The organism is Actinoplanes sp. NPDC049802 (assembly GCF_040656595.1).
GTDB lineage: Bacteria > Actinomycetota > Actinomycetes > Mycobacteriales > Micromonosporaceae > Actinoplanes.
Map to the genome: position 1 here is coordinate 1 of NZ_JBFAMR010000059.1, position 54,500 is coordinate 54,500.

At 70.6% G+C, this 54,500-nt stretch carries 45 protein-coding genes and 2 tRNA genes; 35 read left to right on the plus strand and 12 right to left on the minus strand.

Translation table 11 applies throughout. The annotated features are described in order from the left end of the window. Positions 1–88 precede the first annotated feature (88 nt). Both AB0I88_RS30615 and AB0I88_RS30620 read left to right on the plus strand, forming a co-directional pair. Positions 89–583, plus strand: coding sequence for a SigE family RNA polymerase sigma factor (locus AB0I88_RS30615; RefSeq protein ID WP_361032346.1), 495 nt, complete (start codon positions 89–91; stop codon positions 581–583). A 9-nt stretch (positions 584–592) separates the two neighbouring features. After that, the gene (locus AB0I88_RS30620; RefSeq protein WP_361032349.1) at positions 593–1,435 is read left to right on the plus strand and encodes a hypothetical protein; all 843 of its coding nucleotides are present in this window, start codon (positions 593–595) and stop codon (positions 1,433–1,435) included. Between the two features lie 116 nt (positions 1,436–1,551). On the opposite strand, the gene AB0I88_RS30625 is transcribed toward AB0I88_RS30620, so the two are convergent. Beyond that, entirely contained in the window at positions 1,552–6,387 is a 4,836-nt protein-coding gene (locus tag AB0I88_RS30625; RefSeq protein WP_361032352.1) for a LamG domain-containing protein, read from the minus strand. Positions 6,388–6,625: 238 nt separating this feature from the next. Here AB0I88_RS30625 and AB0I88_RS30630 point away from each other — a divergent pair, with 238 nt between their 5' ends. From AB0I88_RS30630 to AB0I88_RS30670, 9 genes are all read left to right on the plus strand, one after another. After that, complete coding sequence (locus AB0I88_RS30630) at positions 6,626–12,937, plus strand: RHS repeat-associated core domain-containing protein (protein WP_361032355.1); 6,312 nt, start codon at positions 6,626–6,628, stop codon at positions 12,935–12,937. A 74-nt stretch (positions 12,938–13,011) separates the two neighbouring features. Beyond that, on the plus strand, positions 13,012–14,169 hold the full coding sequence (locus tag AB0I88_RS30635) for a hypothetical protein (protein WP_361032358.1): 1,158 nt from the start codon (positions 13,012–13,014) through the stop codon (positions 14,167–14,169). 833 nt (positions 14,170–15,002) lie between these two features. After that, complete coding sequence (locus tag AB0I88_RS30640; protein WP_361032361.1) at positions 15,003–15,497, plus strand: hypothetical protein; 495 nt, start codon at positions 15,003–15,005, stop codon at positions 15,495–15,497. Between the two features lie 52 nt (positions 15,498–15,549). Beyond that, entirely contained in the window at positions 15,550–15,849 is a 300-nt protein-coding gene (locus tag AB0I88_RS30645) for a hypothetical protein (protein WP_361032364.1), read from the plus strand. After that, on the plus strand, positions 15,818–16,666 hold the full coding sequence (locus AB0I88_RS30650) for a hypothetical protein (protein ID WP_361032367.1): 849 nt from the start codon (positions 15,818–15,820) through the stop codon (positions 16,664–16,666). Before AB0I88_RS30645 ends, AB0I88_RS30650 begins: the two co-directional genes overlap by 32 nt. A gap of 187 nt (positions 16,667–16,853) precedes the next feature. Further along, positions 16,854–16,936 (plus strand) — tRNA-Tyr (locus tag AB0I88_RS30655). 13 nt (positions 16,937–16,949) lie between these two features. After that, positions 16,950–17,023 (plus strand) — tRNA-Cys (locus AB0I88_RS30660). 90 nt (positions 17,024–17,113) lie between these two features. Further along, positions 17,114–18,412: a ferredoxin reductase family protein gene (locus tag AB0I88_RS30665; RefSeq protein WP_361032369.1), complete on the plus strand. Its 1,299-nt coding sequence runs from the start codon at positions 17,114–17,116 to the stop codon at positions 18,410–18,412. Between the two features lie 231 nt (positions 18,413–18,643). Further along, positions 18,644–19,135: a hypothetical protein gene (locus AB0I88_RS30670; protein ID WP_361032372.1), complete on the plus strand. Its 492-nt coding sequence runs from the start codon at positions 18,644–18,646 to the stop codon at positions 19,133–19,135. A gap of 3 nt (positions 19,136–19,138) precedes the next feature. On the opposite strand, the gene AB0I88_RS30675 is transcribed toward AB0I88_RS30670, so the two are convergent. Beyond that, positions 19,139–19,702 (minus strand): hemerythrin domain-containing protein, encoded by a 564-nt coding sequence (locus AB0I88_RS30675; RefSeq protein WP_361032375.1) that lies wholly within the window; start codon positions 19,700–19,702, stop codon positions 19,139–19,141. A 144-nt stretch (positions 19,703–19,846) separates the two neighbouring features. On the opposite strand from AB0I88_RS30675, the gene AB0I88_RS30680 reads away from it, so the two are divergent. The 5 genes from AB0I88_RS30680 to AB0I88_RS30700 all read left to right on the plus strand — a co-directional run bounded on the left by AB0I88_RS30680 (position 19,847) and on the right by AB0I88_RS30700 (position 24,413). Then, complete coding sequence (locus AB0I88_RS30680; RefSeq protein ID WP_361032378.1) at positions 19,847–20,299, plus strand: MarR family winged helix-turn-helix transcriptional regulator; 453 nt, start codon at positions 19,847–19,849, stop codon at positions 20,297–20,299. Between the two features lie 14 nt (positions 20,300–20,313). Next, positions 20,314–21,882 (plus strand): MFS transporter, encoded by a 1,569-nt coding sequence (locus AB0I88_RS30685; protein ID WP_361032381.1) that lies wholly within the window; start codon positions 20,314–20,316, stop codon positions 21,880–21,882. 109 nt (positions 21,883–21,991) lie between these two features. After that, complete coding sequence (locus tag AB0I88_RS30690) at positions 21,992–23,620, plus strand: methyl-accepting chemotaxis protein (RefSeq protein WP_361032384.1); 1,629 nt, start codon at positions 21,992–21,994, stop codon at positions 23,618–23,620. An 11-nt stretch (positions 23,621–23,631) separates the two neighbouring features. Continuing rightward, positions 23,632–23,895, plus strand: coding sequence for a hypothetical protein (locus tag AB0I88_RS30695; protein ID WP_361032387.1), 264 nt, complete (start codon positions 23,632–23,634; stop codon positions 23,893–23,895). 8 nt (positions 23,896–23,903) lie between these two features. Continuing rightward, positions 23,904–24,413: a GAF domain-containing protein gene (locus AB0I88_RS30700; RefSeq protein ID WP_361032390.1), complete on the plus strand. Its 510-nt coding sequence runs from the start codon at positions 23,904–23,906 to the stop codon at positions 24,411–24,413. Positions 24,414–24,416: 3 nt separating this feature from the next. On the opposite strand, the gene AB0I88_RS30705 is transcribed toward AB0I88_RS30700, so the two are convergent. After that, entirely contained in the window at positions 24,417–25,061 is a 645-nt protein-coding gene (locus AB0I88_RS30705) for a DinB family protein (RefSeq protein WP_361032393.1), read from the minus strand. Positions 25,062–25,131: 70 nt separating this feature from the next. Here AB0I88_RS30705 and AB0I88_RS30710 point away from each other — a divergent pair, with 70 nt between their 5' ends. The 4 genes from AB0I88_RS30710 (at position 25,132) to AB0I88_RS30725 (ending at position 28,657) form a co-directional block, all read left to right on the plus strand. After that, on the plus strand, positions 25,132–25,524 hold the full coding sequence (locus AB0I88_RS30710; RefSeq protein ID WP_361032396.1) for a hypothetical protein: 393 nt from the start codon (positions 25,132–25,134) through the stop codon (positions 25,522–25,524). Positions 25,525–25,567: 43 nt separating this feature from the next. Then, complete coding sequence (locus tag AB0I88_RS30715; protein ID WP_361032399.1) at positions 25,568–26,632, plus strand: PfkB family carbohydrate kinase; 1,065 nt, start codon at positions 25,568–25,570, stop codon at positions 26,630–26,632. Positions 26,633–26,652: 20 nt separating this feature from the next. Continuing rightward, entirely contained in the window at positions 26,653–28,173 is a 1,521-nt protein-coding gene (locus tag AB0I88_RS30720) for a 6-phospho-beta-glucosidase (RefSeq protein ID WP_361032402.1), read from the plus strand. Between the two features lie 175 nt (positions 28,174–28,348). Further along, the gene (locus AB0I88_RS30725) at positions 28,349–28,657 is read left to right on the plus strand and encodes a putative quinol monooxygenase (protein WP_361032405.1); all 309 of its coding nucleotides are present in this window, start codon (positions 28,349–28,351) and stop codon (positions 28,655–28,657) included. Between the two features lie 344 nt (positions 28,658–29,001). On the opposite strand, the gene AB0I88_RS30730 is transcribed toward AB0I88_RS30725, so the two are convergent. Together AB0I88_RS30730 and AB0I88_RS30735 are read right to left on the minus strand one after the other, a co-directional pair. After that, a complete protein-coding gene (locus AB0I88_RS30730) occupies positions 29,002–30,180 on the minus strand; it encodes an acyl-CoA desaturase (protein WP_361032408.1) in 1,179 nt (392 codons plus the stop codon). Between the two features lie 266 nt (positions 30,181–30,446). Further along, positions 30,447–31,517: a ferredoxin reductase gene (locus tag AB0I88_RS30735; RefSeq protein WP_361032475.1), complete on the minus strand. Its 1,071-nt coding sequence runs from the start codon at positions 31,515–31,517 to the stop codon at positions 30,447–30,449. Between the two features lie 138 nt (positions 31,518–31,655). On the opposite strand from AB0I88_RS30735, the gene AB0I88_RS30740 reads away from it, so the two are divergent. The 7 genes from AB0I88_RS30740 (at position 31,656) to AB0I88_RS30770 (ending at position 38,161) form a co-directional block, all read left to right on the plus strand. After that, positions 31,656–32,846, plus strand: coding sequence for a helix-turn-helix domain-containing protein (locus AB0I88_RS30740; RefSeq protein WP_361032410.1), 1,191 nt, complete (start codon positions 31,656–31,658; stop codon positions 32,844–32,846). Between the two features lie 110 nt (positions 32,847–32,956). Next, positions 32,957–33,667, plus strand: coding sequence for a hypothetical protein (locus tag AB0I88_RS30745; protein WP_361032412.1), 711 nt, complete (start codon positions 32,957–32,959; stop codon positions 33,665–33,667). Positions 33,668–33,740: 73 nt separating this feature from the next. Continuing rightward, positions 33,741–34,913 carry a histidine kinase gene (locus AB0I88_RS30750; protein WP_361032415.1) on the plus strand — a complete coding sequence of 391 codons (1,173 nt, stop codon included), beginning with the start codon at positions 33,741–33,743 and terminating at the stop codon, positions 34,911–34,913. After that, positions 34,901–35,572 carry a response regulator transcription factor gene (locus tag AB0I88_RS30755; protein ID WP_361032418.1) on the plus strand — a complete coding sequence of 224 codons (672 nt, stop codon included), beginning with the start codon at positions 34,901–34,903 and terminating at the stop codon, positions 35,570–35,572. The genes AB0I88_RS30750 and AB0I88_RS30755 overlap by 13 nt, the downstream gene beginning before the upstream one ends. 129 nt (positions 35,573–35,701) lie before the next feature. Next, on the plus strand, positions 35,702–36,673 hold the full coding sequence (locus tag AB0I88_RS30760) for an ATP-binding cassette domain-containing protein (protein WP_361032421.1): 972 nt from the start codon (positions 35,702–35,704) through the stop codon (positions 36,671–36,673). After that, on the plus strand, positions 36,670–37,326 hold the full coding sequence (locus tag AB0I88_RS30765) for a methionine ABC transporter permease (protein WP_361032424.1): 657 nt from the start codon (positions 36,670–36,672) through the stop codon (positions 37,324–37,326). Before AB0I88_RS30760 ends, AB0I88_RS30765 begins: the two co-directional genes overlap by 4 nt. Positions 37,327–37,342: 16 nt before the next feature. Further along, positions 37,343–38,161: a MetQ/NlpA family ABC transporter substrate-binding protein gene (locus tag AB0I88_RS30770; protein ID WP_361032427.1), complete on the plus strand. Its 819-nt coding sequence runs from the start codon at positions 37,343–37,345 to the stop codon at positions 38,159–38,161. A gap of 70 nt (positions 38,162–38,231) precedes the next feature. Here AB0I88_RS30770 and AB0I88_RS30775 read toward each other — a convergent pair whose 3' ends face one another. Next, entirely contained in the window at positions 38,232–38,918 is a 687-nt protein-coding gene (locus AB0I88_RS30775) for a lytic polysaccharide monooxygenase (protein ID WP_361032430.1), read from the minus strand. Positions 38,919–39,033: 115 nt separating this feature from the next. On the opposite strand from AB0I88_RS30775, the gene AB0I88_RS30780 reads away from it, so the two are divergent. After that, positions 39,034–39,198: a hypothetical protein gene (locus AB0I88_RS30780; protein ID WP_361032433.1), complete on the plus strand. Its 165-nt coding sequence runs from the start codon at positions 39,034–39,036 to the stop codon at positions 39,196–39,198. Positions 39,199–39,528: 330 nt separating this feature from the next. Here the strand turns inward: AB0I88_RS30780 and ald are convergent, their stop codons facing one another. Next, positions 39,529–40,644, minus strand: a complete 1,116-nt coding sequence (ald, locus tag AB0I88_RS30785) for an alanine dehydrogenase (RefSeq protein WP_361032436.1) — start codon at positions 40,642–40,644, stop codon at positions 39,529–39,531. Between the two features lie 113 nt (positions 40,645–40,757). On the opposite strand from ald, the gene AB0I88_RS30790 reads away from it, so the two are divergent. Together AB0I88_RS30790 and AB0I88_RS30795 are read left to right on the plus strand one after the other, a co-directional pair. Further along, on the plus strand, positions 40,758–41,240 hold the full coding sequence (locus AB0I88_RS30790; protein ID WP_361032439.1) for an Lrp/AsnC family transcriptional regulator: 483 nt from the start codon (positions 40,758–40,760) through the stop codon (positions 41,238–41,240). Between the two features lie 121 nt (positions 41,241–41,361). Then, entirely contained in the window at positions 41,362–42,774 is a 1,413-nt protein-coding gene (locus AB0I88_RS30795; protein WP_361032442.1) for a hypothetical protein, read from the plus strand. Here the strand turns inward: AB0I88_RS30795 and AB0I88_RS30800 are convergent. The 5 genes from AB0I88_RS30800 to AB0I88_RS30820 are packed head-to-tail and all read right to left on the minus strand — an operon-like array spanning position 42,746 to position 47,548. Further along, entirely contained in the window at positions 42,746–43,399 is a 654-nt protein-coding gene (locus AB0I88_RS30800) for a hypothetical protein (RefSeq protein WP_361032445.1), read from the minus strand. The two genes, AB0I88_RS30795 and AB0I88_RS30800, sit on opposite strands and share 29 nt — an antisense overlap. Beyond that, positions 43,396–44,232 (minus strand): carbohydrate ABC transporter permease, encoded by an 837-nt coding sequence (locus AB0I88_RS30805; protein ID WP_361032448.1) that lies wholly within the window; start codon positions 44,230–44,232, stop codon positions 43,396–43,398. Before AB0I88_RS30805 ends, AB0I88_RS30800 begins: the two co-directional genes overlap by 4 nt. Beyond that, entirely contained in the window at positions 44,232–45,209 is a 978-nt protein-coding gene (locus AB0I88_RS30810) for a sugar ABC transporter permease (protein ID WP_361032451.1), read from the minus strand. The genes AB0I88_RS30805 and AB0I88_RS30810 overlap by 1 nt, the downstream gene beginning before the upstream one ends. Before the next feature lie 5 nt (positions 45,210–45,214). Next, positions 45,215–46,513 carry an extracellular solute-binding protein gene (locus AB0I88_RS30815; protein WP_361032454.1) on the minus strand — a complete coding sequence of 433 codons (1,299 nt, stop codon included), beginning with the start codon at positions 46,511–46,513 and terminating at the stop codon, positions 45,215–45,217. A 9-nt stretch (positions 46,514–46,522) separates the two neighbouring features. After that, complete coding sequence (locus tag AB0I88_RS30820) at positions 46,523–47,548, minus strand: LacI family DNA-binding transcriptional regulator (protein WP_361032457.1); 1,026 nt, start codon at positions 47,546–47,548, stop codon at positions 46,523–46,525. A 218-nt stretch (positions 47,549–47,766) separates the two neighbouring features. On the opposite strand from AB0I88_RS30820, the gene AB0I88_RS30825 reads away from it, so the two are divergent. From AB0I88_RS30825 to AB0I88_RS30845, 5 genes are read left to right on the plus strand one after another with little or no spacing between them, the layout of a single operon-like run. Beyond that, a complete protein-coding gene (locus tag AB0I88_RS30825; RefSeq protein ID WP_361032460.1) occupies positions 47,767–49,086 on the plus strand; it encodes a Gfo/Idh/MocA family oxidoreductase in 1,320 nt (439 codons plus the stop codon). Beyond that, a complete protein-coding gene (gene uxaC / locus AB0I88_RS30830; RefSeq protein ID WP_361032463.1) occupies positions 49,083–50,504 on the plus strand; it encodes a glucuronate isomerase in 1,422 nt (473 codons plus the stop codon). Before AB0I88_RS30825 ends, uxaC begins: the two co-directional genes overlap by 4 nt. Further along, positions 50,501–51,790, plus strand: a complete 1,290-nt coding sequence (locus AB0I88_RS30835) for an enolase C-terminal domain-like protein (protein ID WP_361032466.1) — start codon at positions 50,501–50,503, stop codon at positions 51,788–51,790. Before uxaC ends, AB0I88_RS30835 begins: the two co-directional genes overlap by 4 nt. Then, complete coding sequence (locus AB0I88_RS30840; protein ID WP_361032469.1) at positions 51,781–53,241, plus strand: mannitol dehydrogenase family protein; 1,461 nt, start codon at positions 51,781–51,783, stop codon at positions 53,239–53,241. The genes AB0I88_RS30835 and AB0I88_RS30840 overlap by 10 nt, the downstream gene beginning before the upstream one ends. Continuing rightward, positions 53,241–54,377: a Gfo/Idh/MocA family oxidoreductase gene (locus AB0I88_RS30845; RefSeq protein WP_361032472.1), complete on the plus strand. Its 1,137-nt coding sequence runs from the start codon at positions 53,241–53,243 to the stop codon at positions 54,375–54,377. Before AB0I88_RS30840 ends, AB0I88_RS30845 begins: the two co-directional genes overlap by 1 nt. Positions 54,378–54,500 lie beyond the last annotated feature (123 nt).

Here is a 54,500-nt window from a genome sequence, read left to right on the forward strand (position 1 = left end):
GCGGCGAACCGGCTTTCCCTGCCCTGCTCCGCAGGGAATCCGATTCCTCCCCACGGCTAAAGCCGGGGGTTTCCACGGAGGCTTTTCGATGACCGACCGCGACGAGGCGTTCGCCGAGTACTTCGCGGCCAGATCGTCCGCCATGCGGGCGACGGCGTTCCTGCTGTGCGGGGACTGGCACCGTGCCGAGGACCTGGTGCAACAGACCTTCACCAAGCTCTACCTGCGGTGGAACAGGGTGCAGCGGCACGAGTCGCTCGACCCGTACGTCCGTAAGGTCCTGATCTCGACCTTCATCGACGAGGGGCGGTGGGGCTGGTGGCGGCGGGAGCGGACGCAGGAGGCCCGGATCGAGCGGGCCGCGGTCCCGGAGCCGTCCGACGACCGGGTGACCCTGCTCGCCGCGCTCGCCCGGGTGCCGGCCCGGCAGCGGGCCGTGCTGGTGCTGCGCTACTGGCAGGACCTGTCCGTGGAGGAGACCGCGGCGGCGCTCGGCTGCTCGGCGGGAACCGTCAAGAGCCAGGCGGCACGCGGCCTCGACACGCTGCGCGTGCTGGTCGCCCATCCCGTGAACGCCGACTGAGGGAAACCCATGGACGAGAACGACCTTCGTAACGCCATGTCCGCCGCCGTCACGCAGCACCCCGAGCCGCCCCCGATGGAGTCGCGGCCGGTGCTCATCACGGCCCGCCGCGCCGCCCGGCGGCGCAACGTCCTCGCCTGTTCCGGCGCCGCGGTGGTCGTCCTGGGCGTCACCCTCGCGGCCCTGCCCGGTCAGGGCTACCTCGACGGGGGTACGGGTCACGCACCGGCAGCCGCGCCCTCAGCACCGGCGGAGCCGTTCCCCACGGCGTTCCCGTCGGAGGAGGCGCCCTCGGACGACAACACCCAGCCGTCCTGGCCGGCCGAGGCGAGCGGCGACTCCACCGCTGACTCCGGCGTGCACTACCAGAACGGGGTGGCCCTGCTCGAGAAGGTGATGGAGGTGGTGCCGCCCGGCTACACCGTGCCGACCGGCGCCAGACCGGGCGGCATCCCGTGGCGCCTGCACCAGGCGACCATCGACGGCGATGACTGGGCGTACCTGGCGTCGGTGCCGCTGGTCAAGGACGGCGGGACCGGGCAGATCACCGTCGAGGTTTACGAGCCGGGCAACGACCTCCCCGCCGAGGCCTGTGAGCTGGCCCAGTCGTACTGGGAGAACGGCGGCTCCTGCGAGAAACGCGACCTCGGCGAGGGGGAGGTCGGCATCGTGACCGAGCCGCAAGGGCGCGGCGGCGTCGACCAGGGGGCCACCTACCGTCACCCGGACGGCACCGTCGTCCGCGTGGTGCAGGGGCTGTCCACCGACGACACGGGCGACAAGCCGCTGGAGTCGCTGCCGTTCACCGTCGACGAGTTGGTGGAGCTCGCCGGCAGCGGCCGATTCAAGTAGCCCGGTGCCGCCACGGACACGATGTGGGGCCTTCCCGCATCGGCCGGGCCGGCGGTCCTTCCCGGCCCTGACGGGCGGGTAGCCGGGAGGCGTGAGTCCTCCCGGCTACCCCGATCTCAGTCGGTGATGCGGATGTCGTCGATGAAGCCGCGGTAGCCGCCGGTGTTCAGCGGCTGGTCGTAGCCGACGTCGATCTGGCTGATCTGCTTTCCTGTCGCTACGCCGCCGAGGTGGACGACGACCTCGTTCCAGGTGTCCATCGTCAGCTTGGCGCACTGGGCGGCCGGATGGGCCTTTCGGCCGTGCTGGTCGGTGGCGCCACTGTCACGAAGGTTGCTCACCGCTCCGGTGGCGGGGTTGGTGAAGATCAGGTCCAGTGCGACGCAGGTGCTGTTGCTGCCGCTGACCATCGTGCTGCTGGTGGTGCTCTGCGGGTAGATGCGGTAGGTCAGGCGGGTCGCCGGCGAGACCTTCACCCCGGTCAACTGGAACGCCCGAGTGTAGGCGTAGGAGCCCGCGGCGCTGTTGTCCTTCCCGGAATACAGCACGGAGTTCGTGCCGATGTAGGAGCCGGCCGGCGGTGTGCTGGTCGTGAACAGCTCCGGACCGGTCAGGGCGCAGCAGACGCCGCCCACGTTGGAGAGCCCTCCTCTGGCGGTTCCCGTGGAGACGCTGTTGGTCCAGGTCAGGCCGGGCTCGCTCGTCTCCAGACCGCTGGCGAACATCGGCGGGGCGTACACCGCGTCGGTGATCTTGATGTCGTCGACGTAGCCGCGGTAGCCGCCGGTGTTCAGCGGCTGGTCGTAGCCGATGTCCAGGGCGTCGATCTGTTTGCCGGCGGCGATCCGGCCGATCGGGACGATCACCTCGTTCCAGGCGTCCATGGTGAGTTTGCCGCACTGGTGCGCGGGGTGGGCGCGGTTGCCGTCCTGGTCGCTCACGCCGCTGTCGCGTACGTTCGTGCCGTCGGTGAAGACGATGTCGATGGCGACGCAGGTGCTGTTGCTGCCGCTGACCATCGTGCTGGTCGCGGTGCTCTGCGGATAGACGGCGTAGGACAGCACCGACTCTTTCTGGATCTTGAGATGCCGCAGATCGTAGGCCTTCGTATAGGCGAATGACCTGGTCGCGCTGTTGTCCTTGCCGGAGTACAACAACGCGTTGGTGCCGCCTCGAGGTCCCTGCGGGGCGCTGCCGATGGTGAACAGTTCGGCGCCGGTCAGGGAGCAGCAGACCCCACCGACGCCGGCGGCGCCGCCGTGGCCCGGGCCCGTGGCGATCGTGTTCTGCCAGGTGGGTCTGGGCTGTCCGGCCTCCATGCCGGTGGCGAACCCGGCGAGGTTGTCGGTGACCCAGTCCTCACCGACCACACCCTGCTGGACCTCGATCTCGTCGATGTTGCCGAACCACTGCTCGCGGTAGGCGCCGGCCGCACCGTCCGGGGTGCTCCAGCCGCTACCGACGCTGAACGCGCCGGGTGCGTGCCACAGCGTTCCCGCTCGGGCGGCGGCCAGTTCGTCGTTGACGTACAGCCGGAGCTGGACGGCGCTCGCCGCGTTGTACTCGAACCGTAGGTGGAACCAGTCGCTGGTGTCCTCGGCGGTGAGCACTCGCGGGGCGATCAGGTGCGAGTACTGTTCCCCGGCGTCCTGGTCGGCGCTGGGCCACATGACCTCGAACCGGGTCCCGGCGATGCCACCCACCGTCGACGGCCGGGTGCCCAGGTAGAACGCGGATTGTCTGCCGCCGCGCTGTGCGATGGCGGTCATCGTGGCGTCGTGCCGGGCCGGCTGCACCCACACCGAGACCGAGAACGACTGATCGGTACGCAGGACGGCGGCGTCCTGCCAGTCGGCGGCCTGCCCGGCCTCCGCGGTGTTGTGCTGTGACCACCCGTATTCGCGGGTCGCTTCCTGGTAGTGCGGGTCGGCCGGGTCGTCGGCGTAGTGGACGTCGTCGAGTTCCAGCGAGGCGGCGCTGTAATCGGCGCCGCCACCGAAGTTGCTGGTGCCCTGGGTCAGGGTGAGCCGGCGGTTCCAGCCGGTGCCGACGTCCGGCGCCTCGCACATCTCCGCCATGCCGGACTCGTAGCAGGGTACGGCGGCCTCGAAGTCCCAGTGCCCGACGGTGACCGGGGACATGATGCTGGGTTCGTCGAACCCGCCGGAGTCGGGGTCATCGGCACGTTTGCCGGTGAAGTCGTTCCGCACGAGCGCACGGTTGTGGACCTGCACGTCGGCGACGCTGCCGTCCAGGAATTCGCCGTAGGTGGAGCCGGTCACCTTGCGGCTGCCGATGCGCAGCGGCCCGTCGGCGTTCCACGTCGTGGGTGCGGTGACCTCCGCCTTGAGCACACCGTCGACCCAGATTCCCAGCCGTCTGCTGGTGGCGTCGTAGCTGCCGGCCACGTGGGTCCACCGGCCATCGGCGGCACTGTTGATCGCGCACGCCGAGGTGAGGGCGGTGCTGGACGCCTCGTCGTCGGCGTGCAGTCCGAAGCACCAGTTCCGGTCCGTGGCACCGTCGCCGTTGAGGTCCTCCGGCCGGTACTGCAACTGGAAGTTCGCCGTGTTCGCGCCGTCCTGCGAAACCACGGTCTGCACGCCGGTGACGGTGTCCAGCCTGGCCCAGGCCGCCACCGAGTAGTTGCCCGTGGTGTCGGTCAGCTTGGGCGTCGTCAACGAACCGGCGCCCGCGAAGTCCAGGTTCCGGGTGCCGGCCAGCCGGCCCTTGTCCGCCCACGAGATGCCGTTGGCGGTCAGGACGTTGTCACCGGCGAGGGCCGGCTGCAGGTCGGCCAGGGCCGTGGACTCTGCCGTGGCGGGCTGCCGTTCCATGCGCCAGCGAGCCAACGGCGGAGACGGGCGGGGCACCGTGAGATCCGTCGAGGCGTAGCCCTTGTTGTTGGTGGCGTCGATCGCCTGCCCGTACATGATCGCCAGGCCGTACTTCGGTGCGTTCAGCTTGACGATCGCCTCCTTGCCGGTTCCCACGGTCGTCGCCGCGACCTCGTGAATGCCGGCTTCGGCCCAGCCGTAGCGGAAGGCACGCACGTCCGGATCGGTCGAGGACAGCTTGAACGTCGCCGGCGTACCCGGCCCCACCGGCGTCTCCACCGTCGTGATCGTGATCTGGGGCGCCCCGACGTCGACGATGAAGTAGCACCACGCCGAGTCCTTGCTTCGCTGGTCGTACGGCGACGGGTCGGTGCTGAACACCTTGAACGCGTATCTCTTCTGGTCGGTGAGCGCCGTGGTGACCGCGTCACTGGTCGCGCGATCGTTACCGACGGCGGATTTGACCGGGGGCGGGCTCAGGGTGACGGCTGCTTCGCCCCGGGGTGCCTCCACCAGCGTCCATGTGGCCTTCAGCGTCTGGGAGGTGCCGTCGGCGTCACGCAGGACGGCCGAGAAGTTCGGTTTGGTGGTGCCGATGTGGATGTCGTCGGTCGCGTTGCAGTCGACACCGTTGACCTTGAGCAGACTCGGTGCGCTGGGGATGGCGTCCTTGTCCACGATCAGCTTGGCACTGCCCGGGAAGTACTTCTTCCAGCGCGCGCCGTCGGTCTCCGAGTCGCCCTGGGCGTCATGGGCGGTGAAGACGAAGTTGACCGACGCGGTCCCCTTCTTGGCGAGGCCCGCCACCAGCGTGGTGACCGCGTTGGTGTTGAAGTTCACGGTCATGTTGGGCTGGGGGGAGTCGCTGCAGCCGGAGCCCTCGTTGGCGTGTGACGACACCGTCGCCATGTAGGTGCCCACCGAGGACTTCCACGGGTTGCGGGGCGTGGTGAACGAGGCCGCCTGGTACATGCTGTTCGGCGTGCTCGTGCACGACCAGGTGTGGTCCACCTTCATCTGCACGTAGGCGTCCTCGACATGGGCGCCGGCCAGCGCCTTGATCGGGAACTCGAAGAACGAGCGGTAGAGCCGGCCGTCGGGGTCCTTACCCACCCGGGCTACCGATGTGTCGGTGTTGTTGGTGTTGTTGTTGGTGGAGTACGCCCACCTCGAGTCGCCGGTGCTCCAGGCGGGGTCGACGAAGACCGGGAAGGTCGCGCCGGCACCGAGCAACGCCGGGTCGGGGCGCAGCAGCAGGTCGCCGCCGGAGGTCACCTCGGAGCCCAGCGGCGCGGTCCTGGCCAGGTCGCCGGGACCGTGATGTGACGACCTGACGTTGCCGCGGGGCGCCGGCCCACCCTTGGCGGGGTTGTCACCGGAGTCCCACATCTGCGGCACCGCCGCGGCCGCGATCACCTCGGACCCGGCGACCGCCTGCAGCGAGCCGTTCGGCAGGCGGTGCACGCGTGCGTCGCCACCGAGATCGAATCGCACCTTGCGTACGTTCGGGTTCGCCGCGGCCTTCGCGTCCTTGACGACCAGCACGTGCGTGAACCCGGTGGGTGTGGCCCGTACCGCCAGGTCCACGCCGGGCATCACCTCCCGGTAGGTGGCGGCGTGCCGATCACCGGCGGTCTCGTCGGACAGCGTCGGCGCGGGCAGCGAACCGTACGGCCACGACAGCGTGAACGTCTTCCCGTCGCGTACCAGGGTGACCAGCGGCCCGGTTCCGCCGTTGGAGAACCGCACGTCCGCCAGCGTGGCGGCCGGGCGCAGGAATCCATCGACCTTGGACAGCCGTACGTCGATGTCGGCCCAGGACCCGTCGGCTCGGCGCACCCGCTGTGGCACGGCCGCGGCCTCATACGTCAGGCGGCCGGTCGGTTCGGCGAACACCTGGACGAACTCGGTGCGTTCCGGCAGCACCTCCACCCGCGTACCGGACAGCTTCGCGGCCCGGACCGCGGCGGCGACGGCCGTGCCCGCCCGGGGTGCCGGTGTGGCCTCAGCCGGCGCCGGGCCGGTCTGCGAGATGCCGGCTGCGAGCGTCGCGACGGTCAGGAGTGACAGGCCGGCGCGCAGCAGGCGCTGTCTTTTCGAAGGATGGTCGAGCATGGACTCTCCAACGTTGCAACTTTGACGAAGATGAATCGAGACGCATCGCTGGAGGGGCAGCGTTTCCCCGTGCCGTTACCAGAAGATCGTCGATCTCGGCAGCACTGTAGGGCATCGACCGGCGCTCGCGGGAGTCCAACATGTACATGACGAATTCGAATATTTACATGGAGCTACCAAGCCTCTAGGGTGCCCGGGAGATCAACTTCACCGGGGGAACCTCTTGTCCTTCAATCGTGTGCGTCGATGGAACTTCTGGCGCCGGCCGACGTCGGCCGCAACCGCTCTGGCAGTGCTGGCGCTGCCGTTCATCGCCCTGACCCCGGCCCAGGCCGCCGAACCCTCGCCGGAACCCCTGAAACCACAGGTGGAGAAGCTCGACAAGGACGGGCGCGAGGTCTCCGGCGTCCCCGCGAAATCCATCGCACGTCCTCGATTCGACCCCCCGGCCCCGGTGTGGCCGGCCGCGGGCAGCAAGCTGCGGACCGGTCCCGGCCGTGACGCCCGCGCCGCGGTTCCGGCGGGCCTGTCCGCGGTGGTGGTGGATCACCGGAAGGTGCCGCAGCGCTGGCGTGCCGGCCTGGTGGCCCGGGTCAGCGCGCAGACCGCCGGCAGTGCCGCGGTCACCGTCGACTACAGCAGGTTCCAGCACGCGTACGGCGCCGGCTGGGCCTCCCGGCTGCGGCTGTGGCGGCTGCCGGACTGCGCGCTGACCACCCCGGACGCGACCGGTTGCTCGGCGACACCGCTGCCGTCACGCAACGACCCGGCGGCGACCTCGGTGTCCGCCGACGTGCCGGTCGCGGCCACCGCGGCGGCAGGCACGCTGGTTGCGCTCGCCGCGGCGCCCTCCGGCGACTCCGGTGACTTCGCCGCGACCCCGATGTCGGTCTCCTCGACCTGGTCGGTCGGCGGCTCCACCGGCGACTTCAGCTGGAACTACGACATCCGCACCCCGCCGGCGATCGGCGGCGCGGCACCGAAGGTCGGCCTGTCCTACTCGTCGGCCAGTGTCGACGGACGCTCGTCGGCCTCGAACAACCAGCCCTCCTGGACCGGTGAGGGCTTCGGCTACTCGGCCGGGTTCATCGAGCGCAACTACGTCTCCTGCAACGCGGACAAGTCCGGGTCGCCGAACAACCCCACGTACACCGGCGACCAGTGCTGGCGTACCGACAACGCGATGCTCTCGCTCGGATCGACCAGCACCGAGCTGATCTACGAGTCGGGCAAGGGCTGGCACGGCCGGGCCGAGGACGGCTCGAAGATCGAGCGGCTCACCGGCGCCGACAACGGTGACGACAACGGCGAGCACTGGAAGGTCACCACCACCGACGGGACCCGGTACTACTTCGGGCTGAACAAGCTGCCGGGTCAGAGCTCCGAGACCGGCTCGGCGTGGACGGTCCCGGTCTACGGCAACCACTCCGGCGAGCCGGGGCATGCCGACACCTTCGCCGGCTCGCGGCTGACCCAGGCCTGGCGGTGGAACCTCGACTACTCGATCGACGTGCACGGCAACACCACCTCGTACTGGTACGACAAGGAGACCAACCAGTACGCCGCGGAAGGAACGACGAGCAAGAACGTCGCGTACGTGCGTGGTGGCGCACTCCGCCGCATCGACTACGGCACCTGGGACCGCGGCACGTCGGATCGTTCGGTCACCGCGCTCGCCCAGGTGATCTTCGAATCCGCCGACCGGTGCCTGAGCGACTGCGCGGCCCACGACGGCGCACACTGGCCCGACACCCCGTGGGACCAGGAGTGCAAGGCCGACGCGACCTCCTGCGAATCGTTCTCCCCGACGTTCTGGACGGCCAAGCGCCTGGCGAAGGTCCGTACCCGGATCTGGGACACCACCAAGGCGACCGCCGCCTGGCAGGACGTCGACTCGTACACGCTGTCGCACAGCTTCCCGTCGCCGGGTGACGGCCAGCGTGGCGGCCTGTGGCTCGACTCCATCGTGCACACCGGCCACGTCGGTGGCACCCTCGCCAAGCCCCCGGTCACCTTCGACCCGGTGGCGATGCCGAACCGGGTCCTCACCAAGACCAACACCACCAACAACTGGCATCGTATGGCGGCCATCCACACCGAGACCGGCGCGAAAATCAAGATCGACTACTCGTTGCCGGAGTGCAAGGCCGGCAACCTGCCCAGCGCCCCGCACACCAACACCATGCGCTGCTACCCGGTGATCGGCCCGGACCCGTACTCCACCAGCGGCGGGGACATCACCGAGTGGTGGCACAAGTACGTGGTCACCCACGTCAGCGAGACCGACGTGCAGTTGCAGGACGGCCACCAGGCGCCGACCAAGAACACCTACTACACGTACGAGGGCGAGCCGGCCTGGCACTACGCCGACGACGACGGGATCGGCAAACCCAAGTACAAGACGTGGAACCAGTTCCGCGGCTTCGCCTCGGTGCTGACCCGGGTCGGTGACAGCGACGGCACCCTGAAGAAGACCAGGTACCTGCGCGGCATGCACCGCGACAAGGCGGCACCGTCCGGTGGCCTCCGCAATGTGACCGTGCCGGCCTCGGCCGGTTCGGAGACCGTGTACGACGAGGACGAGTTCGCCGGGATGGTCCGCGAGGAGGTCGTCTACAACGGCACCACGGCCAAGCCGGTCTCCAAGACGGTCAACGTGCCGTGGCGCTCCGATCCGCTGGCTTCCCGGACCGTCAACGGCGACACGGTGACCGCCCGTTACACGGGTATCCAGAGCACGTACACCGGCACGGCGCTGGGCGCCGACGGCGCGCGCGGCTGGCGGATCAGCAGCCAGACCAGCACCTTCGACCAGACCTACGGCGTGGCCACCTCGGTGCAGGACAACGGCGACACCGCCAGGACCGGTGACGAGAAGTGCACCACCACGACCTACAACCGCAACACCGGCAAGAATCTGGTACGCCTGGTCAGCCGGGAGACGGTGACGACCCGGCCCTGCGGGACCGCCCCGGCGAGCCCGGATCACGTGATCAGCGACAAGCAGTTCTTCTTCGACGGCGCGACCAGCACCGGCACCGCACCGGTGCGGGGGAACCTGACCCGCACCGACGAGCTGAAGGACTGGACCGCGGCGACCGGCACCGTCTGGCTGACCGAGGCCACCACCGGCACGTTCGACGCGTACGGCCGGCAGACCGGCTCCACCGAGCTGCGTGGCAACACCACCACCACGGTGTTCAGCCCGGCCGACTCGCTGGCCACCAGCCGCACCGACACCAACAAGCTGGGCTGGGTCAACACCACCGTGATCAACCCGTGGTGGGGCAACACCGCCAAGGTCACCGACATGAACAGCCGGGTCAACGAGGGCACCTACGACCCGCTGGGCCGCACCGTGAACGTGTGGAACAGCCGGTGGACCCGGACCGACCACCCGGACAAGCCCTTGCTGAAATTCACCTACCACTACAGCCCGACCCGCAGCGGATACCCGTACGTCAAGACCGAGGCGCTCAACGCCGGCGGCGGCACCGACGTCTCGTACGAGATCTTCGACGGCCTGATGCGCTCGCGGCAGACCCAGACGGCCGCCGTCGGCGGTGGCCGGGTCGTCACCGACCGGCTGTACGACGACCACGGCCGGGTGGCGATGGAGTTCGCCGCCCACGCGGAACCGGACGACCCGTCCGGCACCCTGTGGTGGGAACCGGAATGGTCGGTGCCGGCCCAGGCGGTCAACGTCTACGACCGGGCCGACCGGGTCACCGACGCGATCCACCGGTCCGGCGACGGAGTCACGAACCTGGTGGAGAAGTGGCGCACCCGCACCCTCTACGAGGGTGACCGCACCACCACCGTTCCCCCCGCCGGCGACACCCCGACGACCACACTCGTCGACGTCCAGGGCCGCACCACCGAGCTGCGGCAGTACACCACCACCGCGGGCACGGCCGGGGCCTACGACGGAACGGTCTACACGTTCAACAGCAAGGACCAGCTGGCCGCGATCACCGACACGCTCGGCAACCAGTGGACCTACACGTACGACACGCGGGGCCGCCGGATCGAGACCAAGGACCCGGACAAGGGCCTGGTGAAGGAGACGTTCAACGACTCCGGCGACCTGATCCGCTCCGAGGACGCCCGTGGTGAGGTGCTCGTCTACACCTACGACGTGCTGGGCCGCAAGACCGCCATGTACGACGACGAGGCTGTACCCGCGAACCTGCGCGCCGAGTGGAAGTACGACAAGCTCTACACCGGCGTCACGGTACGCGGGCAGAACACCGAGAAGATCCGGCACGAGAACGGCAGCGCCTACAAGTGGCAGGCGCGTGGCTTCACCGTCGACTACAAGATCACCGGTGAGCACTGGGTGATCCCGGCCGCCGAGACCGGACTCGCCGGAACGTACGTGTACGGGCACAGCTACTCGCCGTACACCGGCGCGGAGACGAGCCTGAGCCACCCGGTCGCCGGCGACCTGGCCGGCGAACAGGTGACCACCGACTACGACGCCACGACCGGACTGCCCACCAGCCTCACCTCGGCGTGGAGCACGGTCGGCGCCTACGTCGCCGGTCAGCAGTACAGCGCGTACGGGGAGCCGACCGTCACCACGATGAAGATCGCCGGCGGGGTCCACGTGGAACAGGCCACCGCGTACGAGCTGGACACCCGCCGGGTCAAGGAGGTCAAGGTCAAGCCGGAGACCTCGACCGGAACCGTGTCACAGCGCTCCTACACCTGGGACCCGGCCGGAAACCTGACCTCGGTCGCCGACACCCCGCAGGTGGGCCAGTCCGACACCCAGTGCTTCGCCTACGACACGCTGCGCCGGCTCACCTCGGCGTGGACCCCGAAGGCCGGGGTCGCCTGTGACGTCGCGCGGTCGCCCGCCAACCTGGGCGGCCCCGCGCCGTACTGGACGGACTGGGAGATCGACCAGCTCGGCAACCGCACTCTGGAGAGGTCGTACGCCGCGGCGGGCGAAACCGTCAGCAAATACACCGTCCCGCCATCCGGAACCGGCAAGGTCCGGCCGCACTCGGTCTCGTCGATGACCACGACCACGCCGGCCGGCACCACCGGCACGACCGTCGACTACAAGTACGACGAGTCGGGCAACATGACGAAGCGTGGAGCTCAGGACCTGGTCTGGGACGCCGAGGGCAAGGCGAAGACCGTCACCGAGGCGGGTAAGACCACGACCAACCTGTACGACGCCGACGGCACCCGGCTGATCCGCCGGGACGCCACCGGCACCACCCTGTTCCTTCCCGGCAACGAGGTCCGGCGCGCGTCGGCCGGCGCCGTCACCGGAACCCGGTACTACACCTTCAACGGCCACACCGTCGCCTCCCGTACCGGCGGCTCGCAGAGCCTGACCTGGCTCTTCGACGACCACCAGGGCACCCAGCAGGTAGCGGTCAACGCCTACACCCAGCGCGTCGACGTCCGCCGGCAGACCCCGTACGGCAAGGCACGTGGGACCAGTCCGCTCTGGGTCAACAACAAGGGCTTCGTCGGCGGCGACAACGATCCACACGGGCTCGTGCACCTGGGCGCCCGCGAGTACGACCCACAACTGGGCCGGTTCATCTCGGTGGACCCGGTGCAGGATCTCAACGATCCACAGCAGTGGAACGCGTACACGTACTCGCACAACAACCCGGTCACGTTCTCCGACCCGACCGGCCTCTACCCCTGCAGCTACGCGAGGTGCGCCACCAAGCCGAAGCCGACCACGCCGACCACGCCGACCACGCCCACCACGCCGCCGGGCGGCGGCGGCAACACCACCACGGGCAGCGGTGGCGACGGTGGCGGTGGAGGTGGAGGTGGAGGTGGCGGATCGGCCGGCCTCGTGGTCGACAAGATCGGCAACATGCTCAAGCTCGGCATGAACTGCTTCATGGGATTCTGCGACCCGGTCGCCGACAAGATCTCCGACGACCTCAACGCGATGGCCGGCCAGGCCGAGCAGGCCTGGGACAGCGCGGCCGATTTCGTCGACGAGAAGATCACCAAGCCGACCATGAACTTCCTGACCGTTACGGTGCCCGCGCTCGTGGATGCCAGCTGGCGCGTGATTCCCAAGATCCAGTCTGAACTCATCGGTTGGGGCGTGGCTGGTCTGGTGCTGTCGATGGGTGGCCGCTGCGGCAAGCATGAGGGCATGCTGGTCTGCGAGGAGAACAAGATCTCATCGGCGGTCCGTCAATACGTCCAAGACAACGAATTCGTCCAAGAGCACACGCCGATACCCAGCTACGACGACAGTCCGGGTGGGATCTTCGGTCAGCAGGGTGGCACGACCTACGGCAACACCTTCGTCACGACGACCGATACGAACCTGAGCAAGCCCGGCCTGATGACCCACGAGAAGTACCACCGCGACCAGCAGTGGGAGAAGTACGGCGTCTTGTTCCCGATCATGTATTACACCTACGGCCAACTCAACACGGTCGGCGGCTGCAACTACTACGAGGCCGAAGCGGAACGGCACAGCGTTCCGGGCGGCGGCGCGTGGAACGGCTCGCAACGTAACGGCGGCGGTGGGTACAAGTGCCCCGGCGGTTCTTGAGTCAACGCTGTGACCCGGGTGGTGCCGGCACGCCGGCACCACCCGGGTCCAGGGCAGGGAAGGAGACGATTGCGGTGCGGGACGTCTGGTCCGTGGTGCGGCGAACGCTGGGCGTGGTGGGCGCCGGGGCGACCGGGTTGATGCTCGCCGGTTGTCCGCTGAACTCTCCGGACCGCCTCGAATACCGCTTCGGCGTCGCGAGGATCGGCGATGATTATCATCTTTTCGCCCCGCTGTGTCCCGGCGAGAAGATCGTCGGGCTGAAGGTCGACGATCCGGAGGCCGCCGGGCAGGATCCCGACGACGACCAGTTCAGCGACGACGCCTCCACCTGGTGGCGGGTGCAAGGTCCGAAAGCGGCGACCGGCCCGGGCGAGTTCATCGTCCTAGGAGTGGACGGGCCTTTCACCGACGTCGCCGTCCGGGCAGGCAGTAACCCCGCCTACCGTGTACTGCCCGGTGAGTTCCGGGTGTGGCTGGCGGTTACCGATTTGCGGGCGGCCACGAACCAACTGGGCAGTGCCGTAATGACCGCCGACGTGCCCGTCCATCCGGCCGGAAGCAACCCGGCGACAGTGGACTACCGGGTACCGATGGAGAAGGAGACCTTCGGCGCGGCCGAGATCCGGACACTGTCCGACTGCGCCCTGGGGTCCGGTCCGGTACCGTCCGTTTCCGTGACGGCCGTGCCCGGCCAGCAGGCGGACGCCGCGATGCGGCCCGGCGCGGCCGAGCGGGCCGGGCGGTCGATGCTCGACCCGGCCGCGGTCACCGGTATGACGCCGGTCCCGCGCGATCCGCCCTACCAGGAGGACGTCGCCGCGCACGTCTGTGCCAACGGCCCGCGGTCCGGGGCGATCAGTACCGCCTTCGGGCAGGAGCGGGTCTGGCAGGCGGCCACCGGCAGTGAGGTGCGCCAGTTCGCCGGCGCGTACGGCGAGATTCCCGCTACCGACGTGGTCACTCAGGTCGAGGGGATGCTCGGCTGTGGCGAATACAGCGATGGAGGTCACGACTTCCGCGAGATCCATGAGGTCGATCTGCCCGCGCTGCCCGACGTGGACCGGCAGTTGATGTTCTGCGAGGAATCCGACGAGGAACCCAGTCGCTGCACCGTGCTGCTGGCCGAGAAGGACATCCTCAGCCGGCTCATCGTGACCGGAAGCTCGGAGAACGAGACCACCGGCATCGCCCGGAGCCTCGCCTCCGAGGCTGCCGCCGCGCTGAGCTGATCTGCGGGGTCATACCAGCCATCAGAGGGACCGGGCTGCAGCCTTCTACGAAGGCCGGGCGGAGAGGCAGCCTGGGACGGCGAGGACGGTGGCGGCTTGTACGACAGCCGTGGTTGATCGGGTGGCGACCCGGACCCGACGGTGCCGCCCACAGCGCGGCTCCGTCGGCGTCGAAGAGACGGCTGGAGATGCCCGTGTGGAACGGTACGTCCGCGAGCCGGCGGGTGTTGAGGGTGGCGGTCGCCGTGGCGGTAGGGCTCATGCTTGCCGGCTGTCCCGCCGGCGACAGGAGGCAGGATTACCGGTTCGGTGTCGCGCGGATCGGTGACATCTATCAGGTGTTCGCGCCGCTGTGTGACGGCGAGAAGATCGTGGCGGTGAAGGTTTCCGGGAGGGATGAGGGTGCCCGGTTCAGTGACGACGTTTCGACCTGGTGGCGGGCGGCGGCGCCGCGAACGGTGGCTGGTCCGGGGGAATTCGTTGCTCTCGGTGTGGACGAGCCGTTCACCGACATCGGGGTGCGGGCGCCCGCCGGCACCCCGCCTGCCTCATCGCGGGTCCGGCTGGCCTTCACCGACCTGCGGGGTCGGACCAACCAGGGTTTCATGGACTTCCTGGGCGCCGAGGTTCCTGACTTTCCGGCCGGAACCGACCCGGGTCAAGCGCGCTACCTCCTACCAGGAGCGGGCGGCGGTGCTGCGGATCAACTGAGCCCGGCGGAGATCCGACGTGGATCGGACTGTGTGACCGGGCCGGGCATGGCACCGGCCACCAGCGCACCGGTCGTCGCCGGCAGGCAGGCTGAGTCCGTGATGCCGGATGGAGCGTCAGGCATGGTCGAGCCGGCTTTGCTGGATCCCGGCCAGCCGGGGCTGATCCCGGTCGAACCAGATCCGCCGTACGGCGAGGACATCGCCTCGCACGTCTGCGCGAACGGTCCGGCGTCCGGGGCGGTCAGTTCTGCGTTCGGGCGGAGTCGCGGCTGGCGTGACGATTCCGGCACCTCGGCATGGCAGTTCGCCGGTGTGTTCGGCGAGGTCACCGCGGCGGAGGTGATCGTGCAGGTGGAGGGCATGCTCGGGTGCGGGGAGTACGAGGACTGGGGTTCCGGGTTCCGGGGGATCCACAAGGCCGACCTGCCGGTTCTGGCGGGTGCGGACCGCCGGTTGATGTTCTGTGAGAGCACCGACGAGGAGCCCAGCCGCTGTACGGTGCTGCTGGCCGGCGGGCCGGTGCTGAGCCGCCTGATCGTGAGGGCCCGTACCGAGGAGAGAGCCGCGGACCTGGCCTGTACGCTCGCCGTTCCGGCTGCCGCCGCATTGCGCTGAGAACACGACTGCCGTGCGGCCTGCCACTTCGGTGCTGAGACGGGTTCTTGACGTGGTGCTCGTCGGGGTGGCCGGGCTCTTGCTCTCCGGCTGTTTCACGACAGGCGTTCCCGACCGGCTCGAGTACGTGTTCGGCGTCGCGAGGATCGGTGACACCTACCAGGTCTTCGCGCCGCTGTGCCCGGGCGAGAAGACCGTCGGTATCAAGGTCGACGACTTCACGGCCGCCGATGAGGATCTGGACGAACAGTACGGTGACGACCCGTACACGTGGTGGCGGGTGGCGGGACCGAAAGCGGCGGCTGGTCCCGGAGAGATGATTGCGCTGGGGGGACGACGAACCGTTCACTGACGTCGCGGTGAAGGCGGGCCGCAACGCGGCTCATCCGGTGCTGCCCGCCCGGTTCCAGGTGTACTTGACCGCCACCGATCTGATCGGCGAGAGGGACATGAACTCGTGGGACTTCACTCTCAGTGAGGTGCCGGCGTATCCGGCGGGAAGCGACCCGTGGTCGGTGCGTCACCTGTTGACGGGAGAGACGGATCCGGTCGGGCCGGAGCAGATCCGGGAGCGGTCGGACTGTGCGACCGGCGTCGGCCCCGTCCCGGCCGTCACCTCCAGCGCGGTGCCCGGTCAGCAGCCCGCGGCCTCGATCAAGCCCGGTGCCGCCGAGCGAGTCGAGAAGGCGCTGCTCGGGCCGAATGCGGTTGCCGGTATGGCGGCCGGCGCCTTCGACCCGCCTTATGTGGAGGATGTGGCCTCGCACGTCTGCGGCAACGGGCCGCAACTCGGGGCGGTGAGCACGGTTTTCGGTCAGGAGCGGGTGTGGCGTGGTGGTGACCGTGGGGTGCGGCAGTTCGCCGGCGCGTACGGGATGATCACGGCGGCTGAGGCGGTCGCCCAGGTGAATGGTGTGCTCGGCTGTGGGGAATACACCGAGTACATGATCAAGTACGCCGGCGTGCATCAGGTTGATCTGCCGAAGCTGCCTGGAATCGATCAGCAACGCATGTTCTGCGAGACGGTCGCGAAGAAGTCGAGCCGGTGCACTGTGCTACTGGCCCGGGGAGACGTGCTCACCCGGATCCTGGCACGTGCCGCGAATCAACAGGACGCGGCGGATCTGGCCCGAATGCTCGCGGTCCCGGCCGCGGCCGCGTTGCGCTGAATTAAATGGTTGCGCATTCCTGGGGTGTTCGATTAATGTCGTCCACAGCTTCGAACGGCTCTAGAAGGAGATCGGCCATGTGTCGCACCTGTTATGCCCCGGACCGGTGGTGTGGCTGAGTCGTTCGCGATGCTTGCCGCGCCGCCCGTCCCCTGCTGGGAGCGGGCGGCGTTTCTTTTCACCCCGAGCGGGCGCGCCGACGTGGGAGAGTCGGGGCCGGCTGTAAACCGGTCGCCAAGCGCTGAGCAGGTTCGAATCCTGTCGCCCGCACGTTCCATTTCACGACCGCATGCCCGAGTGGTCAGGGAACCGTCTGCAAAACGGTTTACACCGGTTCGAATCCGGTTGCGGTCTCCATTTCTGAGAAACAATTCCGGACTGTCCTGAACCGGATGGCGCCGACCGCGGTACACCCCCATGATGGAGGTCCAGGCAGGGGGAGACCGGATGATCCTCGCGCGTGCCGCGGTCGCGGCGTTCCTCGTCGTCAACCTGGCCGCCGTCCACGTCCTGTTCCTGTTCGGCCGGCCCGCCGCCTACAACCTGATCGGCGCCGCCGGCCGTCTCCTGGGGCTGTACCTCGCGTTCGCCCTGGCCGTACAGGTGCTGTTGATCTCCCGTTTGCCGTTGCTCGACCGGGCCTTCGGCATGGACCGGCTGACCCGCTGGCACCGGCGGACCGGGTTCGCCGTGTTCTGGCTGGCCCTGCTGCACCCGGCATGGGTGATCCTCGGGTTCGCCCGGCACGGCCGCGACCCGGTGCCGGCCACCGCGCTGGCCCTGGGAAGACAGTGGCCGGTGCTGCTCGGCATGATCGCGGTCGCCCTCATCGTCCTGGTCGTGGCGCTGTCGATCGGGGCCGCCCGCCGCCGGCTCTCCTACGAGACGTGGCACGCCGCCCACATGCTGCTCTACGCCGTGCTGGTCCTCGGCCTGATCCACCAGTACTACGAGGGCACCGCCTTCACCACGAACCTGGCGAGCCGGCTCTACTGGTGGGGGCTGTGGGCGTTCGTGCTCGGGACGCTGCTGGTCAACCGGCTCGTGGTGCCGCTCGTCCGCAACAACCGGCACCGGTTGCGCGTCGCCGCCGTGGTGCCCGAGTCCGACGACGTGGTGTCCGTCCACGTGACCGGCCGCGACCTCCACCGGCTGCCGGTCAGCGCCGGGCAGTTCTTCCTGTGGCGGTTCCCCGGCCACAACCGCTGGTGGCAGGTCAACCCGTTCTCCCTGTCGGCGGCGCCGAACGGGCGATCGCTGCGGCTCACCGCGAAAGCCGTCGGCGGCACCACGGCCGGGCTGCGGGAGCTCCCGGTCGGGGCGCGGGTGTTCGCCGAGGGGCCCTACGGGGCGTTCACCCTCGACCGGCGGGCACGTACCGCCACCCTGCTGATCGCCGGCGGCATCGGCGTCACCCCCATCCGGTCCCTCCTGGAGGACCCCCGGATCGGCGACGACGTGATCGTCCTCTACCGGGTGCGCGGCGGTTCGGACGCCGTCCTGCTCGGCGAGTTGCGCAACCTGGCCGCCGCCAACGGCGCCCGCCTGCACCTGCTCACCGGCCGGACCGGCCACACCAACCAGCCCTTCCACCCGGACCGGCTGCGTGCCATGGTTCCCGACATCACCGACCGCGACGTGTACGTGTGCGGCCCCGGCCCGCTCACCGACGCGGTCCTCGCCAGCCTGCGCCGCCTCAAGGTCCCCGCCCGGCAGGTGCACGCCGAGTTGTTCCGCCTGGCCTGATCGGGCGGCTTGGCGCCGCACGATCCGGCCCGGGCGGCTTGGCGCCGCACGGGCCATCGGGGCGCGCTTCACCCTCCCTCGGCTAACGGCGTCTCCTCGCCCCGCGTCTTCATGGCACCGTGGGTGCCGGGAAGCCCTTGTCCCCCTTCGTGCTTCCTGCCGGGCGGGGCAGCGGACGGTAGGGTGGGCGTCACCGCCTGTCCGCCGTCTCGTGTCCGGCTGGAGTTCGCCATGACGGTTTCCGACGATCCGCTGGTCCGGCTCGGGCGCTGGGCGCTGGCCAAGGTCTGGTTCGGTGTGGTGCTGTCCGGTGGCTACGCCCTGGGGCGGCATTTCGACTGGCCGCAGGCCTTCCTGACGGCCGCGGCCGTGCTCGGCGCGGTGGCGCTCGCGCTCGCCTCGTCGTTCCTGCCGATCTGGACCCGGCAACGGCCGAGCGGCATCCCGGTCGCCGACGTCGGGCTGCGGGTGATGGTGTGGGGCGGGCTGACCGGATCGGTGATCGCCCTGCTGATGGGCATGCCGGCGGTCGGCATGGTGGCCGCCGCGCTGCTGCTCAACACGGCGGCGCGAACGTTCGGTGACCCGTTCGCGCCGTTCCTGCGGCGGCTGAGGATCACGCCGCCGGTCCGTCACCGGGGCCCGGCCACGCCGCTGCGCCCGGTCCGGGAGCCGGCCGCGGACGGGCGGCGGCCCGGCCCGATGCGGGACCGGGCCGCCTGAGCGTCACTTGTTCTGCGACTGCCGCCAGTCGCGGACGGCGTCCCGGGTCTTGTCGAAGATCGCCAGAGGCGGGCCTGCCATCAGGTTCGCCACCGGGTTCTCCCCGGCGTTCGGGTGCGGGCGGGTGGGTGAGACGGCCTCGGCCGCGCGCACCGCGCCGGCCATCCGGACCAGCATCGCGGGGTCGGTCCTGGTCCGCAACCGCGGGAACTCCTCCTGCTCCTCGTGCAGCGCGTGGCTGAGCACGGCCGCCTCGAACTCGGCGAACCGCACGTCGAAATCCGGTGCGTCGACACCCAGGTCGTAGAGCTCGGCGAGGGCACGTTTGGCCTCGTTCTCCTCCTGGAGGCGAGCGTCCACGACCTCGTCCCCGGCGTCGTCGCGCGCGGCCGGGTGGACCACCTGCTCCTCGGCGCTCTCGTGCACGGCGAGCAGCCGGGTCAGCTCGTGGAACGTGTCGCGCTTCGTCTCGCCGGTGGACTGCCGCACCCGGGTGAACAGCGCCTTGATCTGCTGGTGCTGGCTCAGCAGCAACTCGATGACGTCCTGTTCCTGAACCGTGGTCATACGGATCCTCCCGTCGGTCGGTCGTTCCCGATCGGGTCTACCCGTACGGCTTCCGACCTAACGTCCCTTGCGGGCCGTGACGACGGAGTGATCAAGAACGCATCAGCTGGAATTAGGTATGCCATCATACCTAATAATGGGCGCATGACGGAGACGGCCGTGGCCCTGATGCACCTCGCGCACCAGTTGCACCGCAACCTCGACCGGCGCCTCCAGGCCGACTTCACCCACCCCAAGCCGCCCGAGGCGCAGATCATCGCGTTGTGGCACGTGCGGTCCCGGCCCGGCATCACCGTCCGCGAGATCGCCGACGAGTTGCAGATCCAGCCGAACAACGCGAGCGCCCTGATCACCGCCATGGTCAACGGCGGGCTGCTGCGCCGGAAACGGGACGACCAGGACCGCCGGATCGTGCGCCTGTACACCACCGAGGAGTCGCTGCGCCGCATCGACGCGGTGCACGAGCTGTTCACCGGCTACCTGGAGGACGCCCTGGCGGGCCTCGACCCGGCCCAGCGGTCGGCCGTCGACGCGGCCCTGCCCGCGCTCGCCGAAGTGGTCCAGCGCCTTCGGGCCGCTTCCCCCCGTACCCCCTGATTTGGAGCCCGGAAATGCCCCTCGCAACCGCAACCGAGACACCCACCCCGGCCCACTCGCCGCCGACGGCCCTCGGCCGCCGGCTCGGCAACCCCTGGCTGTCCCTGATCGCCGTCGCGTTCGGCCTGTTCATGGTCGGCCTGGACGGCAGCGTCGTGGCCATCGCCAACCCGGAGATCGGCCGTGACCTCGGTGCCTCCACCGCCGAGCTGCAGTGGGTCACCAACTCCTACCTGCTGGCGCTGGCCGCCGCGCTGATCCTCGGCGGCAAGCTCGGCGACCGGTTCGGCCGGCGGCGCTTCTACCTGATCGGCGTGGCCGGCTTCACCGGGGCGTCCGTCGCGATCGGGCTCGCCGGCTCGGTCGAGGGCGTCATCGCCTTCCGCGCCGCGCAGGGCTTCTTCGGCGCCCTGCTGATGCCGAACACGCTCGGCATGCTGCGCGCCGTCTTCCCGCCGCACCGGTTCGGCATGGCCGTCGGCATCTGGGCCATGGTCTCCTCGGTCTCCACAGCGCTCGGCCCGATCGTCGGCGGCCTGCTCGTCGAGCACGTCGACTGGGAGTCGGTCTTCTACATCAACGCGCCGATCGGTGTCGTGGCGCTCGTATTCAGCGTGCTCGTGCTGCCGGAGAGCCGGAACTCCACCGGCCGGCACCGGTTCGACGTGCCGGGCGTGCTGCTGCTCGCCGCCGGACTGCTGGTGCTGATCCTCGGCGTGGTCAAAGGCGAGACCTGGGGCTGGGGCGCGCCCCTCACGATCGGTGCCATCGTCGCGGGCCTGCTGATCCTGGTCCTCTTCGGATGGTTCGAGACCCGGCGGGAGCACCCGCTGCTACCGATGCGGCTCTTCCGCAGCCCCGCGCTCACCATCGGGGCGGTGATCACCGCGATCAACTTCTTCACCCTGCTCGGCTCGATCTTCTACATCATGCTCTACCTGCAGAACGTCCGCGGCTACAGCCCGGTCTGGGCCGGCGTGATCACGCTCCCGCTGAGCATCGCCTCGGTGATCGCCTCGCCGGCCGGCGCCGCGCTCACCGACCGGTACGGCCCGCGCCTCACCATGCCGCTCGGCATGCTTCTCCAGGGCGGCGCCTCGTTCGGCCTGATGTTCCTCGGCGCGGACTCCGGCTACTGGGCGATGTGGCCGTCCTTCATCGGCCTGGGCCTCGGCATCGGCATGGTCATGTCGGCGTCGTCCGAGGCGATCGTCGGCAGCGCCCCGGTCAAGGACGCCGGAGTGGCCGGCGGACTCCAGGCCACCATGCTCCAGGTCGGTGGCGCGCTCGGCACCTCGGTGCTGATCTCGCTGATCGGCAGCCGCGTCGACACCACCCTGACCGGTTCGCTCACCGCCGCGGGGGTCCCGGCCGGGATGGCCACCGGCCTCTCCGGGGCCGCGGACGCGGTGGCCATGGGAGTCGCTCCGGTCACCGCCGACATGCCCGAGACGGTACGCGCGGCGGTCGTCGAAGGCTCGGCCACCGCCTTCCTGAACGGTGTGCACACCGCGGCCCTGGTCTCCGGGGTTCTCTGCGCCGTCGGCGCGATCGTGGCGGTCGCCGGGATCCGGCGCCGCTGATCCCGTCTCATCTCCCTGGCCGGGTCGCTCAGAGGCGGCCGAAGTGTGCCGACGTGAGTAGTAAGTACGGGCGGCCGGTGCGGGGACTCCCGGGCCAGGGGGACAAGTGATGACCGAAGTTACTGGAGAAGCGGTTCCGAGCGCCGGATCACGGCGGTTGTGGGCCGATCTCAGCGTGAACGTCAAGATCATGGTGGCGATCGTGGTCGCCGCCGTGGTCGCGCTCCTGATCGGGGCGCTCGGGTTGCGGGCGCTCGCGTCGGTCAGCGACTCGGCGCAACTGCTCTACCGGAACAACGTGGCGAGCGTGACCGCGCTGGGCGACCTCTCCACCGCGATGACCCAGACCCGGGTCGATCTGCTGAACCACGTCCTCTACCCGGACGCGGCGTCGAAGGCGAAATTCCAGAAGGCGTTCGAGGACGCACTGGCGGCCGCCGAGGAGGCCAGCGCCGCCTACGCGGGCAGCACCCCGGCCGCCGACCCGGCGACGATCACCGCCGTCCAGGACAGCTGGCAGAAATACGTCGGGATCGCCAAGGACCAGCTGATTCCCGCCTCCGAGCGGAACGACGTCGAGGCCTGGGGCGAGATCCGCAACACGCAGGCCCAGCCGCTCAGCACCGAGATCCGGGAGAACCTGGCCGAGATGGGCGCCACCGAGGACGCGGCGGCCGCGGCGGCCGCCGCGGACGCGCGGGACCGGTACGAGTCCAGCCGGACGCAGTCGATCACGCTGCTGGTGCTCGGCATCGCCGCCGCCCTGCTGCTCGGCGTGATGGTCGCCCGCGGAATCGTGCGTTCCCTGACCCGGGTGACCGAGGTCTGTGAAGGACTCGCCGACGGCGACCTGACCAGGCAGTCCGGGCTCACCAGCCGGGACGAACCCGGCCGGATGGGGCGTGCCCTGGACGTCGCGATCACCCGCCTCCGGGAGACCGTCAGCACCATCGGCGGCTCCGCGGTCACCCTCGCCAGCGCCTCCGAGGAACTCTCCACGGTCAGCGCCCAGTTGCAGTCCGGCGCAGCCGACGTCGCAGACAAGGCCGGCACGGCCAGCTCCGCCAGCGAGGACGTCAACGCCGGCGTCCAGTCGATCGCGGCCGGGGCCGAGGAGATGAGCGCCTCGATCACCGAGATCGCCTCCAACGCGGCCGACGCGGCCCGGGTCGCCCAGGAAGGCATGAGCGTCGCCGAGCGCACCAACAACCAGGTGGCCGAACTCGGCGCCGCCAGCGCGGAGATCGGCGACGTGGTCCGGCTGATCACCAGCATCGCCGAGCAGACCAACCTGCTCGCCCTGAACGCGACCATCGAGGCGGCCCGCGCCGGGGAGCTGGGCAAGGGCTTCGCCGTGGTGGCCGGCGAGGTCAAGGAGCTGGCCCAGCAGACCGCCAAGGCGACCGAGGAGATCACCGAGCGGATCGGCGCCATCCAGGAGTCCAGCGACTCGGCGGCTACCGCCATCGGCGAGATCACCCAGGTCATCCAGCGGATCGGTGACTACACGACGACCATCGCCTCAGCGGTGGAGGAACAGACCGCGACGACCGGCGAGATGAGCCGTTCGGTGGCGGACGCGGCCACCAGCAGCGGGGACGTCGCCCGTACCGTCTCCGGGGTTGCCGAGGTCGCGGCCGCGACCGCCGACGGCGCCCGGGCCACGCAGCAGGCCGCGTCCGATCTCACCCGGCTCGCCGGAGACCTGTCCAACCTCGTCGGCGGCTTCCGGCACTGAAGGGATCGACCGTGACCATCGCACCCTACGGGCTCACCCTGCCCACCATGGCGGACGCGCGCGCCGCCGTGCACCGGGTCCACGCCGACGACGGCCCGCGGATCTGGAACGACCTGCTCCGCGCCGCCGGGATCGGCGAGAACGAACCCGGCGGGCTCAGCCGCCTGCTCCCCGTCATGCACAACGCCGACCCGACCACCCGGCTCTGCGCCCTCGCTCTCAAGATCCGGATCACCTCGCACACCCACCTGGCCGCCGCGCACGGCATGCTGTAGGAGGCAACGTGAACACCGAGCTCTTCGACCGGCTCGGCGTCCCGGAACGGATTCGGGAGATCGCCGGGTACGACCTCTTCGACGAGGATCTGCGGACCAGCCTCGACGCCATCGCCGAACGCAGCGCCGCACTCATCGAGGCGCCGGTCTCGCTGGTGTCGATAATCCTCGACACCTCACAGTTCATCATCGGCTCCCACGGGGTGTCCGGATGGGTCGCCGAGGCCCAGGGGACACCGGCGGAATGGGCCATGTGCACACACACCGTCCTGGCGGGCAAGCCCTACTGCGTGGCCGACGCGACCGAGGACCCCCGGCACGCCGGCAATCCACTGCTGCAGATGAGCGGACTGCGCAGCTATCTCGGGGTGCCGCTGATCGGCGCGGGCGGGCACTCGCTCGGGGCGCACTGCGTGATCGACGCGCGGCCGCGGATCTTCACCGACGTCGACCTGGCGGTGCTGTCGGACGGGGCGGAGAAGGCGATGAAGCTGCTCGAGGCGTACCGGCTGAGATAGCCGTCACCCGACGGGAGCGCCGTCCCACCGCCAGTCGGGCGGCCGGCGTTCCCGGCCGGTCAGCTCGCCCCGGCCGGTCGCCCACAGCAACGTCGCCCACCGGCCCGCGCCCGCCGGCGCGTCACGGAACAGCCGGCGCAGCGCACGGTCGCACAGCTCCTCCGGCGGAGCCCACTCCAGGTCGAGGGCCCGGGCGACGTCGTGCATGTGCGCCAGCGTCTCGACCACCCCCATGGCGGCGAAGCCGGAGGGGTCCGACACCCCGTACGGATGAAAGGCACGCCGGTCCGCCGGAGTCACCGTGACCACCGCCTCCAGCAGACCGGCCGACGAGTCGAGCACCTGGATCAGGCCCTCCGGGCTCGTGCCGTCCTCGGCGTGGACGGTCAGCGCGGGACCGCCCTGCCGATTCCGGCGCCATCCGAACGGGACGTAGGTCACCAGCGACGGATTCTCCGGCGTCAATTGAGTCGCGTAGGCGAACAGAGCGTCGGCGACGTGCTCGATCGTTTCCCAGCAGGTCCAGGTCAAGCCGGCGGCGGGGATGTGCCAGTCCCGCTCCGTCGCGGTCCGCAGGGCCGCGATGGCCAGGTCCACCGCCACCCGGACGTCCCGCCCCGCCATTTCCGCCCGCGCGTTTTCCGTCATCGCGGCAATTTATCCCCGCGAGTGACGGACGGCCACGGATTTTGTCGTACCCCAGGCGCATCATCGCGGTATGGGAGAACCAGCAACGCCGATTCGCCGCCGGATTGAGCTCACCGTCGCTGAGGCTCGCTTGCGGTTCCAGCAACTCGTCCGGGTCACCGGGGTGACCGGGCAGGTGACCGTCGTGGTCGACGGCGGGCGGCCGATCGCCGCCATCGTCCCGGCCTCGCAGGCGCTCGATCCACCACCGGCCCCACCACCGCCCGTCAACGCCGAGGGATGGATGCGGCGCATCGAGAAGGTCCGGGAGGACGTCCGGCGGCAGCACACGCAGCGCGTCGGGGAGCTGTCCCAAGCCTTGGACGAAGCATGGCAACTGATCGATGCGCTGCGACCGCCGGGCACCGACAGGAGTGTGGACACCCTGCGTGCCACTCATGTAGACCTTCGAAAGACCGGCTGATCAATGGCCACTTAACCGATAGGAGCAGCGTTAAGATCGGACGATGGCTCGACAGCTCGACCTATTCGTCCCGGGGATCGTCTACCTCGATGTGATCTTCACCGGTCTCCGCGAGCTGCCCGGCCCCGGCACCGAGGTGTGGGCGCCCGGCATGGGTTCCTGCCCCGGCGGCGTCGCCAACCTCGCGGTCGCCGCCAGCCGGCTCGGCCTGCACACCGGCCTCGGCACGGCGCTGAGCTCGGATGCGTATGGCGAGTTCTGTCACCAGGTGCTCAGCCGCCAGGAGGGGATCGACCTCTCCGCCTCGCGCCGCGTCGACGACTGGCACTCGCCGGTCACCGTGTCGCTGGCGTATGACCGCGACCGCAGCATGATCACTCACGGCCATCCGCTGCCCACCGACGCCGAAGGACTGGTCAACGGCCTGCCCCCGGCCCGCAGCGCCGCCGTCAGCCTCGCCCCCGACGGCACCGGCTGGGTGCGCCGCGCCCGCGCCGCCGGGACGCTCGTCTTCGCCGACGTCGGGTGGGACGAGACCGACCGGTGGTCGTCCGACGTCCTCGGCGTCCTCGCCGACTGCCACGCCTTCCTGCCCAACGCGGTCGAGGCCATGCGCTACACCCGCACCGACGAGCCCGGCCGGGCGCTGGACAAACTGTCCGGCCTCGTCCCCGTGGTGGTCGTCACCCGCGGCGGCGACGGGGCGTGCGCCATCGACGCGAGCACCGGGGAAGTGGCGTCGGTGCCCGGCGTGCCGGTGGAGGCCCTCGACCCGACCGGCGCGGGCGACGTGTTCACCGCCGGCTTCGTCACCGGGACCCTCGGCGGCTGGCCGCTCGCCGACCGGCTCGCCTTCGCCACCCTCGTCGGCGGGCTGTCCGTCCAGCATTTCGGCGGCTCCCTGTCCGCGCCCGGCTGGGGCGACATCGCCGACTGGTGGGCCACCACCCGGGCCGCCGCCGCCCGCGGTCATACCGGATCCAGCGAGGCGGCGCTCGCCCACCGGTTCGGCTTCCTCGACGACGTGATCCCGCCCGGCAGCCGCAACGCCGTACACCGGGCCACGGCCACCATCGCGCGGCTGTCCGACGCCAGCTCCGGCCACTGACCGGCAGGGAGGCGGACGACATGCGACTGACGATTCTCGGCGGCGGAGGCTTCCGGGTGCCGCTGGTGCACCGGGCCCTGCTCGCCGACCGCGGACGGACCGGCATCACCGAGCTGGTGCTGCACGACGTCGACGCCCGGCGGCTCGACGCGATCGGCCAGGTGCTGACCGCACAGTCCCGGGACCTGCCCCACGCCCCGCGCCTGCTCACCACCACCGACCTGGACACCGCCGTCACCGGCGCCGACTTCGTGTTCTGCGCCATCCGGGTGGGCGGCCTCCGCGGCCGCGTCACCGATGAGCGGGTGGCGCTCGGCGCGGGCGTCCTCGGCCAGGAGACGGTCGGCGCGGGCGGCATCTCCTACGGTCTGCGCACCGTCCCCGAGGCCCACCGGGTCGCCGCCCGGATCGCCCGGCTCGCCCCCACCGCCTGGACGATCAACTTCACCAACCCGGCCGGCCTGGTCACCGAAGCCATGGCCACCCACCTCGGCGACCGGGTCATCGGCATCTGCGACTCGCCGTCCGGCCTGGTCGACCGGGTGCTGCGGGCGATCGGCGCCGACCCCGCCACGGTCCGCGTCGATTACGCCGGTCTCAACCACCTGGGCTGGCTCTACGGCGTCCACCCGCTCCGCGCCGCGGATCCTCCCGGCCCGGCCGCTCCACGCCACGCCGGCCGTTCGCCGGCTCCCGCCGCTCAGCACGGCACCCGCCTTCCGGATCAGCGCCCGGCCGATCCTGAGCGGGCCGGTCTTCCGGATCAGGGTCCGGCGGAAACGGGGAAGGCGGGGCCTCTGGGTCAGGGCCCGGCGCGGGCGGGCCTTCTTGATCAGCTCCTGGCCGATCCGGGGAAACTGGAGTCCTTCGAGGAGGGGCGCCTCTTCGGCGCCGACCGTCTCCGCGAGCTGAGGTCCATCCCCAACGAGTATCTGCACTACTACTACGACTCCGCCGGCACCCTGGCGGCGGTGCGGGCGGCGGAGCGCACCCGGGGCGAGTTCCTCCTCGGCCAGCAGGAGCGCTGCTACACCGAGATCCTCGCCCACGACCCGCTCGGCGCCTGGCTCGCGGCATGGCGTGAGCGAGAGGCCACCTACATGGCCGAGAACCGCGAGATCACCGGCGCGGGCGAGCGGGAACACGACGAGTCCCGGCCGGCCGGTTACGAGGGTGTCGCGCTCGCGGTGATGCGCGCCCTGGCCCACGACGAGCCGGCCACCCTGATCCTCAACGTTCGCAACCGCGGCACCCTCGCCCTCCTGGACGACGACGCGGTGGTGGAGGTCCCCTGCACGGTGGACGCCCGCGGAGCCTCGCCCCAGCGGATCGCGCCGCTCCCGGCGCACGGCACAGATCTGGTCCAGGCGGTCAAAACGGCCGAGCGCTGGGTTCTGGAGGCGGTCAATTCAAGATCAAAATCGGCGGCGGTACGGGCGATGGCCGCTCACCCTCTGGTCGCATCGGAACGGTTGGCGACCCGCCTGATCGACGCCTACCGCGCCGAGTTCGCCGAGCTGGCCTACCTTCGTGCCGGCTGAGTGAAACCATCCACCGGCCTGATCTACGCCAACTGTTTCGGGTTCGCCCACCTCCGCGCCGGCCGGGCGGAGACTGTCGTACCCACCTGGCAGGGTGTGAGGTGAAGCGGCGGGAGGGATTCGAGTCAACGACATCCCCACGGCTGACGCCGGGGGTTTCCACGGAGGTCTTTCGATGAAGTTCGGATACTTCGGCACGATGAAGGCGAAGCCCGGCCACCGGGACGAGATCGTGTCGATCCTGATCAGCGGCGCTGACGGCCTGCGGGCGGCGGGCTGCCACGTCTACGTCGTCGGCGTCTCGGACTCCGACGACCAGACGATCTGGGTCAACGAGGTGTGGGAGAGCAAGGAGCATCACGCCGCCTCCCTGCGACTTCCCGAGACCCGCGCCGCGATCGCCAGGGCCATGCCGCTGCTGACCGGCGAGTTCACCCAGCAGGAGATCACGGTTCTCGGCGGCTTGGGAGTCCCAGCCGGGTGATCCTCGCCCGGGAGAGCCGGCGCCCCTGCCCCTGCCCGTGCCCGGTGTCGGCGAGGCGGACGCGTGCTGCCCGGACACGTCGTTCCGGGCGCGCGGCGTGGGCCATCCCGGCTGGGTGTGGGCTCTTACCTGCTGGGCCGGTTTCGGTGGGGTCCGTTGTTCGGGCCGTGCGGCGTGGGTCATCCCGGCGGGGCGTGGGCTCTTACCTGGGCCGGGCCTCGGCGCGGGCAGCCACTCCGGGTGTGCGGCCGGGTCGGGCGGGTTGGGCTGGGCCGGGCGGGTCGAGCAGGGTGGGTCGAGCAGGGCCGGCCGGGCGTGGGACGCCCGGCCGGGACGGGGCCGGATCAGGCCGCGACTTCGGCGGGGTGGCGCGGCGGGATCGTGTGGTCGATCTCGCGGGCCGGTTTGCGGTTGGGCAGGGCCAGGCGGAAGACCTTGGCCCAGGCTGACGCCACCTGCACGACGAGCGGCCCGGTCACGTACTTGAGCTGGTACTTGTCGAAGAGTGCCCGGACCTTCGGGGCGACCTCGGCGTAGCGGCTGGCCGGCAGGTCGGGGAAGAGGTGGTGTTCGATCTGGTGCGACAGGTTGCCGGTCATGATGTGCATCAGCTTGCTGCCGGAGATGTTGGCCGAGCCGAGCATCTGGCGCAGGTACCACTCGCCGCGGGTCTCGCCGGTGATCGAGGTGCGCTCGAAGGTCTCGACGCCGTTCGGGAAGTGGCCGCACATGATGACCGAGTGGGTCCACAGGTTCCGGACCAGGTTGGCCACGAAGTTGGCGGCCATGGTGCCGAAGAAGGCGCCGAGCGGGTTGCCGACGGCGAAGCCGACCGGCAGAGCGAGGGCGGGGTGCACCACGTAGTCACGGGTGACCTGGCGGCGGATCTTGTGGAGGACCTGGCGGGCCCGGGCGCGGAAGTCGGGGTTGTTGCGCCGCTTCCTGGTCTTGAGGTTGCGGCCGAGTTCGAGGTCGTAGGCGGCGATGCCGTATTCGAAGAAGCAGGCGTTGACGAAGTTGTAGAACGGCTGACCGATGTGCGCCGGGGCCCACCGCTGCTGCTCGTCGACGCGCATGATGCCGTAGCCGAGGTCGTTGTCCCGGCCGACCACGTTGGTGTACTTGTGGTGCAGCTCGTTGTGCGAGTGTTTCCACTGCTCGGCCGGCGACACCGAGTCCCATTCCCAGGTGGTCGAGTGGATCTTCGGGTCGCGCATGAAGTCGTACTGGCCGTGGAGGATGTTGTGGCCGATCTCCATGTTCTCCAGGATCTTGGAGATCGAGAGGCCGACGGTGCCGAGGATCCAGGCCGGCGGGAAGACCGAGAAGAGCAGCACGGCCCGGCTGCCGAGTTCCAGGCGCCGCTGCACGGCGATCATCCGGCGGATGTACCGGGCGTCCTTCTCGCCGCGGACGGCGAGGACCTCGTCGCGGATGGCGTCGAGCTCAAGGGCGAGCTGCTCGATGTCCTCGGGGGTGAGGTGGGCGATCGGGTTGACTTCCTTGCGCTGCAGCGTCGTCACTGAAATACCTCGTTCTGTCGGGAGCCGGCTCGGCGGGGAGCCGGTTCGCGGGCGGGGCTCCGACGGTGGCGGGCTCGGAGTCGGCGCCTCCGAGGTTGCGGACTCGGAGGATGCCGTTGTCTCAAGTTCGGGGGGAGCCGGTGTCGCAAACGGTTTGGAGGATGCCGGTGTGTCGAACGGTTCGGAGGGTGCCGTGTCTCTCAAGGTTCGAAGTGCTCGGAGGGCGCTGTTCTCTCAAGGTTCGGAGAGCGCCGGGGTCAGGAGCGTCAAGCGTCCAGACGGCAGGGGCCGGCCGCGGTGGACACGCAGGTCTGGATGAGCACGCTGTCGCCGTCCACCTCGGTGGCGGTGGTGAGCTTGCCGTCGCGGACGTCGCGGACGATGCCTTCGCGCATCGGCAGCACGCACTTGTAGCAGATGCCCATCCGGCAGCCGGATCTCATCAGCCGGCCGGCCGCCTCACCGGCGTCCAGCACCGTGGTGCCGGCCGGGACGTCGACGACCAGGCCGGATTTCTCGAAGGTGACCGTGCCGCCGTCGCCGGCGACCAGCACCGTGGGCCGGAACCGTTCGATGTGCAGGCGCTCGGCGGCGCCCGCGTCGGACCAGTGCTCCTGGAGGTCGTCGAGCATGTCGCCGGGGCCGCACGCCCAGGTCTCCCGCTCGAACAGGTCGGGCACCAGCTCGGCCAGGGCGTCCGGCTTGAGCCGCCCGTCGGCGCGGGTGTGCCGCTCGATCAGCCGGATCCTGCCCTGGGTGGCGAGGTCGCGCAGTTCGGCGCCGAAGACGACGTCTTCCGCGGTCTTCGCCGAGTGGACGACGACCACGTCGCCGAGCTCGTGCAGGGCGCTGCGCAGCATGCCCATCACCGGCGTGATGCCGCTGCCGGCGGTGAGGAACAGCGTCTTGGCGGGCCGTGGCGACGGGAGCGTGAAGTCGCCGGCCGGCAGGTCCAGGTGGACGATCATGCCTTTGCGGGCGTGCCGCAGCAGATAGCCGCTCACCACACCGTCCTGGACGGCGTTGACGGTGACGGTGAACCTGCCGTCGCCGCGGCCGGCCGCGCTGCTGACCGAGTAGGCACGCCACAGCCGGACGCCGTCGACGTCCACGCCGAGCCGAACATACTGTCCGGGCTGGTGTGGCTCCCAGCCGCGGCCGGGGCGCAGCTCGAGGGTGACCGCGCCGGCGGTCTCGGGGCGCACCGACTCGATCCGGGCACGCAGGACGGTGGGGTTGCGCAGGGGTGCGATGACGTCGAGGTAGTCGGCGGGCACAACGGGAGTGGTGATCAGCTCGACGACGCGCCACGCGCTGTTGCTCAGTGTCCGTGTGATCCGTGATGTCTGTGTAACCGGCACGTGACCAAGCCTGGTCGCTCGCCAAGTCAAAGTCCTGACCTGGGGAAGTGAATCAGGGGCAGCATAATTGTTCGGCGGGGACAAGGGCCGGACGGAACGTGAGGGGGAGACCGGATGAAACAGCCGCTGCACGACGTACGGTCCTATCGCCTGCCGCCGGAGGTGGTGGACCCGCTCCGGCAGGGTCTGTCCGGGGTGTCCTCACAGACGATCAAGGCGATCGTCAACGAGGTCCCGGCGTATGCCGAACCGTTCGCCGGCGAGCTCGGGCACAAGATCGCGCGGGCGGTGCGGGCCGCGCTCGCCACGTTCCTCAACCTGGTGTCCCGTCCCGGCGGCGATCCGGGCACCCCGATGGCCTCGGCGGTGGAGGCGGCGTATGCGCTGGGCCGCGGTGAGGCCCGTTCCGGCCGCAGCCTGGACGCGCTGCTGGCCGCCTACCGGGTGGGTGCCCGGGTGGCGTGGCGGGAGCTGGCCGCGATCAGTGTGGCCGCCGGTCAGCCGGCCGCCACCATCGCCGATTTCGCCGAGCTGGTCTTCGCCTACATCGACGAGCTGTCGGCGGCGAGTGTGGCGGGGCACGCCGACGAGCTGGCGGCGTCCGGCCGGATCCGGATCCGGCATCTGCAGGAGCTGGCGCAGGCGCTGGTCGCCGGTGAGCCGGCGCACGTGCTTCAGGCGGCCGCCGAGCAGGCCGAGTGGGTGCCCCCGCAGACTCTCACCGCGTTGTTGCTGCCGGAGCGCGCGGCACGCTGGGTGATCGACCTGCTGGATCCGCGTACGCTGCAGCTCGCCGACGCCGTGCCCGACCTGCCCGGCATGACGGTGCTGTTCGTCCCGGACCCGCAGGGCTGTTCCCGCCCGACCATGAACCGGCTGCTGACCGGCCACAACGTGGTGATGGGCCCGCCCCGGCCGTGGCTCGAGGCGAAGAGCTCGCTGGACCGGGCGATCCGCGTGCACCGGCTGAGCCCGCCGTCCGGCGGTCTGGTCGTGGACACCGAGGAGCACCTGGCTGCCGTGGTGGTGACGGCCGATCCGGGCGCCTTGGAGGATCTGCGGGCGTGGGCGCTGAACCCGCTGGCGGGGGAGCGGGGCGCGGCCGCCGCGAAGCTGGTCGAGACGTTGCGCAGCTGGCTGTTGCACCACGGCCGCCGGGAGGACGTGGCCGCCGAGCTGTTCGTGCATCCGCAGACGGTCCGTTACCGGATGGCCCGGCTGCGGGAGCTGTACGGCGACCGCCTCCGCGACCCGCAGTGGGTGCTGGCCCTGACCATCGCCCTGGCCCTTCCCGAGTCGTCCTGAGCCCTGGGGCGGGGGATATACCAAAGTCATCACCGGCCGACTTCGGACGGTTGGCCGCGGTGGGCCGCCCTGCATAGCGTGGTGACCGCAGGACGGGGCAGGGAACAGGGGTGATCGGGGACATGGACGGCGACGCGTCACGGCGGGACGGTACGGTGCTGACGTTCTCTCCGGCGGCCCGGGTTCTGGTGCTGGTGGTGCCGGCCACGCTCGGCGTCCTGCTGGGTCTGGCGCTGCCGGTGATCGCGGGCTGGCTGGTGGACGCGGGCGTCCCGGTCCTCGGGGTGGTGTGGAAGACGGCGCGCCGGGTCGACGAGTGGTGGAAGGTCGGCGTCCAGGCGGCGATCCTCGGCGCGGTGGGGGTGGCGGCGAGTGTGGCGATCATCCGCCGGAGCGCCCGGATCACGGTCGGTTCCGGCGAGGTGCGGCTGCGTACCGGCGATGTCGAGGTGGTGCTGGCCCGCCCGGAGGTCGCCGCGGTGTTCCTGCGCGGTGACGAGCTGGTGATCCTGGACCGGGAGTCGCGGCAACTGTTCGCCGGTGAGCCGCAGGCGGGCGCCGCCGTGCTGGAGCGGGCGTTCCGTGATCACGGCTACCCGTGGCGGGCCGGTGATCCGTTCGCCGACCTCTACCAGCGCTGGGTTCCGGAGAGCGGTCAGCTTCCGGTGGCGGTGGAGGCGGTTCTGGCGGCGCGGTCGGTGGCGCTGCGCAAGAAGGCCGAGAAGGAGACCGCCGAGCTGCGCACCTCCCTGGAGAAGCTGGGTTATGTGGTTCGCGACGACGGCGGCCACCAGCTGTGGCGCCCGCTGGTGCGCTCATGAGCGAGCTTGCGAACGAATCGGTCGGTTCAGGGTTGTACTCATGGCGGCGCCGGAGCGAAGCGGAGGGGGCGGCATGAGCCCCGCCGCGGCGCAACAGGAGCGGAAGGAGCGCAACACCCGGCGCCTCTGGGACGTGATGGCGGTCCTGGCCTCCTGTTTCGGTGCGCTGGCCCTGATGGGCGAGGCCGACGTCAACGGCCGGATGACCGACGACCAGGTCTTCTTCCACGTGCTGGCCGGGTGTTTCTGCGCGCAGGCGCTCTGGTGGCGGCGCCGTCAGCCGGTGGTCGTGGCCTCCGCCCTCACGGTGATCTCGATCTGGGCTCCGGCGGTGGGTGTGGCCTCGATGATCGCCACCTACACGGTCGTCAACCTGCGGCGGGGCCGGCCGGTCGTGCTGGTCACCGCACTGAACCTGGCGACCAGCCTGATCTACGCGATGTATGTGCAGGAGTCGGGCCTCCCGGTGCTGGTGGAGGTGGTGCTCTCGGCCGCGCTGATCGCCGCCACGGTGGCGACCGGCCTGGCGGCCCGCTCGCGGCGGGAGCTGATCGAGTCGCTGCGCGACCGGGCCACGCGGGCCGAGGAGGAGAACCGGCTGCGCGCCGACCGGTTGCGGGCGCTGGAGCGGGAGCGGATCGCCCGGGAGATGCACGACGCGCTCGCCCACCGGATCTCGATGGTGAGCCTGCACGCGGGCGCCTTGCAGATCCGTCCGGACCTGACCGCGGAGGAGGTGGCCAAGGCGGCCGCCACCATCCGCGACAGCGCCCATCAGGCGCTCGAGGATCTGCGCGAGATCCTCGGCGTGCTGCGGGCCGGCGACGGCGACGGCCTTCGGCCCCAACCCGACCTGCGAGACCTGGGCGATCTTCTCGCCGACACCCACAAGGCGGGCGTACGGGTGACCGCCGTCAACCATCTGGAGGGCCTGCCGATCAGCCCGTCCCTGGGCCGGACCGTCTACCGGTTCATCCAGGAGGGCCTGACGAACGCGGGCAAGCACGCACCCGGCACGTCCGTACGCCTGCTGTTGGAGAGCACCGGCGCGGGTGAGATGCACGTGCTGATCTCGAACCCGTTGCCGGGCATGGCGCGCAGCGCGGTCCCGGGGGCGGGCGCCGGGCTGCTCGGGCTGACCGAGCGGGTGGAGCTGCTGAACGGGCGGCTCTCGCACGGTGTGCGCACCCACCCGGGTGCGGGGCTGAGTTTCGATCTGGAGGCGTGGCTGCCGTGGCCGAGTTGATCCGGGTGCTGATCGCCGACGATGATCCGCTGGTGCGGGTGGGTCTGTCGCTGGTGCTGGGCGCCGCCCCGGAGGTGCAGATCGTGGGGGAGGCGGGTGACGGCGCCGAGGCGGTCGAGCTGGCCCGCCGGCTGCGCCCGGACGTGGTGCTGATGGATGTGCGGATGCCGCGGATGGACGGCCTGGCGGCGACCGCCGAGCTGCGGCGGGACGGCCCGGCCCCGGCGATCGTGGTGCTGACGACCTTCGACACCGACCAGAACCTGCTCGGGGCGCTGCGGCTGGGCGCGAACGGTTTCCTGCTGAAGGACATCGCCCCGACCGAGATCCTGGAGGCGGTGCGGCGGGCCGCCGCGGGGGAGTCGATCCTGGCGCCGGCGGTGGTGCCGCGCCTGATCGGGTACGCGGTGGCCCGTGACCCGGAGAACGACGGCGGCCGGGTGCGGCGGGCGTCGGTGGTGCTCGACCGGCTCACCGAGCGTGAGCGTGAGGTGGCGGAGGCGGTGGCCACCGGGCGTTCCAACGCGGAGATCGGCGCGGAGTTGCACATGAGCGTGCCGACCGTGAAGGCGTACGTTTCGAGGCTGCTCGACAAGCTGGGCTGCGCCAATCGGGTGCAGGTGGCGATCCTGGTACACGAGTCCCGTGGCGGGCGGTGACGCCCCCGTGAGCGTCGTTACACCATGTGGCTTCCGGCGGTGTGCCGGGTTAGCGTTGGGCGGTCCCAAAGCCCTACTTGGAAAGTAGGCATTGCGACGCTCGTCACAACTGCTGACCAGGGTGTTGATGTGATCGAAATCCGCGGTCTTCGTAAGACGTACCGCTCCAGGAAGGGCTCGGTCCGGGCTGTCGACGGGGTCGGGCTGACCGTCGGCGAGGGCGAGGTCTACGGCGTCCTGGGCCGCAGCGGCGCCGGCAAGAGCACGCTGCTGCGGTGCGTCAACATGCTGGAGCGCCCGGACGCCGGGACGGTCACTGTCGGCGGTGTCGAGCTGACCGGTCTGCGCCGCCGCGAGCTGCGGACCGCCCGGCACGGCATCGGGATGATCCACCAACATTTCGCCCTGCTGTCGTCACGCACCGTGTCCGGTAACGTCTCCTTCGCGCTCGAGGTGACCGGCGTCCCGCGTGCCGAGCGCAAGGCCCGGGTCGCCGAGCTGCTCGATCTCGTCGGGCTGACCGAGCGCGCGGAGGCGTACCCCGCGCAGTTGTCCGGTGGGCAGAAACAGCGGGTGGGCATCGCCCGCGCGCTCGCCGCGCGGCCGAAGGTCCTGCTCTCCGACGAGGCCACGTCGGCGCTCGACCCGGAGACCACCGAGTCGATCCTGCGGCTGCTGCTCGACCTGAACCGCCGGCTCGGCCTCACCATCCTGCTGATCACCCACGAGATGACCGTGGTGAAGCGGATCTGCACGTCGGCCGCGGTGATGCGCGACGGGCGGTTCACCGAGTCCGGCACGATCACCGAGTTGCTGCGGCGGCCCGGGTCGGAGCTGGTCCGTGACCTGTTCCCGCTGGAGCCGGCCGTGACGGCGGGCGGGGACACCATCGTCGACATCACGGTGAGCGGCGAGGAGGCCGACGAGCCGATCATCGCGGAACTGGCCCGGCGGTTCGATCTGGACGTACGCATCCTCGGTGGCTCCGTGGAGACGCTCGCCGCGACGCGCGCCGGGCGCCTGCGTCTCGCCCTGCCGGGCGCCCCGGAGGACAACGCCGACGCCGTCGAGTTCCTGCGCAAGCGGGGGGTGGCCGCATGACCTGGTCCGAGATCTTCGACCTGCTCGACGCCGGAGTGCGTGAGACTGGCTGGATGGTCGGGGTGTCCGCGCTGCTCACCGCGGTCGGTGGCCTGCTCGTCGGGGTGCTGCTGGTGCTCACCGACGCCGGCGGTCTGCTGCCGGTGCGGCCGGTCAACGCCGTGCTCGGCCTGATCGTGAACGTCGGCCGGTCGCTGCCGTTCATCATCCTGCTGGTCGCGGTCATCCCGTTCACCCGTGTGGTGGTCGGCACGACGATCGGCACCGACGCGGCGATCGTGCCGCTGACCATCGGCGCCATCCCGTTCTTCGCCCGGATCGTCGAGTCGGCGCTGCGGGAGGTCCCGCCGGACGTCGTCGCCGCGGCCACCGCGATGGGCGCCACCCGCCGCCAGATCGTCGGCAAGGTGCTGCTGCGTGAGGCGCTGCCGGCCCTGGTCGCGGGCCTGACCATCACCGTGATCGCGCTGGTCGGCTACTCGGCGATGGCCGGGGTGGTCGGCGGCGGCGGTCTCGGCGACCTGGCCATCCGGTACGGCTACCAGCGCTTCGAGACCGAGGTCATGATCGCCACGGTCGTCGCGCTGGTGATCCTCGTCCAGCTTGTTCAGATGGTGGGCGACCTCCTCGTCCGCCGGCTCTCACACCGTTAGAAAAGGATTCCCTCCCATGCGCCGCCGTTCCTTCGCCGCCGTCCTCGCCGCCGCCACCCTCACGCTGGGCCTGGCCGCGTGCGGCTCGTCCGACTCGACGGCCGGGGACAAGGACACCCTCAAGATCGGTGTCAGCCCCGTCCCGCACGGCGAGATCATCAAGTACGTCAAGGACAACCTGGCCGCGGCCGAGGGCCTGAAGATCGAGATCGTCGAGTTCAACGACTACGTCCAGCCGAACGTCGCGCTCAGCGAGAAGCAGCTGGACGCCAACTACTTCCAGCACCTTCCGTACCTGGAGGAGGAGGTCGCGTCGAAGGGCTACAAGTTCACCGCGCTGAAGGCGGCGCACATCGAACCGCTCGGCGTCTACTCCAAGACCGTGAAGACGCTGGCCGAGGTGCCGTCCGGCGGCGTCGTCGGCATCCCGAACGACCCGTCGAACTCGGGCCGCGCCCTCAGCCTGCTCGCCGCGAACGGGCTGATCACGCTCAAGGACGGCGTCGGCGTCAAGGCGACCGAGAAGGACATCACCGCCAACCCGAAGAACCTCCAATTCAAGGCGCTCGAGGCGGCGCAGCTGCCGCGCAGCCTGGACGACACCGCGATCTCGGTGATCAACGGCAACTACGCGGTCGAGACCGGCCTCAAGCCGGCCACCGACGCGCTCGCCCTGGAGAACGGCGCGGACAACCCGTATGCCAACCTGGTCGTCGTCCGGACCGGTGACGAGACCGACGCCCGGGTCGTCAAGCTGGAGAAGCTGCTGCACTCGGCCGAGGTGAAGAAGTTCATCGCCGACAAGTACCAGGGCTCGGTGCTGGCCGCGTTCTGAGGCCGCGCCCCGGGCGGGCGCGGCCCTTGAACTCAGCCGCGCCCCCGGGGAGGCGCGCCCCTCGAGACGGCTAGCAGGCGCCCTGGTCCGCCCACACGTCGGCGGATCCGGGCGTCTCACCCTGCGTCCACCACTTCGCCCGCCAGGTGCGGCCGTTGTGCGACACCAGGTTGCCGCTCACGTAGACCGCGCTGCTGCTCCACGCCCCCGCCGAGCAGCCGGTCGGCGGCGGGGTCCCGCCGCCACCGCTGCCGCCGATGTTGACGTCGATGCACGAGTAGAACGCGTTGGCGGTGTCGGAGATCGTCCAGACGGCGAGAACCTTCTGCCGTCCCGAGAACCCGCTCAGGTTGACGGTGTGCGACAGGGTCGCCGGCGGTTGCTGACTGTTGCCGGCGAAGTACCCGACGCGCGTGCCGCCGATGAAGTACTCCCAGCTCGCGGTGGCGTGCCGGGCCGTGTTGATCCAGGTGAACGTCTGCGTGGTGCCGACGTTCGTGGCCGGCCAGCCCTTGCCGTCGTCGTTGAGCTCGGCGAAGACCGCGTTGTTGCCGTGACAGTTCCGCAGCCCCTTCGGGCCCTCGACGCTCTGCGGCTCGTACTTGATCTGCCCGCAGGCGACCTTCCCCTGGGCGCAGAGGGCCTGCCGGCTGGGCGGCGAGGAGACGTATCCGTGTGCGGCCGCCGGTGAGGCGACCAGTATCGAGCCCGCGGTCCCCAGGACGGCGACGGCGAGCAGGGTCAGCAACTTGCGCATGCCACTCCCTCCAATGACGTATGTCGATTGATGGATGTGACAGGAATATAAAGTAAGGTTTCCTAATACAAAAGCGGTGTGGCGCGATCCGCACACGACGGCGCATGATCGGGATATGACCGACGACGTCGCCACCGAACGCCACCAGCGCTTCGGCAGTCTGCCCGAACGAGTCCGGCCCGAGGAGCACATCGAGCTGGTCGACACCCGCCGCCCGGACGCCCACCCGGCCACCGCCCTCGACCCCCAGCAGGAGCGCGCCCTGCACACCGCGGCCTGACGCCCGGCTCACTCGCCGCGTCTGTTCGAAACCCTTCTCTCGTACGACACTGCCCGCGACCCGGTCGCCGCTCACGGCAGTGCCGCCACCGCCGGGCTTGAGTGGGCGGTCACCCTTGAGCGCGATCCGGTCGCCGCTTCGGGCTGTGCCGCGGCGGCCGAGCCTGTTCTCTGGCCGCGACCCGGCCGCCGCTTACGGCCGTGCCGAGGCGGCCGGGTTGACCGGGCGTCGTTCTTTTGCCGCGACCAGCCCCGGAAAACGCGACCAGCCCCGTAAAGAAGCGCGCCCCTCGCCCGGGGCGAGGGCGAGAGGCGCGCGGTGCGGGCCGGGTCAGGCCAGGATCGCGTCGATCCGTTCGGTGGGGAGACCGAGGGCCGAGCCGACCAGGTCGTTGGTGAGTGCACCGGCGTGCACGTTGAGGCCCAGCGCGAGCGCCGGATCGGCCCGCAGCGCGTCGCGCCAGCCCAGATCGGCCAGGCGCAGCACGTAGGGCAGGGTCGCGTTGGTGAGCGCGTAGGTGGAGGTGTTCGGCACCGCGCCCGGCATGTTCGCCACGCAGTAGAAGACCGACTCGTGCACCCGGTAGACCGGGTCCTCGTGGGTGGTCGGCCGCGAGTCCTCGAAGCAGCCGCCCTGGTCGATGGCGATGTCCACCAGCACCGATCCGGGCTTCATCCGCTTCACCAGCTCGTTGCTCACCAGGGTGGGGGCCTTCGCGCCGGGCACCAGCACCGCGCCGATCACCATGTCGGCGTCCAGGCCCGACTGCTCGATCGCGTACGAGCTGGACACCAGGGTCTTCACCCGGCCGCCGAACCGCTCGTCGATCTGCCGCAGCCGCGGGATGCTCAGGTCCAGCACGGTGACGTCGGCGCCCAGGCCGAGCGCGATGGTCGCCGCGTTCACCCCGGAGACGCCGCCGCCGATCACGGTCACCTTCGCGGGCGCCACCCCCGGCACGCCGCCGGGCAGCACACCCCGGCCACCGCTGTTGCGCATCAGGCTGTAGGCGCCCACCTGCGGCGCGAGCCGGCCGGCCACCTCGGACATCGGCGCGAGCAGCGGCAGTGAGCCGTCGGCCAGCTGCACCGTCTCGTACGCGATGGCGGTGGTCCCACTGTTCAGCAGCGCCTTGGTGCCCTCGGCGTCGGCCGCCAGGTGCAGATAGGTGAAGAGGACCTGCCCCGCGCGCAGCCGGTGGTACTCCTCGGCGATCGGCTCCTTGACCTTGAGGATCATGTCGGCCGCGTCCCAGACGGCGTCGGCGCCGGGGAGGATGCGGGCGCCCGCCGCCTCGAAGTCGGCGTCACTGATGGCCGATCCCACGCCCGCGCCGGCCTGGACCGAGACCTCGTGTCCGTGTCGCACCGCCTCCACGACCCCGGCCGGGGTGATCGCCACCCGGTACTCGTGGTTCTTGACCTCTGCCGGAACACCGATGTGCATGGGGCTCCCTCCGCCACCAACTCCCGATGGCGATAGAATGGAATGATGTGCAGCTCAAGGGCAACCCGAGCGAAGAAGATTCTGTGCGCGGGAGTCCGTGAGCAGATCCTTCGATGCGGCAGGTTCAGATGACCGACCCGCCGAAGGATGTTCGAGGCCTCGATCACATCGATCTGGAGTTGCTGAGCCTCCTGCGGTCCGACGGCCGGATGCCCAACAACGCCCTCGCGGAGCGTGTCGGCATCGCCCCGTCCACCTGCCTCACCCGGATCCGGCGGCTGCGCGAGATCGGTGCGGTCCGCGGCTTCCACGCCGATGTCGACCCGGCCTGGATCGGCCGCCCCATCCAGGCCATGATCGCCGTGCGGATCCGCTCCGACGCCCGCGAGGCGATCGGCCGGTTCGCCGAGTCACTGGCCGGCATCCCGGCGGTCCGCGACGTCTACTTCGTCTCCGGGTCCTACGACTTCCTGCTGCACGTCGCGTGCGCCGACGTCGACGACCTGCGCTCGGTGATCACCGAACGGCTCAGCGGCACCCGCCTGATCGCCGGCACCGAGACCTACCTGATCTTCGAGCACCGCCGCGGCTCCTGACCCTCACCCGGCCGGCAGGTTCCGGCGATGGCCGGGGATCTCCATCGCCGTGACTCCGCTGGGCTTTATATCGTCATCTATGCTCGGCGCGCCGCTGCATGTCGATCTTGGGGAGGCGCGGGTGCGGGCGAGTGTGCTGCCGCGGTGGGCCGGGGTGACGGCGCGGGTCACCGCCTTCGTCACGCTGTTCACGCTGCTGGTGCTGTGCTGCGGCTACCCGGGGCTGGCCTTCGACTGGCACCCGGTCGGCGGCTCGTCGAAGCCCGCGCCGCAGGGCGCCGGATCGCTGCCGGAGAGGATCGGCGCGCCGTCGCCGTGGACCTCGGACGGTCTCGAAGCGCCGATCGGGGCGGCGTCCGTGCTCTACACGTCCAACACGTGGTTCTCCGACGATTCCGACCATCTCTCCGGGCTGGTCGGGCGCGAGGACGACACCTACCGGGTCACCGACATGTACGGAACGGCCGGCATGTCCTCGGTGATCTCCCCGGACGGCACACGACTGGCCACCGAGGAAGGCGTCACCGACCTGGCCACCGGCAAGACCATCCCCTTCCGGGTGCGCCACGACACCGACGACGTCCGCGTCGACGCCCAGGCGTGGTCGCCGGACGGGAACTCGGTGGCGCTGCTGTTCGGCTGGTGGAACAACCCGGACGGGCCTGGCAAGGGCGTACGGCTGCGGATCTTCGACGTGCGCAGCGGCGCGACGCGCGAGATAGCCGTGCTCAGCCCCCTGGCCGCGCTCGCCGGATGGACCGTGGCGTTCTCGCCGGACGGTTCCCGGCTCGCCTTCCAGGTGGAGGACCGGATCCGGGTGCTCACCCTGGCCGGTGGCGCGAGCGTGGACCTGCCGCTGCCGGACGGCGCGCGGATCGCCGGGAAGGGCGCGTGGACCCGGGACGGGCGGAGCCTGCTCGTGGTGTCCGGCGAGGAGTGCGACTGCGACGGATACCCACGGCGGTGGACGGTCCGGACGATCTCGGCGGCCGACGGCACGGTGACCGGGCCGTCCTGGACCCGCGACGGCGTCTACGCGCTGCGGGTCCTCGGCTGGTGGAGGGATCAGCCGGCGACCGCCGAGTACACGGCCACCCGGTACGCCAGCCCGTCGGTGTTCGACGACGCCCTCGGGCAGGACGAGCTGACCAGCCAGGTCGGCATCGAGCGGGCCCGGCTGATCGAGCTGGGCACCGGCCGGCAGCTGACGGCCGGCGACGGGATCGGAGTCAACGGCGACGTCGAGTCGCTCGACGTGCCCGATCGGATCCTGGCGCAGGGCCGCAGCCGGGCGGGGTCACCGCCGTTGCTGGACCTGGACACGCTCACCCTGCTCCCGCTGGGGACCGTGGCTCTCGGCCTGCTGGTGCTGCTCCTGCTGGGCGCCTGGTGGCTGGCCGCCCGCCGGTGGCCGGCACCCGCCGAAACCACGCCGAAGCCGGCCTCCGCCGACGTTACGGAGGCGGCTCGCCGAGACCGAGCCGGGGCGCCGGCATCCACCGATGTCACTCCGGAGGAGCCAGCCGGTCGCTGATGACGTGCGCCGCGAACAGGTGGAAGCCGATCACCAGCGGGATCGTCGCGGGCACCGAGAGCCCCAGGAAGAAGGCGAGCACACCGGCGAGCGCCGGTGCGACCGCCGACCACGGCCGGCTCACGGCGAGACCCCACGCCCAGCCGGCGGCGGTCCGCCACGGCTGCGACGGGTCCCGCCCGCCGGCGACCAGGGTGAGCGTGGCGACTCCGGCCAGCCAGGTGACGACCGCGCCGGTGAGCGCCAGCATCGGGGCGCCGCCGGGCACCCAGCCGCGGCTCAGCGCGATCAGGTCGAGCAGCAGCAGCGCCGCCACCAGCACGACCGGGACGCCGGGCAGCAGGGTACGGCGGAACTGCCGCAGCAACGGGCGGAACTCCGGCAGCGAACCGGTGTGGTAACGGTGCCGGACCGCCGTCGATCCGGCGGCCAGCGCCGCCGGCAGGGTCAGCAGCGGCAGCGCCGCCACGGTCACCCCGATGCCGATCAACGCGAGATCGGCGCCGAGGGCGAACCGCTCCCGCCAGTCCGGCCGGATCGGCGGCTCGTCCTCGTGCGGCCAGTTCGGGCCGCCCGGCCCACCCGCGGTCATGGCGAGCGGGCCGGCGGAGGCGGGCGTCGTCATCCCTTGAGACCCGACGTGTTGATGCCCTCGACGAGCATCCGCTGGAAGGCCACGAAGAACAGGAAGACCGGCGCCAGCGACAGCACCGACATGGCGAACATCGGGCCCACCGACGTCTGGCCGCTGGAGTCGATGAACAGCGTCAGCGCCACCGGGGCGGTGTACTTCTCCAGGTCGGAGAGGTAGACCAGCTGGCGGAAGAAGTCGTTCCAGGTCCAGATGAACGAGAAGATCGCGGTCGACACCAGCGCCGGGCGCGACAGCGGCAGGATGACGTGCCGGAACACGCCGTACGGGCTGCAGCCGTCGATCGTGGCGGCCTCGTCCAGCTCCCGCGGCACACCCCGCATGAACTGGACCATCAGGAAGACGAAGAACGCCTCGGTGGCCAGCAGCTGCGGGACGATCAGCGGGGCGTACGGCCAGTCGCCGCCCACCCATCCGAACGTCTTGAACATGACGAACTGCGGCACGATCAGCACGTGGCCGGGCAGCAGCAGCGTCCCGATCATGATGGCGAACCAGAAGCCGCGCAGCCGGAACTTGAGCCGGGCGAAGGCGTACGCCGCCAGCAGGCACGAGATGCAGTTCGCGACCACGGTGAGGCCGGCGACGAGCGCGCTGTTGACGAAGAACCGCCCGAAGCTGACGTCGAAGTTGTTCCAGCCGTCGGTGTAGTTGCCGGGCGTCCACTCGTCAGGCAGCACCGACACGTTGTTCAGGACCTCGGCCGGGCTCTTGAACGAGCTGCCGAGCATCCACACCAGCGGGTAGAGCACCACCGCCGAGAGCAGGACCAGCGTCAACGGCCGGGCCAGGCGCTGGAGGGTCATCAGTCTTCTCCGTCCGAGTAGTGCACCCAGAACCTGCCGGTCCGGAAGACGACGGCGGTGACCAGGCCGATCGCGAGCAGGAAGACCCAGGCCATCGCCGAGGCGTAGCCCATCTGGTACTCGTTCCAGCCCTTGATGTAGAGGTGCAGCGTGTACATGAGGGTCGAGTCGACCGGGCCGCCGGTGCCGTTGCTGAGCACGAACGCCGAGGTGAAGCCCTGGAACCCGTTGATCGTCTCCAGCACCAGGTTGAAGAAGATGACCGGCGAGAGCATCGGCAGCGTGATGCTGAGGAACTTGCGCACCGAGCCGGCCCCGTCCACCGACGCCGCTTCGTACAGCTCGGTCGGGACCTGCTTGAGACCGGCCAGGAAGATCACCATCGGGGCGCCGAACTGCCACACCGCCAGCAGGATCAGGCTGCCGAGCGCGAAGTCGGGGTCGTTGACCCAGGCCTTGCCCTCGATGCCGAACCAGCTCAGGAACTGGTTGAACGCGCCGTCCCGGTTGAACATGTTGACCCAGACGATGGCCAGCGCCACGCTGCCGCCCAGCAGGGACGGCAGGTAGAACAGGCCACGGAACAGGCCGGCGCCCTTGAAAGACCGGTTCAGCAGCACCGCCACGCCGAGCGCCGCGGCCAGCTTGAGCGGGGTGGCCACCAGGGCGAACACCAGGGTCACCCGGACCGCGTGCCAGAAGGACGGGTCGTCGGTGAACATGGTGCGGTAGTTGTCCAGCCCGACCCACTCCATCGACGCCCAGTCGGAGAGGACGTCGTAGTTGGTGAAGCTGAGGTACAGCGACATCAGCATCGGGACGGCCGTGATGGTCAGCAGCCCGAGCAGCCAGGGGGAGAGGAAGACGTAGCCGGCTACGCCGTCGGCACTGCGCCGGGCGGGCCGGCCCCGCCGCTGGGAAGCGGCGGGACCGGCCTGCGGCGCGGGCGGTGAGGGCCGTGCCGTGGATACCGCCACCGGACTCACCGGCTGATCGCGGCCTGAGCGGCGGCGAAGAACTGCTCGGCGGCCTTGGCCGGGGTGGCGCGCCCGTACTGGGCCTCCTCGGCGGCCTTGGTCAGCTCGGTGCGGACCGTGCTGTGGCCCTTCGGCGGCACGGCGGGCGCCGGGCCGAAGTTCTTCGCCAGTTCCTGGACCACGGCGATGGTCTGCTTCATCGACGGGTTCTCGGTCGACGCGGCGACCTGGGCGCGGATCTCGGTGTTCGCCGGGATGCCCCGGTCGGTGCCGAGGATCTTGCCGGCCTCCGGGTCGTTGGCCAGGAAGTTCAGCACGTCGGCCGCGACGTCCTTGTGCTCGCTGCCCTTGTAGACGGAGAAGTACATCGAGGCGCGCGGCCACTGCTTGCTCGCATCACCCGGGTACGCGATGACCTCCAGCGCGTCCTTGGTGTTCTTCTGCAGCTCGGGCATCTGGTTGGCCCACACCCAGGAGGTGAGCGCCTTGCCGGTGACGACCAGCTGCTTGCTGACGTCGGTGGCGTTGCCCTCGTGGATCACGTCCGGGGTCGGGGTGGCCTTGGCGTCCCGGGCGCCCTTCCACAGCTCGAACCAGGCCTGCACGTCGGCCTGGGTGAAGCCGAGCTGGTTGCCGTTGTAGAACTCCTTGCCGTTCTGGCGCAGCCACACCCAGAACGCCTTGTAGTCGGCGCTCGGGTCCTGGGTGCCGGCGACACCGGTCTTCGCGGCGGCGTTCTTGGCCCAGGCGATGTGCTCCTCCCAGGTCTGCCCGGTGGTGGGCAGCGGCACCTTGGCGGCCTCCAGCTTGGCCTTGTTGAAGACCAGGCCCTGGGTGTTCTCACCCATCGGCAGGCCGGCCAGCTTGCCGTCGACGGTGGCGTACGTGACCAGGCCCTCCGGGAACTTCGAGGTGTCGATCTTCCCGGACTTCTGGTACTCGGTGAGGTCGAGCGTGACGTTGCGGGTCGCGTACTCGGCCAGGTAGTTGTCGTCGATCTGGAAGATGTCCGGCGCGTCGTTGCCCGCGGTGAGCGTGGCGAGCTTGTCGAAGTAGCCCTGGTTGGCCTGCCAGGTCTTCTTGAACGTGACCTCGGGGTGCTTGGTCGTGTAGAGGGCGAGGGCCTGCTCGGTGAGCTGGGCGCGGGCCTCGGCCCCCCACCAGAAGAAGCTCAGTTCGACCTTGCCGTCGTCGGCGGACTCCTCGCCGCCACAGGCGCCGAGGGCGAGCGGAAGGGCCAGCATGCCGGCGACCAGGCCGCGGAGCAGGCGGCGCCGGGGAAGGGGGTGGGATGCGGTGGTCATGGGGTTTCGTCACTCCTTGACGTGTGCGGCAACCTCAGCGGCGAACGCGACGGCCGGGGCGCACGGCCCCGGTCCGGTGGAGTTGCGAATGATCAAGTCGGTCCGGAGGGTGACCTGCCCGGTGGCGCCGTCGTCGCCCTGCTGGAGCAACATGTCGACGGCGGTGCGGCCGGCGGCGGCGGTCGGGTTGGCCACGGTGGTGAGCCGTGGCCGGACCAGCCCGCTGTACGCGATGTCGTCGATCCCGACGATGCTGACCTGCCCGGGGACCTCCACACCGCGGTCCTGCAACGCCTGCAGCAAGCCGATCGCCATCAGGTCGTTGTAGGCCAGCACCGCGGTGGCGCCGGTGGCGAGCACCGCTTCGGCGGCGGCCGCCCCGGCCTCCTCGACCGGCTGGTTCGGGCCGAGGACGGTGAGATCCGCGCCGGCCGTGCGGGCGGTGGCCCCGGCGGCCCGGCGGATCTCCCGGTTGGTCCATGAGCCCCGCGGCCCGGCCAGGTAGACCAGGTGGCGGTGACCCAGGTCGAGCAGGTGGCGCACGGCCTCCCGGGCGCCCTGTCCCACGTCCATGACCACCGCGGGCAAGCCGGTGATCATGCGGTTGACGACGACCAGGGGCACCTCGCGGCGCAGCTGCTCTATCTGGTCGTCGCTCATCCGGGGACTGCAGAGCAGGATCCCGTCGACCTGCTTGGCCAGTGCGTGCACCAGGTCGGACTCGACGATCGGATCCTCATCGGTGTCGGCGACGAAGACGTGGTAGTCCCGCCGCCGGGCGTGGGTCTCGGCCGCCTTGATCAGAGGCGGGAAGAACGGGTTCGCGATATCGGCCACGATCAGGCCGATGTTGTGGGTACGTCCGGTGATCAGCGCCCGGGCCGCCCGGTTGGGGCGGTAACCGAGCTGCTCCGCGGTGGCCAGAACCCGGGATCGGGTCTCGGGGTTGACCAGGTGCGGTGCGGAGAACGTGCGCGACACCGTGGAGATGTGCACTCCGGACGCCCTTGCGACGTCCCGGATGGTCACGGCCACGATGCCTCCCTTGATTACGCCCCGGATGTGACCCGGGTCTCTCGGTGAGAGCCATTAATGCAAACGGTTGCTGTGGTGTCAACGCCCTTCGATGTCGATCTTGTTGCCGCGGCATGACCGATTCTGGTTATAGCTGGACAAATACCGGCGATGCATTGACTTGGGTCATGGTTTGCTCCCTAAGCTGTTGCAAACGTTTGCCGAATGGAGGCGACGGAATGCCCCTCAATTCCCGCCGCCGGTACGCCCTCGTGGGCGCCGGCTCACGGGCTGGAATGTTTCTCCGCGCGATCACCGGCGACCACGCGGACGTAGCCGAACTGGTCGCCATGGCGGACACCAACCAGGCACGGCCGGCCGTCCACAACAAGCGGCTCGCCGAACCCGTCCCGGTGTACGACGCGGCCGACTTCACCGAGATGCTCAAGCGTGAACGCGTCGACGTCGTGCTGGTCGCGACCGTGGACCGCTACCACGACCACTACGTCGCCGCGGCGCTGGACGCCGGCTGCGACGCGATCACCGAGAAGCCGATGACCGTCGACGTCGCCGGTTGCCGCCGCATCCTGGACGCCCAGCGGCGCACCGGGCGCGACGTCCGGGTCACCTTCAACTACCGCTACAACCCGCTGCACGAGGCGGTGAAGCGGGTCATCTCGTCCGGCGAGATCGGCGAGGTGGGCTCGGTCCACTTCGAGTGGCTGCTCGACGTGCGGCACGGCGCCGACTACTTCCGCCGCTGGCACCGCGACAAGGCCAACTCCGGCGGCCTGCTCGTGCACAAGGCCGGCCACCACTTCGACCTGGTCAACTGGTGGCTCGACGACGGCCCCGAGCAGGTCTTCGCGGCCGGGCGGCTGTTCTTCTACGGCGAGCAGGGCCGCCGCCACGGGTACGCCCGCGACTACGAGCGGGCACACGGGGCGGCCGACGCCGACGGCGACCCGTTCGCGCTGCGGATGGCCGACGAGCCCACCATGCGCGAGCTCTACCTGGAAGCCGAGGGCTACGACGGCTACATCCGGGACCGCAACGTCTTCGCGCCCGGTGTGACCATCGAGGACGACATGGCCGTGCTGGTCCGCTACACCCGGGGCGCGTCGATGAGCTACCACCTCACGGCGTACGCGCCCTGGGAGGGCTACCGGGTGATGTTCAACGGCAGCAAAGGCCGCCTGGAACTGGAGGTCGTGGAGAGCGACCACGTCTCACCCGCGGCCGCGGCCGGCGTCAAGGGCGAGCCGGGCGCCGAGTCGACCGCCGAGAAAGGCAGCAAACGGCTGCTCCTCCGCCCGTTCTGGGCGCCGCCCCGGGAGATCGGAGTGGACGGGCTGTCCCGGCACGGGCACGGTGGCGCCGACGTGCGCATGCTCGCCGACCTGATCCGGCCGGACGCGCCACCGGACCCCCTCGGGCGCACCGCGAACGCCGTCGACGGCGCCCGAGCCCTGCTCACCGGCCTGGCCGCCAACGAGTCCCTGGCTCAGGGGCAGGCCGTCCGCGTGCCGGACCTTCTGAATCTTGAGGACAACGAGTGATCGACGAGAACCACCTCTTCCCCGCCGAGCCGACCCAGCGGCAGATCGCCCGCGAGCTGTACCGGCACGCCAAGGACCTGCCCCTGATCAGCCCGCACGGGCACGTCGACCCGGTGCTGCTCGCCGACGACGAGCCGTTTCCGGACCCGGCCCGGCTGTTCGTGGTCCCCGACCACTACGTCACCCGGATGCTGGCCAGCCAGGGCATCCCCCCGGCCCGGCTCGGCGTGCCCAGCGTCGACGGGTCGGCGGTGGAGACCGACGGGCGGGTGATCTGGCGGCTGCTGGCGGAGAACTGGAAACTGTTCCGGGGCACCCCGTCGCGGCTCTGGACCGAGAAGGTCCTCTCCGGCGTCTTCGGCCTCACCGAGCCGCTGAACGCCGCGAACGCCGACGAGATCTACGACGAGCTGTCCGCCCGGCTCGCCGAACCCGGGTTCCGGCCGCGGGCGCTGTTCACCCGATTCAACATCGAGGTCCTGGCCACCACCGAGAGCCCCCTCGACGAGCTGCACGCGCACGCCAAACTGGCCGCCGACGGCTGGGGCGGACCGGGCGGCCGGGTGATCACCACGTTCCGGCCGGACAACCTGATCGACCCGGACTGGCCCGGCTGGGCCGAGCGGGTCGCCCGGCTCGGCGAGCTGACCGGCCTCGACGTCGGCACCTACCCCGGCTTCCTGAACGCGCTGCGCAGCCGCCGGGCCGCGTTCATCGAGGCCGGCGCCACCAGCTCCGACCACGGCCACCTCACCGCCGCCACCCTGGTGCTGAGCGACGCCGACGCGGCCGTCCTCTACCGCAAGGCCCTCGGCGGCGGCGCCACCGACGCCGACGCCGAGGCGTTCCGGGCGCACATGCTCGTCGAGTTCGCCCGCATGTCCCTCGAGGACGGCCTGGTCATGCAGCTGCACCCGGGTTCGGTCCGCAACCACAACGAGGCCCTCTACCGGCGGCACGGCCGCGACGTGGGCGGCGACATCCCGTCGGCCACCGACTACGTGCACGCGCTCAAGCCGTTGCTCGACGCGTACGGCGACGACCCCCGCCTGCGGATCGTGCTCTACACGCTGGACGAGACCGTCTTCACCCGCGAGCTCGCCCCGCTCGCCGGCGGCTACCCCAGCCTCTACCTGGGCGCGCCCTGGTGGTTCCTGGACAGTCCGGAGGGCCTGCGCCGGTTCCGGGAGACCGCCACCGAGACGGCCGGCTTCTACAACACGTCCGGATTCGTCGACGACACCCGCGCGTTCTGCTCCATCCCGGCCCGGCACGACGTGGCCCGCCGCGTCGACGCCGGCTTCCTGGCCCGGCTCGTCGCCGAGCACCGCCTCCCGCTCGACGAGGCCGCCGAGACCATCGCCGACCTCGCCTACCACCTCCCGAAGCGTGTCTTCCGACTGGAGAAGAACTCATGACAGTGCGGATCACCGGCGTCGACGTCCACGACGTCCGGTTCCCGACCGCGGCCGCCGGCGACGGTTCCGACGCGATCAACAAGGGTGACTACTCGGCCACCTACGTCGAGATCACCACCGACGCGCGCGTCACCGGCAGCGGCCTGACCTTCACCAACGGGCGCGGCAACGAGCTCACCTGCGCGGCCGTCGAGGCGCTGGCCCACCACGTCACCGGCCGCACCGTCGAGGACATCGCCGCCGACCAGGTCGGCTTCTGGCGGTCCATCACCGCGGACGCGCAGCTGCGCTGGCTCGGACCGGAGAAGGGCGTCATCCACATGGCGTCCGGCGCGCTGATCAACGCGGTCTGGGACCTGCGGGCCCGCCTCGCCGGCAAGCCGATGTGGCGCTACCTCGCCGAGATGCCGGCCGGCGAGCTGGTCGCCGCCATCGACTTCCGGCACATCAGCGACGCGATCACGCCCGGCGAGGCCCGCGAGATCCTCGAGAAGGGCACCATCGGGTACGCCGAACGCCTGGCCGAACTGGAACGCGACGGCTTCCCGGCGTACACCACGAGCGTGGGCTGGCTCGGCTACCCGGACGACAAGGTGCGCGAACTGACCCGGCAGGCGGTGGCCGACGGCTGGCGCGCGGTCAAGATGAAGACCGGCGGTACGCTTCCGGACGATGTCCGCCGGGCCGGGATCATCCGTGGCGAGCTGCCCGAGGGCGCCCTGCTCATGATGGACTCCAACCAGGTCTGGGACGTCGACCAGGCGATCGCCGCCATGGAGGAGCTGAAAGCCTTCGACCCGTACTGGATCGAGGAACCCACCCACGCCGACGACGTGCTCGGCCACGCCCGCATCGCCCGCGCGGTCGCCCCGGTCCGGGTCGCCACCGGTGAGGTCGCCGCCAACCGGGTGATCTTCAAGCAGCTGCTGCAGGCCGGCGCGATCGGCGTCTGCCAGGTCGACGCCTGCCGGGTCGCCGGGGTCAACGAGGTGCTGTCCATCCTGCTGCTGGCCGCCAAGTTCGGGGTTCCGGTCTGCCCGCACTCCGGTGGCGTCGGCCTCTGCGAGTACGTGCAGCACCTGGCGATCTTCGACTTCCTGCGGGTGGGCCGGTCGCTGGACGGCCGCATGATCGAGTACGTCGACCACCTGCACGAGCACTTCACCGACCCGGTCACCGTGACCGACGGCCGTTACCGGCTGCCGCGGGCGCCCGGCTACAGCGTCGAGATGAAGCCGGCGTCGATCGCCGAGTTCCGCTTCCCGGACGGGCCGGCATGGCGGTGACCTACCGCCTCGGCCGCGGCGCGCTGGCGTCACTGCCCGAGGCGAGCCGTCCGGCCGTCAGCCCCGGCAGCGTCCGTGCCGGGATCGTCCACCTCGGCCTGGGCGCCTTCCACCGCGCCCACCAGGCCGTCTTCACCGAGGACGCGGTCGCCGCGTCGGGCGGCGACTGGGGGATCATCGGTGTCGCCCCACGCTCCCGCGAGATCCTCGACAAACTGCGCGCGCAGGACGGTCTGTACAGCGTCCTGACCGTCGGCGGGGGACCGGACCGGGCCCGCACGATCGGCATCCTGGCCGGGTTCGGGCACGCCGCCGGCGACCCGTACGGGGTGGTCGCGGCGATCGCCGACCCGGGCATCCGGATCGTGTCGATGACCGTCACCGAGAAGGCGTACCGGATGGATCCGGCCGGGCGGCTGCTGCTCGACGACGACCTGCGCGCCCAGCTCACCGGGCAGGCGCCGCCGGTCGGCGTGCCGGCGCTGCTGGCCCGCGCCCTGATACGGCGGCAGGCGGCCGGCGGCGGCCCGCTCACCGTGCTCTGCTGCGACAACATGCAGGGCAACGGGCCACGCATCCGGGGCCTGGTCGCCCAGGCGCTCGAGGTGGCCGGCGTGGACATGCCCGCCGGTGTCGCCTTCCCGGCCACCATGGTCGACCGGATCGTGCCCGCCACCAGCGCCGACCACATCCGGCGGGCGGCCGTCGCGCTGGGCGCCGAGGACACCGTGCCGGTGGTGGCCGAGCCGTTCACCCAGTGGGTGATCGAGGACGACTTCCCCGGCGGCCGGCCGGACTGGGCGGCCGCCGGCGCGGTGCTCACCGGCGACGTCACCCCGTGGGAGCTGTGCAAACTGCGCGCCCTCAACGGGGTCCACTCGGCGGCCGCGTACCTGGGCGCGCTGGCCGGGCGCGAGTACATCGCCGACTCCCTGGAGATGCCCGGGATGACCGGGCTGCTGCGCCGGTTCATCGCCGACGACATCGCGCCGACCATCGAGCCGCCGTCCGGGGTCACCGTGACCGGGTACGGCGAGCAGTCCCTGCAACGGTTCGCCAACCGGGAGCTGGGCCACCGCAACCTGCAGGTGGCGATGGACGGCAGCCAGAAGCTGCCGTACCGGATGCTCGCCGCGATCACCGAGCGCCGCCGCGCCGGTGCCGTGCCCGTCTGGGGCGCGCTGATGGTGGCCGCGTGGATGCGCTTCGCGCGGGGATACGCCGACAGCGGCGCCCGGCTCCCACTGGACGACCCGTTGGCCGGGCCGATCCGGGACGCGCTGGCCGCCGCGCCGGACACGCCGGCCGGTGCGGTCGGCGCGCTGCTCGGCGTGGACGCGATCTTCGGGCCGGAACTCGCCGGCGACGCGGCCCTGCGCTCCGAACTGGTGCGCTGGTACGGCGAACTGGACCGGCACGGCGTCGTGGCGACGGTGAAGGGGCTGGGCTGATGGCCACCCGGGTGGCGCTGATCGGCGCCGGGGGCCACGGCCTCTCGCACCGGCGTACGTTGCAGAGGCTGTCCGACGCCGGAACCGTCGAGGTGGCCGGCCTCTGCGACCGGCAGCCGGTCGACCCGCACCCGGACGCGCCGCTGCCCGGGGTGCCGTTCTACCGCGACCACCGTGAACTGCTCGCCGGGGAACGGCCGGAGATCGTGATCGTGTGCACTCCGCCGCACACCCACCTGGCGATCGCGCTGGACGTGCTGGCGGTCGGCGCCGATCTGCTGCTGGAGAAGCCGCCGGTGATGTCGTCGGACGAGCACGACCGGCTGACGGCGGCCGTGACCGGGAGCGGCCGGATCTGCCAGGTCGGATTCCAGGCGCTCGGCTCGGCGGCGCTCGCCGAGCTGTGCGCGTCCGCGCCGGCCGGGCCGATCGGGGTGTCCGGGGCGTGGTGGCGGCCGGACACCTACTACGACCGGGCGCCCTGGGCCGGGCGCCGTTCCGTGAACGGCCGGCCGGTGCTGGACGGGGCGCTGGTCAACCCGTTCGCGCACGCCCTGATGCAGGCGCTGGTGCTGGCCGACGAGGCCGGCCCCGGCTTCCGGCCGGTACGGATGGAGCTGGAACGCTACCGGACCCGGCCGATCGAGACCGACGACACCACGTTCCTGCGCCTGACCGGAGACGACGGGCGCCGGATCACCGTGGGGGTGACGCTGGCGTCGGAGGTCTTCATCGCCGGGGAGATCCGGGTCGGCGGCGCCGTCCTGGAGTACCCGACCGACCGGCTCCGGCTTTCCGGGCAGGCCGCTCTCCAGCGCGTCCCCGGGCGGACCGGCCTGCTGGAGAACCTGATCGAGCACCGGCGCGACCCGCGGACGCCGCTGCTGGCGCCGCTGGCCCGTACCGAGCTGTTCACCGCGGTCGCCGAGGCGATCGTGCGGGCGCCCGCGCCACGCGTGATCGGCGACGGCTGGCTCGCCCCGCACCCGGACGGCGGCGGGCGGGTCGTCACCGGGATCGACGAGATCGTCCGGGAGGTGGCCGGCTCCGGCCGGCTGCCCTCGGAGACGAGGGTGCCGTGGGCCGCCGAGGCCTACCGCACCGTCGTGGAACGGCAGCCCGCAGGCCGCCCGTGACCCCCAACCCGCGTGTTGGGTTCGGGTGCGCTCCGACGTCCTGGCTGGTGAGGCCCCTGTGCAGCCAGGACGCGGCGACCGGGTTACGGGCTCCGAGCCGTGTGCGGAGCAGTTCGAGCAGCG

Excerpts from the sequence above, each read along its gene's own strand:
- AB0I88_RS30710 (WP_361032396.1), top strand. The coding sequence starts at position 25,132 with ATGGGAGAACCAGCAACGCCGATTCGCCGCCGGATTGAGCTCACCGTC.
- AB0I88_RS30725 (WP_361032405.1), top strand. The coding sequence starts at position 28,349 with ATGAAGTTCGGATACTTCGGCACGATGAAGGCGAAGCCCGGCCACCGG.
- AB0I88_RS30840 (WP_361032469.1), top strand. The coding sequence starts at position 51,781 with ATGGCGGTGACCTACCGCCTCGGCCGCGGCGCGCTGGCGTCACTGCCC.
- AB0I88_RS30835 (WP_361032466.1), top strand. The coding sequence starts at position 50,501 with ATGACAGTGCGGATCACCGGCGTCGACGTCCACGACGTCCGGTTCCCG.
- AB0I88_RS30770 (WP_361032427.1), top strand. The coding sequence starts at position 37,343 with ATGCGCCGCCGTTCCTTCGCCGCCGTCCTCGCCGCCGCCACCCTCACG.
- AB0I88_RS30765 (WP_361032424.1), top strand. The coding sequence starts at position 36,670 with ATGACCTGGTCCGAGATCTTCGACCTGCTCGACGCCGGAGTGCGTGAG.
- AB0I88_RS30615 (WP_361032346.1), top strand. The coding sequence starts at position 89 with ATGACCGACCGCGACGAGGCGTTCGCCGAGTACTTCGCGGCCAGATCG.
- AB0I88_RS30625 (WP_361032352.1), bottom strand. The coding sequence starts at position 6,387 with ATGCTCGACCATCCTTCGAAAAGACAGCGCCTGCTGCGCGCCGGCCTG.
- AB0I88_RS30715 (WP_361032399.1), top strand. The coding sequence starts at position 25,568 with ATGGCTCGACAGCTCGACCTATTCGTCCCGGGGATCGTCTACCTCGAT.
- AB0I88_RS30815 (WP_361032454.1), bottom strand. The coding sequence starts at position 46,513 with ATGACCACCGCATCCCACCCCCTTCCCCGGCGCCGCCTGCTCCGCGGC.
- AB0I88_RS30705 (WP_361032393.1), bottom strand. The coding sequence starts at position 25,061 with ATGACGGAAAACGCGCGGGCGGAAATGGCGGGGCGGGACGTCCGGGTG.
- AB0I88_RS30805 (WP_361032448.1), bottom strand. The coding sequence starts at position 44,232 with ATGACCCTCCAGCGCCTGGCCCGGCCGTTGACGCTGGTCCTGCTCTCG.
- AB0I88_RS30790 (WP_361032439.1), top strand. The coding sequence starts at position 40,758 with ATGCGGCAGGTTCAGATGACCGACCCGCCGAAGGATGTTCGAGGCCTC.
- ald (WP_361032436.1), bottom strand. The coding sequence starts at position 40,644 with ATGCACATCGGTGTTCCGGCAGAGGTCAAGAACCACGAGTACCGGGTG.
- AB0I88_RS30775 (WP_361032430.1), bottom strand. The coding sequence starts at position 38,918 with ATGCGCAAGTTGCTGACCCTGCTCGCCGTCGCCGTCCTGGGGACCGCG.
- AB0I88_RS30825 (WP_361032460.1), top strand. The coding sequence starts at position 47,767 with ATGCCCCTCAATTCCCGCCGCCGGTACGCCCTCGTGGGCGCCGGCTCA.
- AB0I88_RS30780 (WP_361032433.1), top strand. The coding sequence starts at position 39,034 with ATGACCGACGACGTCGCCACCGAACGCCACCAGCGCTTCGGCAGTCTG.
- AB0I88_RS30740 (WP_361032410.1), top strand. The coding sequence starts at position 31,656 with ATGAAACAGCCGCTGCACGACGTACGGTCCTATCGCCTGCCGCCGGAG.
- AB0I88_RS30665 (WP_361032369.1), top strand. The coding sequence starts at position 17,114 with ATGATCCTCGCGCGTGCCGCGGTCGCGGCGTTCCTCGTCGTCAACCTG.
- AB0I88_RS30720 (WP_361032402.1), top strand. The coding sequence starts at position 26,653 with ATGCGACTGACGATTCTCGGCGGCGGAGGCTTCCGGGTGCCGCTGGTG.
- AB0I88_RS30640 (WP_361032361.1), top strand. The coding sequence starts at position 15,003 with ATGGTCGAGCCGGCTTTGCTGGATCCCGGCCAGCCGGGGCTGATCCCG.
- AB0I88_RS30670 (WP_361032372.1), top strand. The coding sequence starts at position 18,644 with ATGACGGTTTCCGACGATCCGCTGGTCCGGCTCGGGCGCTGGGCGCTG.
- AB0I88_RS30620 (WP_361032349.1), top strand. The coding sequence starts at position 593 with ATGGACGAGAACGACCTTCGTAACGCCATGTCCGCCGCCGTCACGCAG.
- AB0I88_RS30685 (WP_361032381.1), top strand. The coding sequence starts at position 20,314 with ATGCCCCTCGCAACCGCAACCGAGACACCCACCCCGGCCCACTCGCCG.
- AB0I88_RS30680 (WP_361032378.1), top strand. The coding sequence starts at position 19,847 with ATGACGGAGACGGCCGTGGCCCTGATGCACCTCGCGCACCAGTTGCAC.
- AB0I88_RS30690 (WP_361032384.1), top strand. The coding sequence starts at position 21,992 with ATGACCGAAGTTACTGGAGAAGCGGTTCCGAGCGCCGGATCACGGCGG.
- AB0I88_RS30750 (WP_361032415.1), top strand. The coding sequence starts at position 33,741 with ATGAGCCCCGCCGCGGCGCAACAGGAGCGGAAGGAGCGCAACACCCGG.
- AB0I88_RS30675 (WP_361032375.1), bottom strand. The coding sequence starts at position 19,702 with ATGACCACGGTTCAGGAACAGGACGTCATCGAGTTGCTGCTGAGCCAG.
- AB0I88_RS30845 (WP_361032472.1), top strand. The coding sequence starts at position 53,241 with ATGGCCACCCGGGTGGCGCTGATCGGCGCCGGGGGCCACGGCCTCTCG.
- AB0I88_RS30800 (WP_361032445.1), bottom strand. The coding sequence starts at position 43,399 with ATGACGACGCCCGCCTCCGCCGGCCCGCTCGCCATGACCGCGGGTGGG.